The 57,671-nt window shown below is 34.8% G+C and carries 57 protein-coding genes and 1 tRNA gene (1 of these 58 running past the window's edge); 37 read left to right on the top strand and 21 right to left on the bottom strand.

Translation table 11 applies throughout. From position 1 onward, the window contains the following. From mraY to ICJ85_RS14780, 10 genes are all read left to right on the top strand, one after another. Nucleotides 1–957 carry the 3' portion of a phospho-N-acetylmuramoyl-pentapeptide-transferase gene (gene mraY, locus ICJ85_RS14825; RefSeq protein ID WP_188224581.1) on the top strand. The gene continues 285 nt to the left of window position 1, outside the view, so the window shows 957 of its 1,242 coding nt (coding positions 286–1,242); the start codon falls outside the window, past its left edge; it ends in the stop codon at nucleotides 955–957. After that, the gene (gene murD / locus ICJ85_RS14820; RefSeq protein ID WP_188224580.1) at nucleotides 958–2,289 is read left to right on the top strand and encodes a UDP-N-acetylmuramoyl-L-alanine--D-glutamate ligase; all 1,332 of its coding nucleotides are present in this window, start codon (nucleotides 958–960) and stop codon (nucleotides 2,287–2,289) included. Nucleotides 2,290–2,322: 33 nt separating this feature from the next. After that, entirely contained in the window at nucleotides 2,323–3,525 is a 1,203-nt protein-coding gene (locus ICJ85_RS14815) for an FtsW/RodA/SpoVE family cell cycle protein (protein ID WP_188224579.1), read from the top strand. Nucleotides 3,526–3,538: 13 nt separating this feature from the next. Next, complete coding sequence (gene murG / locus ICJ85_RS14810; RefSeq protein WP_188224578.1) at nucleotides 3,539–4,648, top strand: undecaprenyldiphospho-muramoylpentapeptide beta-N-acetylglucosaminyltransferase; 1,110 nt, start codon at nucleotides 3,539–3,541, stop codon at nucleotides 4,646–4,648. Then, a complete protein-coding gene (murC, locus tag ICJ85_RS14805; RefSeq protein WP_188224577.1) occupies nucleotides 4,649–6,001 on the top strand; it encodes a UDP-N-acetylmuramate--L-alanine ligase in 1,353 nt (450 codons plus the stop codon). It abuts the gene before it with no gap. 16 nt (nucleotides 6,002–6,017) lie between these two features. Then, a complete protein-coding gene (locus ICJ85_RS14800; protein WP_317173096.1) occupies nucleotides 6,018–6,710 on the top strand; it encodes a cell division protein FtsQ/DivIB in 693 nt (230 codons plus the stop codon). A 3-nt stretch (nucleotides 6,711–6,713) separates the two neighbouring features. Then, entirely contained in the window at nucleotides 6,714–8,057 is a 1,344-nt protein-coding gene (gene ftsA, locus ICJ85_RS14795; protein WP_188224575.1) for a cell division protein FtsA, read from the top strand. 140 nt (nucleotides 8,058–8,197) lie between these two features. Beyond that, nucleotides 8,198–10,162, top strand: coding sequence for a cell division protein FtsZ (gene ftsZ, locus ICJ85_RS14790; protein ID WP_188224574.1), 1,965 nt, complete (start codon nucleotides 8,198–8,200; stop codon nucleotides 10,160–10,162). A gap of 132 nt (nucleotides 10,163–10,294) precedes the next feature. Beyond that, a complete protein-coding gene (locus ICJ85_RS14785; RefSeq protein WP_188224573.1) occupies nucleotides 10,295–10,744 on the top strand; it encodes a GatB/YqeY domain-containing protein in 450 nt (149 codons plus the stop codon). A gap of 27 nt (nucleotides 10,745–10,771) precedes the next feature. Continuing rightward, nucleotides 10,772–10,845 (top strand) — tRNA-Arg (locus ICJ85_RS14780). A 50-nt stretch (nucleotides 10,846–10,895) separates the two neighbouring features. Here ICJ85_RS14780 and deoD read toward each other — a convergent pair. Then, nucleotides 10,896–11,594, bottom strand: a complete 699-nt coding sequence (deoD, locus tag ICJ85_RS14775; protein ID WP_188224572.1) for a purine-nucleoside phosphorylase — start codon at nucleotides 11,592–11,594, stop codon at nucleotides 10,896–10,898. A 200-nt stretch (nucleotides 11,595–11,794) separates the two neighbouring features. Here deoD and ICJ85_RS14770 point away from each other — a divergent pair, with 200 nt between their 5' ends. The 4 genes from ICJ85_RS14770 to ICJ85_RS14755 all read left to right on the top strand — a co-directional run bounded on the left by ICJ85_RS14770 (nucleotide 11,795) and on the right by ICJ85_RS14755 (nucleotide 14,350). Beyond that, entirely contained in the window at nucleotides 11,795–12,244 is a 450-nt protein-coding gene (locus ICJ85_RS14770) for an Hsp20/alpha crystallin family protein (RefSeq protein ID WP_188224571.1), read from the top strand. 282 nt (nucleotides 12,245–12,526) lie between these two features. Further along, complete coding sequence (locus ICJ85_RS14765) at nucleotides 12,527–13,378, top strand: zinc-dependent peptidase (protein WP_241739560.1); 852 nt, start codon at nucleotides 12,527–12,529, stop codon at nucleotides 13,376–13,378. Nucleotides 13,379–13,453: 75 nt separating this feature from the next. Continuing rightward, a complete protein-coding gene (locus tag ICJ85_RS14760; RefSeq protein WP_188224570.1) occupies nucleotides 13,454–13,873 on the top strand; it encodes a CBS domain-containing protein in 420 nt (139 codons plus the stop codon). 60 nt (nucleotides 13,874–13,933) lie between these two features. Next, nucleotides 13,934–14,350, top strand: a complete 417-nt coding sequence (locus tag ICJ85_RS14755) for a CBS domain-containing protein (RefSeq protein ID WP_241739559.1) — start codon at nucleotides 13,934–13,936, stop codon at nucleotides 14,348–14,350. On the opposite strand, the gene rpe is transcribed toward ICJ85_RS14755, so the two are convergent. The 4 genes from rpe to ICJ85_RS14735 all read right to left on the bottom strand — a co-directional run bounded on the left by rpe (nucleotide 14,347) and on the right by ICJ85_RS14735 (nucleotide 17,651). After that, a complete protein-coding gene (gene rpe, locus ICJ85_RS14750; protein ID WP_188224569.1) occupies nucleotides 14,347–15,009 on the bottom strand; it encodes a ribulose-phosphate 3-epimerase in 663 nt (220 codons plus the stop codon). The genes ICJ85_RS14755 and rpe overlap by 4 nt on opposite strands. Before the next feature lie 174 nt (nucleotides 15,010–15,183). Then, on the bottom strand, nucleotides 15,184–16,047 hold the full coding sequence (locus ICJ85_RS14745; RefSeq protein ID WP_034041378.1) for a sigma-70 family RNA polymerase sigma factor: 864 nt from the start codon (nucleotides 16,045–16,047) through the stop codon (nucleotides 15,184–15,186). Between the two features lie 165 nt (nucleotides 16,048–16,212). After that, on the bottom strand, nucleotides 16,213–16,587 hold the full coding sequence (locus tag ICJ85_RS14740) for a hypothetical protein (RefSeq protein ID WP_188224568.1): 375 nt from the start codon (nucleotides 16,585–16,587) through the stop codon (nucleotides 16,213–16,215). 65 nt (nucleotides 16,588–16,652) lie between these two features. Then, complete coding sequence (locus tag ICJ85_RS14735; protein WP_188224567.1) at nucleotides 16,653–17,651, bottom strand: hypothetical protein; 999 nt, start codon at nucleotides 17,649–17,651, stop codon at nucleotides 16,653–16,655. 638 nt (nucleotides 17,652–18,289) lie between these two features. Between ICJ85_RS14735 and ICJ85_RS14730 the strand changes: the two genes are divergently transcribed. From ICJ85_RS14730 to ICJ85_RS14685, 10 genes are all read left to right on the top strand, one after another. Next, entirely contained in the window at nucleotides 18,290–19,426 is a 1,137-nt protein-coding gene (locus tag ICJ85_RS14730; protein ID WP_317173098.1) for a helix-turn-helix domain-containing protein, read from the top strand. 123 nt (nucleotides 19,427–19,549) lie between these two features. Further along, nucleotides 19,550–20,242 (top strand): DUF6134 family protein, encoded by a 693-nt coding sequence (locus ICJ85_RS14725; RefSeq protein WP_188224565.1) that lies wholly within the window; start codon nucleotides 19,550–19,552, stop codon nucleotides 20,240–20,242. After that, nucleotides 20,239–20,916, top strand: coding sequence for a CPBP family intramembrane glutamic endopeptidase (locus ICJ85_RS14720; protein ID WP_188224564.1), 678 nt, complete (start codon nucleotides 20,239–20,241; stop codon nucleotides 20,914–20,916). The genes ICJ85_RS14725 and ICJ85_RS14720 overlap by 4 nt, the downstream gene beginning before the upstream one ends. Further along, complete coding sequence (locus ICJ85_RS14715) at nucleotides 20,913–21,881, top strand: NAD-dependent epimerase/dehydratase family protein (protein ID WP_188224563.1); 969 nt, start codon at nucleotides 20,913–20,915, stop codon at nucleotides 21,879–21,881. Before ICJ85_RS14720 ends, ICJ85_RS14715 begins: the two co-directional genes overlap by 4 nt. A 14-nt stretch (nucleotides 21,882–21,895) precedes the next feature. Beyond that, entirely contained in the window at nucleotides 21,896–22,690 is a 795-nt protein-coding gene (locus ICJ85_RS14710) for an SDR family NAD(P)-dependent oxidoreductase (RefSeq protein ID WP_188224562.1), read from the top strand. A gap of 84 nt (nucleotides 22,691–22,774) precedes the next feature. After that, complete coding sequence (locus ICJ85_RS14705) at nucleotides 22,775–23,866, top strand: fatty acid desaturase family protein (protein WP_206688052.1); 1,092 nt, start codon at nucleotides 22,775–22,777, stop codon at nucleotides 23,864–23,866. A gap of 24 nt (nucleotides 23,867–23,890) precedes the next feature. Then, nucleotides 23,891–24,889: an NAD-dependent epimerase/dehydratase family protein gene (locus ICJ85_RS14700; RefSeq protein WP_188224561.1), complete on the top strand. Its 999-nt coding sequence runs from the start codon at nucleotides 23,891–23,893 to the stop codon at nucleotides 24,887–24,889. 191 nt (nucleotides 24,890–25,080) lie between these two features. Then, the gene (locus ICJ85_RS14695) at nucleotides 25,081–25,416 is read left to right on the top strand and encodes a hypothetical protein (protein WP_188224560.1); all 336 of its coding nucleotides are present in this window, start codon (nucleotides 25,081–25,083) and stop codon (nucleotides 25,414–25,416) included. A 113-nt stretch (nucleotides 25,417–25,529) separates the two neighbouring features. Further along, entirely contained in the window at nucleotides 25,530–25,931 is a 402-nt protein-coding gene (locus ICJ85_RS14690; RefSeq protein WP_188224559.1) for a hypothetical protein, read from the top strand. Between the two features lie 84 nt (nucleotides 25,932–26,015). Further along, a complete protein-coding gene (locus ICJ85_RS14685; RefSeq protein ID WP_188224558.1) occupies nucleotides 26,016–26,390 on the top strand; it encodes a hypothetical protein in 375 nt (124 codons plus the stop codon). A 68-nt stretch (nucleotides 26,391–26,458) separates the two neighbouring features. Here ICJ85_RS14685 and ICJ85_RS14680 read toward each other — a convergent pair whose 3' ends face one another. From ICJ85_RS14680 to tamL, 6 genes are all read right to left on the bottom strand, one after another. After that, nucleotides 26,459–28,687 (bottom strand): polyribonucleotide nucleotidyltransferase, encoded by a 2,229-nt coding sequence (locus ICJ85_RS14680; RefSeq protein ID WP_188224557.1) that lies wholly within the window; start codon nucleotides 28,685–28,687, stop codon nucleotides 26,459–26,461. 164 nt (nucleotides 28,688–28,851) lie between these two features. Further along, nucleotides 28,852–29,121: a 30S ribosomal protein S15 gene (gene rpsO, locus ICJ85_RS14675; RefSeq protein WP_188224556.1), complete on the bottom strand. Its 270-nt coding sequence runs from the start codon at nucleotides 29,119–29,121 to the stop codon at nucleotides 28,852–28,854. Nucleotides 29,122–29,272: 151 nt separating this feature from the next. Further along, the gene (locus ICJ85_RS14670; RefSeq protein ID WP_188224555.1) at nucleotides 29,273–29,794 is read right to left on the bottom strand and encodes a hypothetical protein; all 522 of its coding nucleotides are present in this window, start codon (nucleotides 29,792–29,794) and stop codon (nucleotides 29,273–29,275) included. Nucleotides 29,795–29,928: 134 nt separating this feature from the next. Further along, entirely contained in the window at nucleotides 29,929–30,786 is an 858-nt protein-coding gene (gene accD, locus ICJ85_RS14665) for an acetyl-CoA carboxylase, carboxyltransferase subunit beta (RefSeq protein ID WP_188224554.1), read from the bottom strand. A 290-nt stretch (nucleotides 30,787–31,076) separates the two neighbouring features. After that, a complete protein-coding gene (gene fbaA, locus ICJ85_RS14660) occupies nucleotides 31,077–32,144 on the bottom strand; it encodes a class II fructose-bisphosphate aldolase (protein WP_188224553.1) in 1,068 nt (355 codons plus the stop codon). 168 nt (nucleotides 32,145–32,312) lie between these two features. Further along, on the bottom strand, nucleotides 32,313–34,868 hold the full coding sequence (tamL, locus tag ICJ85_RS14655; protein WP_241739558.1) for a translocation and assembly module lipoprotein TamL: 2,556 nt from the start codon (nucleotides 34,866–34,868) through the stop codon (nucleotides 32,313–32,315). A 252-nt stretch (nucleotides 34,869–35,120) separates the two neighbouring features. Between tamL and ICJ85_RS14650 the strand changes: the two genes are divergently transcribed. After that, nucleotides 35,121–35,843 (top strand): TrmH family RNA methyltransferase, encoded by a 723-nt coding sequence (locus ICJ85_RS14650; protein ID WP_188224551.1) that lies wholly within the window; start codon nucleotides 35,121–35,123, stop codon nucleotides 35,841–35,843. 28 nt (nucleotides 35,844–35,871) lie between these two features. On the opposite strand, the gene porT is transcribed toward ICJ85_RS14650, so the two are convergent. Both porT and ubiE read right to left on the bottom strand, forming a co-directional pair. Then, nucleotides 35,872–36,600 (bottom strand): type IX secretion/gliding motility protein PorT/SprT, encoded by a 729-nt coding sequence (porT, locus tag ICJ85_RS14645; RefSeq protein ID WP_188224550.1) that lies wholly within the window; start codon nucleotides 36,598–36,600, stop codon nucleotides 35,872–35,874. 9 nt (nucleotides 36,601–36,609) lie between these two features. Beyond that, nucleotides 36,610–37,335: a bifunctional demethylmenaquinone methyltransferase/2-methoxy-6-polyprenyl-1,4-benzoquinol methylase UbiE gene (gene ubiE, locus ICJ85_RS14640; RefSeq protein WP_188224549.1), complete on the bottom strand. Its 726-nt coding sequence runs from the start codon at nucleotides 37,333–37,335 to the stop codon at nucleotides 36,610–36,612. A gap of 263 nt (nucleotides 37,336–37,598) precedes the next feature. Between ubiE and trkA the strand changes: the two genes are divergently transcribed. The 3 genes from trkA to ICJ85_RS14625 all read left to right on the top strand — a co-directional run bounded on the left by trkA (nucleotide 37,599) and on the right by ICJ85_RS14625 (nucleotide 40,899). Continuing rightward, a complete protein-coding gene (gene trkA, locus ICJ85_RS14635; RefSeq protein ID WP_188224548.1) occupies nucleotides 37,599–38,948 on the top strand; it encodes a Trk system potassium transporter TrkA in 1,350 nt (449 codons plus the stop codon). A gap of 22 nt (nucleotides 38,949–38,970) precedes the next feature. Further along, complete coding sequence (locus ICJ85_RS14630; protein ID WP_188224615.1) at nucleotides 38,971–40,467, top strand: TrkH family potassium uptake protein; 1,497 nt, start codon at nucleotides 38,971–38,973, stop codon at nucleotides 40,465–40,467. Nucleotides 40,468–40,632: 165 nt separating this feature from the next. After that, a complete protein-coding gene (locus ICJ85_RS14625) occupies nucleotides 40,633–40,899 on the top strand; it encodes a hypothetical protein (RefSeq protein WP_188224547.1) in 267 nt (88 codons plus the stop codon). Nucleotides 40,900–40,976: 77 nt separating this feature from the next. Here ICJ85_RS14625 and ICJ85_RS14620 read toward each other — a convergent pair whose 3' ends face one another. The 3 genes from ICJ85_RS14620 to ICJ85_RS14610 form a co-directional block, all read right to left on the bottom strand. Then, on the bottom strand, nucleotides 40,977–41,144 hold the full coding sequence (locus ICJ85_RS14620; RefSeq protein WP_188224546.1) for a hypothetical protein: 168 nt from the start codon (nucleotides 41,142–41,144) through the stop codon (nucleotides 40,977–40,979). A gap of 118 nt (nucleotides 41,145–41,262) precedes the next feature. Next, nucleotides 41,263–42,447, bottom strand: coding sequence for a pyridoxal phosphate-dependent aminotransferase (locus ICJ85_RS14615; RefSeq protein WP_188224545.1), 1,185 nt, complete (start codon nucleotides 42,445–42,447; stop codon nucleotides 41,263–41,265). 17 nt (nucleotides 42,448–42,464) lie between these two features. Next, on the bottom strand, nucleotides 42,465–43,565 hold the full coding sequence (locus ICJ85_RS14610) for a fatty acid desaturase family protein (RefSeq protein WP_188224544.1): 1,101 nt from the start codon (nucleotides 43,563–43,565) through the stop codon (nucleotides 42,465–42,467). Nucleotides 43,566–43,708: 143 nt separating this feature from the next. On the opposite strand from ICJ85_RS14610, the gene rsmG reads away from it, so the two are divergent. Then, nucleotides 43,709–44,338 carry a 16S rRNA (guanine(527)-N(7))-methyltransferase RsmG gene (gene rsmG / locus ICJ85_RS14605; protein ID WP_188224543.1) on the top strand — a complete coding sequence of 210 codons (630 nt, stop codon included), beginning with the start codon at nucleotides 43,709–43,711 and terminating at the stop codon, nucleotides 44,336–44,338. Nucleotides 44,339–44,341: 3 nt separating this feature from the next. Here rsmG and ICJ85_RS14600 read toward each other — a convergent pair whose 3' ends face one another. After that, the gene (locus ICJ85_RS14600) at nucleotides 44,342–45,301 is read right to left on the bottom strand and encodes a tetratricopeptide repeat protein (RefSeq protein ID WP_188224542.1); all 960 of its coding nucleotides are present in this window, start codon (nucleotides 45,299–45,301) and stop codon (nucleotides 44,342–44,344) included. Nucleotides 45,302–45,433: 132 nt separating this feature from the next. Continuing rightward, a complete protein-coding gene (pruA, locus tag ICJ85_RS14595) occupies nucleotides 45,434–47,062 on the bottom strand; it encodes an L-glutamate gamma-semialdehyde dehydrogenase (RefSeq protein ID WP_188224541.1) in 1,629 nt (542 codons plus the stop codon). A gap of 145 nt (nucleotides 47,063–47,207) precedes the next feature. Here pruA and ICJ85_RS14590 point away from each other — a divergent pair, with 145 nt between their 5' ends. Both ICJ85_RS14590 and ICJ85_RS14585 read left to right on the top strand, forming a co-directional pair. Then, nucleotides 47,208–47,933, top strand: coding sequence for an NRDE family protein (locus ICJ85_RS14590; protein ID WP_188224540.1), 726 nt, complete (start codon nucleotides 47,208–47,210; stop codon nucleotides 47,931–47,933). Then, nucleotides 47,926–48,927, top strand: coding sequence for a DUF6695 family protein (locus ICJ85_RS14585; protein ID WP_188224539.1), 1,002 nt, complete (start codon nucleotides 47,926–47,928; stop codon nucleotides 48,925–48,927). The genes ICJ85_RS14590 and ICJ85_RS14585 overlap by 8 nt, the downstream gene beginning before the upstream one ends. Here ICJ85_RS14585 and ICJ85_RS14580 read toward each other — a convergent pair. From ICJ85_RS14580 to ICJ85_RS14570, 3 genes are all read right to left on the bottom strand, one after another. Then, nucleotides 48,922–49,359, bottom strand: a complete 438-nt coding sequence (locus ICJ85_RS14580) for a hypothetical protein (protein WP_188224538.1) — start codon at nucleotides 49,357–49,359, stop codon at nucleotides 48,922–48,924. The genes ICJ85_RS14585 and ICJ85_RS14580 overlap by 6 nt on opposite strands. 6 nt (nucleotides 49,360–49,365) lie before the next feature. Further along, nucleotides 49,366–49,752 (bottom strand): Co2+/Mg2+ efflux protein ApaG, encoded by a 387-nt coding sequence (apaG, locus tag ICJ85_RS14575; protein ID WP_188224537.1) that lies wholly within the window; start codon nucleotides 49,750–49,752, stop codon nucleotides 49,366–49,368. A 106-nt stretch (nucleotides 49,753–49,858) separates the two neighbouring features. Beyond that, nucleotides 49,859–51,109, bottom strand: coding sequence for a type IX secretion system plug protein (locus tag ICJ85_RS14570; RefSeq protein WP_188224536.1), 1,251 nt, complete (start codon nucleotides 51,107–51,109; stop codon nucleotides 49,859–49,861). A gap of 171 nt (nucleotides 51,110–51,280) precedes the next feature. On the opposite strand from ICJ85_RS14570, the gene ICJ85_RS14565 reads away from it, so the two are divergent. The 6 genes from ICJ85_RS14565 to nqrF all read left to right on the top strand — a co-directional run bounded on the left by ICJ85_RS14565 (nucleotide 51,281) and on the right by nqrF (nucleotide 57,473). Further along, a complete protein-coding gene (locus ICJ85_RS14565) occupies nucleotides 51,281–52,636 on the top strand; it encodes a Na(+)-translocating NADH-quinone reductase subunit A (RefSeq protein WP_188224535.1) in 1,356 nt (451 codons plus the stop codon). Nucleotides 52,637–52,744: 108 nt separating this feature from the next. Beyond that, on the top strand, nucleotides 52,745–53,971 hold the full coding sequence (locus ICJ85_RS14560; RefSeq protein ID WP_188224534.1) for an NADH:ubiquinone reductase (Na(+)-transporting) subunit B: 1,227 nt from the start codon (nucleotides 52,745–52,747) through the stop codon (nucleotides 53,969–53,971). Nucleotides 53,972–53,973: 2 nt separating this feature from the next. Then, nucleotides 53,974–54,726: a Na(+)-translocating NADH-quinone reductase subunit C gene (locus ICJ85_RS14555; protein ID WP_188224533.1), complete on the top strand. Its 753-nt coding sequence runs from the start codon at nucleotides 53,974–53,976 to the stop codon at nucleotides 54,724–54,726. Between the two features lie 4 nt (nucleotides 54,727–54,730). Then, nucleotides 54,731–55,375 carry an NADH:ubiquinone reductase (Na(+)-transporting) subunit D gene (locus tag ICJ85_RS14550; RefSeq protein ID WP_188224532.1) on the top strand — a complete coding sequence of 215 codons (645 nt, stop codon included), beginning with the start codon at nucleotides 54,731–54,733 and terminating at the stop codon, nucleotides 55,373–55,375. A 45-nt stretch (nucleotides 55,376–55,420) separates the two neighbouring features. Continuing rightward, nucleotides 55,421–56,161: an NADH:ubiquinone reductase (Na(+)-transporting) subunit E gene (gene nqrE, locus ICJ85_RS14545; protein ID WP_241739557.1), complete on the top strand. Its 741-nt coding sequence runs from the start codon at nucleotides 55,421–55,423 to the stop codon at nucleotides 56,159–56,161. A 4-nt stretch (nucleotides 56,162–56,165) separates the two neighbouring features. Beyond that, entirely contained in the window at nucleotides 56,166–57,473 is a 1,308-nt protein-coding gene (nqrF, locus tag ICJ85_RS14540; RefSeq protein WP_188224614.1) for an NADH:ubiquinone reductase (Na(+)-transporting) subunit F, read from the top strand. Nucleotides 57,474–57,671: the final 198 nt, after the last annotated feature.

The raw sequence follows: 57,671 nt of genomic DNA, 5'->3' as shown, positions 1-57,671 counted from the left end.
GAAAATATATACATCATCTTGCTTTTAATAACAACGGTTTGGATGGGTGTTATTGGTTTTATTGATGATTATTTAAAAAAATTCAAACAAGATAAAGAAGGTTTAAAAGGGCGTTTTAAAGTGCTTGGTCAGATTGGTTTGGGTGTTATTGTTGGAGCAACATTATACTTTCATAACGATGTAACAATTAAAGAAAAAGTGTCCGTTGAAAAGCAACAGGAAATTGTAGCTCAAGATGCTAATGTGTCTCCAGCTAAGTTGTTTAACGGTGAAGAGAAATCGACCAAAACCACTATCCCGTTTGTTAAGGGAAATGAGTTTGATTACGCCGATTTAATTACTTGGATTAGTCCGAGTTTAGAAAAATATGCATGGGTGGTATTTATTTTGGCTACCATTTTCATTATTACAGCAGTTTCAAATGGTGCAAACCTAACCGATGGTATTGACGGATTGGCAGCAGGAACATCAGCCATTATTGTGCTAACGCTAGGAATCTTTGCCTTTGTATCGGGACACATTGTATTCTCAGAATATTTAAACATCATGTACATTCCGCGTATCGAGGAAATCACCATTTATATCACAGCATTCGTTGGAGCCTTAATCGGATTTTTATGGTACAATACCTATCCGGCGCAGGTGTTTATGGGAGATACAGGAAGTTTAACTATTGGTGGAATCATTGCAGTTATTGCTATTGCGGTTCGAAAGGAATGGTTAATTCCGGTGTTGTGTGGTATTTTCTTAGCAGAGAATTTATCGGTGGTGATGCAGGTGAGTTGGTTTAAGTACACTAAGAAGAAATATGGTGAAGGCCGTCGCATTTTCAAAATGTCGCCATTACATCATCATTATCAAAAATCAGGATATCACGAAAGTAAAATAGTAACACGATTCTGGATTGTTGGCATATTGTTGGCTATTCTTTCTATCGTGACCTTGAAAATTAGATAGATGAAACGATTAGTGGTGCTTGGAGGAGGAGAAAGTGGAGTAGGAACTGCACTTCTCGCAAAGGCAAAAGGGTATGAGGTTTTTGTGTCTGATAAAGGAAAAATAAAAGAAAACTATAGACAGGTTCTTATACATAATGAGATTGAATGGGAAGACGAAACGCATTCGGAATCTAAAATTTTAAATGCCGATATCGTAATGAAAAGCCCTGGTATTCCAGATAAAGCACCTTTGGTAAAACAAATTCGCGAAAAGGGAATTCAGGTGGTTTCAGAAATCGAATTCGCATCAAAATTTACCAAAGCAACCATTGTTGGAATTACTGGTAGCAACGGTAAAACTACAACTTCAACATTAACGCATTACATTTTAAAGCGGGAGTTGAATGTAGGTTTAGGTGGTAATATTGGCGACAGCTTTGCGAAACAGGTTTTAGAACACGATTACCCGAATTACGTTTTAGAAATCAGTAGTTTTCAGTTAGATGATATCGATACATTTAAACCGAAAATTGCTGTATTACTGAATGTGACTCCTGATCATTTAGATCGATATGATTACAAGTTTGAAAATTATATCGCTTCAAAATTCAGGATTGCAGAAAACCAAACCAAAGAAGATTATTTGGTTTACGATGCCGACGATGAAGTGATTACTAATTGGTTAAAAGAGCACCCGGTTCAATCGACATTATTACCGTTTTCAATAACAAAAAAAGTAGAGAAGGGCGCATATTTAGAAGAGGAAAAGATGATTATAGCAATTGATAACAACCAGATACATATGTCAACAAACAATCTTGCATTAGAAGGTAAGCATAATATTAAAAATGCTATGGCAGCCTCAACCGTAGCGCATTTGCTTAAAATTAGAAAGCAGACCATCCGCGAAAGCCTAGAAAGTTTTCAAGGTGTTGAACATCGTTTAGAGCAGGTACTTAAAATTAATAAAGTACAGTATATAAACGATTCCAAAGCAACTAATGTAAACGCAACATATTTTGCTTTAGAAAGTATGGATGCACCGACTATTTGGATTGTTGGCGGGGTTGATAAAGGTAATAATTATGAGGAGTTATTTGCTTTTGTAAACGAGAAGGTGAAAGCTGTTATCTGTCTGGGTGTTGATAACGATAAGCTTATTGATACGTTTGGAGGAATGGTTGATACTATTGTTGAAACTCAAAGTATGGAGGAGGCTGTAAAAATGGCTTATAAGTTGTCTGAATCTGGAGATAACGTGTTATTGTCTCCTGCATGTGCAAGTTTCGATTTGTTTGAAAATTATGAAGACCGTGGGCGTCAGTTTAAAGATGCTGTTAGAAATTTATAAAAATTAAGAAAAAAGAAAATAATTAGTTAAAAAGTGCAGGCATTATTTAAAAACATAAAAGGCGATAAATTAATTTGGGCGATAGTAGCTTTAATGGCTATACTATCGTTTTTGCCTGTGTATAGTGCTGCCAGTAATTTGGCTTATCGAGGTGATAGTACCAATACATTTGCGTTTTTTATTAAGCATTTTATGCATCTGTTTTTAGGGTTTGCCATTATGTATGGGGTGCATAAAATACCATATCGATATTTTAGAGGGTTATCGCTTATTATGATTCCAGTTGTTCTGGTTTTATTAGGAATCACGATGCTTCAAGGTACAACTATCGATGGGGCGAATGCCAGTAGATGGATTCAAATACCTATCGTGGGAATGTCGTTTCAAACATCAACCTTTGCAGCGGTAGTGCTTTTGGTGTACGTAGCACGATACATGTCCAAAATGAAAGATGAAGTCATCACATTTAAAGAGTCAATTTTACCACTTTGGACGCCAGTATTTTTAGTATTAGCATTAATTTTGCCGGCCAATTTATCAACAGCTGCTATTATATTTTTAATGGTGGTTATGTTGGTGTTTTTAGGCGGATATCCTATACGTTATTTGGCGGTAATTATTGGTTCTGGAATATTGGCACTAGCTATGTTTGTTTTGGTAGCCAAAGCATTTCCAGGTGTGATGCCTAACCGTGTAGATACTTGGATGAGTCGTATTGAGAATTTTTCTAATGATGAAGATACTGAAGCTGATTATCAAATTGAAAAGGCTAAAATAGCTATTGCTTCTGGTGGAATTCAGGGTGTGGGGCCCGGCAAGAGTATTCAAAAGAACTTTTTACCACAATCCTCATCCGATTTCATTTTTGCCATTATAGTAGAAGAATATGGTTCTATTGGAGGTGTGTTTATTATGATAATGTATATGTGGCTATTATTTAGAATAGTCATCGTTGCTCAAAAAGCCGATACAGTATTTGGTAAGTTGCTGGCACTTGGTGTTGGTTTACCAATCGTATTTCAGGCGTTAATAAACATGGCGGTAGCTGTAGAATTATTTCCAGTTACAGGGCAAACCTTACCGTTAATTAGTAGTGGAGGGACATCAATATGGATGACCTGTCTGGCTATTGGAATTGTATTAAGTGTAAGCGCTCAGCGCGAAGAAATAAAAGAACAAGAAGAAGTATTGACGGAAGAAGAAAATCCGTTGGAAATTTTATCTGAAACGATATAAATAGGATTAATAAGTGGCGACAAAAAACACATATAAAATTGTATTGTCTGGCGGAGGAACAGGAGGACATATTTATCCTGCAATTGCTATTGCGAATGAATTGAAGCATCGTATGCCTGATGCCGAGTTTTTATTCGTTGGTGCAAAAGATAGAATGGAAATGGAAAAAATACCACAGGCCGGATATAAAATTGAAGGGCTATGGATTTCTGGAATTCAGCGTCAGTTAACGATGAAGAATTTAATGTTCCCGTTTAAGCTTATGAGTAGTTTGTACAATGCTCGTAAAATAGTGAAGTCCTTTAAGCCTGATGTGGCTATTGGTACGGGAGGTTTCGCTAGTGGTCCTTTATTGTATATGGCATCTCAGAATGGTATTCCGAGTTTAATACAGGAGCAAAATTCGTTTCCGGGAATCACTAATAAATTGTTGGCAAAACACGTTCAGAAAATATGTGTGGCTTACGATGGGTTAGAGCGCTTTTTCCAGGCAGATAAAATTATAAAAACCGGAAATCCGGTGCGTCAAGGCTTGTTGGATATCAATTCTAAAACCGAAGAGGCTAAAAAGCTTTTCGATTTAAAGGAAGGTAAGTTAACCTTGCTGGTCTTAGGAGGAAGTTTAGGTGCAAGACGTATTAATGAGCTTATTGAAAAGGAGTTGGATTTTTTCGATACACAAAACGTTCAGGTGATTTGGCAGTGTGGTAAGTTGTATTATCAGCAGTATAAAATCTATAATAATACAGTGAATGTACAGGTGCATGAATTTTTAAATAATATGGATTTTGCCTATGCTGCGGCCGATATTGTGATATCCCGCGCAGGAGCAAGTTCGGTGTCAGAACTTTGTATTGTTGGTAAGCCAGTGATTTTTATTCCGTCACCTAATGTGGCTGAAGATCATCAAACCAAAAATGCCATGGCCATTGTAGATAACAATGCGGCCATGATTATTAAGGAAGATGAACTGGAAGTGGATTTTAAAAATAAATTTTCGCAGCTGGTAGCATCGCCGCAAAAGCAGAAGGAACTTGGAGAAAATATAAAGAAAATAGCATTGGTTAATGCTACAAAAGATATAGCAGACGAGGTTGAAAAACTTCTAAAGGTTAAAAGTTAAATGAAGTTAAACAGCATACATAACGTTTATTTTGTTGGTGTCGGTGGTATCGGTATGAGTGCCTTAGCTCGTTATTTTGTGGCTAATGGTAAATCTGTTGCAGGTTACGATAAAACACCAACCGATATAACGGCTAGTCTTGAAGACTTGGGTGTGGCTGTTCATTTTGAAGACGGAATAGCAAATATTCCTTCCGAGTTTAAAAATGCTGAAACGACTTTGGTGGTATTTACTCCGGCAATTCCTAAAGATCATGCCGAATTAAATTATTTTAAAGCTGGAGGTTTTCAGGTTTTAAAACGTTCTCAAATTCTGGGTTTAATTACAGAAAACACTTTCTGCTTAGCTGTTGCGGGAACGCACGGAAAGACTACGACAACTAGTATTCTAGGACATTTAATGAATGTTTGCGATGTGCCGGTTACGGCCTTTTTAGGAGGTATTAGCGAGAATTACAATTCAAATTTAATTTTGAATGGCACAGAAGTTTCCGTTGTGGAAGCCGATGAGTTTGATCGTTCGTTTTTAACCTTGTCACCAGATTTAGCATGTATCACATCTATGGATGCTGATCATTTAGATATTTATGGTGATGCCTCGGAATTGAAAAAGTCTTTTGAAGAGTTTTCAAAACGTGTTAAATCAAATGGGAAGCTGTTTGTTAAAAATGGTTTGCCTATTTCGGGAATAACATATGGTATTGAAGACGACGCTGATTATAGCGTAAAAAATATAAAAATAGTAAACGGTACTTATGTGTTTGATGTGAAAACACCAACCACAGTACTTGAAAATTTAGAATTTAACCTGCCCGGGAGACATAATTTGTCGAATGCATTAATAGCCTTGGCGATGGCTGTAGAGTATGGTTGCCCTAACCAGCAGCTCGCCAAAGCTTTAGCATCCTACAAGGGGGTGAAACGTCGATTTACGTATCAGATTAAAACTGATGATCTAGTGTTTATTGACGATTATGCACATCATCCGGAAGAAATTAATGCGGTGTATCAAGCAGTAAGAGAGATGTATCCAAGCAAAAAAGTGCTGGCGGTTTTTCAGCCACATTTATTTAGTAGAACGCGAGATTTTGTTGATGAATTTGCAGCCAGTTTAGCTCAGTTTGATGAGTTATTGTTGTTAGATATTTATCCGGCTCGCGAGTTGCCAATAGAAGGGGTGACAGCTCAGTGGTTATTAGAAAAAGTAAATAATAACAATAAGAAATTAGTAAGTAAGACAGAACTGTTAACCGAAATCCATAAAAGTGAGGCAAAAGTGATTCTTACTATTGGAGCCGGCGATATAGGAGAAGAAGTAAAACGAATTAAAAAGGAATTTAGCGTTGCAAATTAATTGGAATTACATAAAAATGGGTCTGTTACTCACACTGGTTGGGTTTCTGTTTGCTTTTGCATCCAATAGAAACGCATCTCGAGTGGTTATGCAGCCTAACGTTAAATTTGTTGGAGAAAACAATTTATACATTACAGATGAGACTGTTAGTAAATTGTTAATACAAAATTTTGGTGAAGTTAAAAATGTTGCTAAAGAAACTTTAGATTTGAATGAATTAGAGAATGCCCTAAAATCTAATCCAATGATCAAAAATGCAGAAGTGTATCTCGCTGTAAACGGAACACTTAATGCAGAAGTTGAACAAAAAACACCTATTGCAAGAGTTAGCACCAATGCGTCTTATTACATAGATAGTGATGGCAAATACATGCCTTTATCGAGTAATTACTCCGCACGAGTGCCACTGGTTACTGGTTTTATTGAAAAAAATAATTTAGCAGAAGTTTATACCGTTGCCAAAAAGATTACAACCGATGATTTCCTTGAAAAACATGTTATAGAAATTCATCAAAGCAAAGATGAGAAGATATTTTTAAAACTCAGACAATGCAACTTTTTAGTACAGTTAGGCGATACTAAATTTTTAGATAAGAAGATTAATAATCTTAAAGCGTTTTATCAAAAGAATTTGAAAGAGCATACGCTTAAGAATTATAGTAAGGTCAATTTGCAGTTTGACAACCAAGTAGTGTGTACCAAAATTTAAGCAATGGAGCATAATTTAGCAGTAGGATTAGACATAGGAACCACAAAAATTGTGGCCATGATTGGGCGTAAAAACGATTACGGTAAAGTTGAAATTTTAGGCATTGGTAGGTCTAAAAGTTTGGGTGTTCACCGTGGCGTTGTTAATAACATTACGCAAACCATTCAATCTATTCAACAGGCAGTTCAAGAAGCTGAGGCTGCTGCCGGTATGAAAATAGAAAATGTTACTGTTGGTATTGCAGGTCAACACATTCGAAGCTTACAACATAGCGACTACATCACGCGTGCAAATTCAGAAACGGTTATCGATGATGATGATATCGACCGATTAATCAATCAGGTGCATAAATTAGTTATGCTTCCGGGTGAAGAAATTATTCACGTATTACCTCAAGAGTATAAAGTTGATGGCCAAGCTGAAATTAAAGAGCCTATTGGGATGTATGGCGGTCGTTTAGAAGCAAATTTTCATGTGGTTGTTGGTCAGGTGTCTTCTATTAGAAATATTGGGCGTTGTGTAAAAAGTTCAGGTTTAAATCTTGAAGGGATCACTTTAGAGCCGTTGGCATCAGCTAATGCGGTGTTAAGTCAGGAAGAAAAAGAAGCGGGAGTAGCACTGATTGATATTGGTGGTGGTACTACCGATTTGGCAATTTTCAGAGATGGTATCATTCGTCATACAGCGGTGATTCCTTTTGGTGGAAATGTAATTACTGAAGATATCAAGGAAGGGTGTTCGATTATTGAAAAGCAAGCTGAATTGCTTAAAATAAAATTTGGTTCTGCTTGGCCGGGAGAAAATAAAGACAACGAGATAGTTTCTATTCCTGGGTTGCGAGGTCGTGAACCAAAGGAAATCACTTTAAAAAATCTGTCAAAAATTATCCATGCTCGCGTGGTGGAAATTGTCGAGCAGGTTTACGTAGAAATTAAAAACTACGGACACGAAGAACAGAAAAAGAAACTTATTGCGGGTATTGTTTTAACAGGAGGGGGCGCTCAGTTAAAACACTTAAAGCAGTTGGTTGAATATATAACAGGAATGGATACCAGAATAGGGTATCCTAACGAGCATTTAGCTGGCGATAGTGATGATGATATTACAAGTCCGTTATTTGCTACGGCGGTAGGGCTAGTGTTAGACGGGTTAAAACGTCAAGAACGCAGACGTGTGGAACAACAAGAGGATGTTGTCGCTGAAGAAACTCCTAGTGCAGAAAATGCAGCAGAGGCATCGACAGAAGAACAACAGGAACCTATAGAGCCGCAACCAGTAAAGGAACGTCGTTCTTTTTTAGATAAGTTAACAGAGCGTGTTAAAGATTTTTTAGATAACGCCGAATAAATCAACTCTTGATGGTGTAGTGCACCTTCAGGAGCAAATGAATATAGAACTCGAGAGGATTCTCGACATTTTTAAATCTCGATTATCGAGGAAAAAAATAGATTAAAGAAAAATTAAATTATACCAGTAAAACAGAATTTATGAGCAGCAAAAAAGAATTCGAAAGCATCGCATTTGATTTACCAAAAAATCAATCAAATGTTATTAAAGTTATTGGTGTTGGCGGTGGCGGTAGCAACGCTATCAATCACATGTTCCAACAAGGTATTAAAGGGGTAGACTTTTACATCTGTAATACCGATGCCCAGGCACTTCAAAATAGTGGTGTGCCCAATAAAATACAGTTAGGAGTTAATTTAACCGAAGGATTAGGAGCTGGTGCCAACCCTGAGGTGGGTAAAAACTCTGCCGTAGAAAGTTTTGAAGACATTTCAACCATGTTAGATACTAACACGAAAATGGTTTTCATTACGGCCGGAATGGGCGGTGGTACAGGTACAGGTGCTGCACCTATTATAGCTAAAATGTCTAAAGATTTAGATATTTTAACCGTAGGTATCGTTACTATGCCGTTCCAGTTCGAAGGGAAAATGCGTATCGAACAGGCACAAAAAGGTGTTGAAGAATTAAGAGATGTAGTCGATTCGTTAATTGTAATTAACAATAATAAGCTTCGTGAAGTTTACGGAAACTTAGGCTTTAAAGCCGGGTTCTCTAAAGCCGACGAAGTGTTATCCACAGCTGCTCGTGGTATAGCCGAAGTTATTACACATCACTACACTCAAAATATCGATTTACGTGATGCTAAAACCGTATTAAGTAATAGTGGAACTGCTATTATGGGGTCGGCTATAGCTGCTGGACAAAACCGCGCTCAAGATGCTATTCGTAAAGCTTTAGATTCTCCGTTATTAAACGATAATAAAATTACTGGAGCCAAAAACGTGTTATTATTAATTGTTTCAGGTTCACATGAAATTACTATTGATGAGATAGGAGAAATTAATGATCACATTCAAAATGAAGCTGGTCATGGTGCCAATATCATTATGGGGGTTGGTGAAGACGATGCTTTAGAAGAATCTATTGCAGTAACTATCATCGCAACGGGTTTTAATGTAGAGCAACAGGACGAAATTTCTAATACCGAAACAAAAAAGGTAGTTCATTCTTTAGGGAGTGACGATGCAGAGCCTAAAAAGCCTGTCGCTAAAACTAAAGATCCGGTAATTATAGAACCTGTTATTGAGCTGGAAGAGAAGAAAGAACCACCAGTGGTTAGACATACGTTAGATTTTGATGTGGAAGAAGAGGAACCTGTTTTTGAAAAAAAGCCGGAAACCAACCAAAAGGCCGATAATGATTTTAACATCATTCCAACATCAGAGTTTATTAAAAATATCAATGTGGAATATGAAGAAGTAAAAGGACACGTTGAAGAGGATGACGATTTTGTTATAAAACCAGTAACAAGAATGTCCACACCAGAACCAGTTGTTGATGCTGAAGAAGAAGAAAAGCAAATTACCTTAACCTTCGATTTACCGATATCTAACGAGGAAAAATCGCAACCAAAGCAAACGCAAGAACCTAAGCGATTTGATTTGGAGGAAGAAGTAAAACAAATTCAGGTTAATGATTATGTAGAGCTTATTCCGGTAAACGAAACTAACGAAAAAGGAGATATTCGTTATGCTTTAGAAGATTATGCAGAGCCAGAAACATCTAAGGCAAAAAAGCAAACCAATGTTTTGGAAGATTACGATCAAGACGTGGTTTTTGAAAAGAAAACAGTTAAAAAGGAAGTTTCAGAAGCTGATTTGGCAGAAGAAATAGACCCTATGAATAGTCCGATTTCAGATATGTTAAAAGAGCGTGCTGAAGAGCGCAGACGTAAGATGAAAGACTTTAACTATAAGTTTAATAATGCAAAAATAGACGATATAGAAAAAGTGCCGGCTTACAAGCGTCAAGGTGTAAATTTAAATGAAGCTAGACATTCATCCGAAACTAATAATATCTCAAGAACTAGCGTTGGTCTAGACGACAATGATGATATTCAGTTAAGAAGTAATAATTCATTTTTACATGACAATGTAGATTAATTTAGTACACTACCCTTTCTATGTTATGGATCCCGTAAAGTCCCTCTCTCAACTTTACGGGTTTTTTATGCATTTAAATGAGGTAACGAAACTATTTTTCTTAGTATATTCGCAATCAAATAAAATATACCAATGAGTTTACAACAAGATATCATGACGGCGTTAAAGGAAGCCATGAAAGCTAAAGATCAAACGGCTTTAACGGCTTTAAGAGCAGTAAAATCAGCTATTTTATTAGCACAAACCGAAGCAGGCGGGCAGGACGGTTTAACCGAAGAACAAGAGCTTAAAATGCTTCAAAAGTTGGTAAAACAACGTAAAGACAGTGCAGCGATATATGTTGAACAAGGACGTGAGGATTTAGCAGCGCCAGAATTGGCAGAAGCTGAAGTGATTAGTCAATTCTTACCGGAAGCTTTATCTGAAGAAGAAATAGAGAAAGTTGTCGTTAAGGTTATTACTGAAACCGGAGCAGAAGGTATGAAAGATATGGGGAAAGTAATGGGTGTTGTGTCTCAGGAATTGGCAGGTAAAGCCGATGGAAAAACCATATCGACAATTGTTAGACAAAAGTTAGCATAATAGCATAATCTCTGTAAAAGAGAAATTGGCCACGTAGCTCAGCTGAATAGAGCACTGGATTTCGGCTCCAGCGGTCGGGGGTTTGAATCCCTCCGTGGTCACATTTTGAAAAACGCTATATAATTTAATAGAATTATGTAGCGTTTTTATTTTAACCAATATTCAACGCAATGTCAATCATGCTGTTAAACGTGCTTTCGCGTTCTTTTGCACTCGTTGTTTCTTTAGACACCAGAGAGTCTGAAATGGTTAAAACAGTTAATGCATTTACGTTGTTTTTTGCAGCAATGCTATAAAGTCCTGCAGTTTCCATCTCTACACAAAGTACACCATATTCGGCCCAGATTTTATAGAATTCTGGATTGTCATCATAAAACACATCTGCGGTTAATATGTTTCCTGCATGAAAGGAAATGTTATTGGTTTTTGCATAATCTACAGCTTTTTCAAACAGGTTATAACTTGCTGTTGGTGCATAGGTATACGATCCAAATTTGGATGTGTTAATGGCAGAGGTCGACGATGCCGACATGGCAATAACAATGTCTTTAAGTTTTACGTGTTTTTGGTACGAACCGGCAGTGCCAACACGAATCAGATTTTTAACCCCATAATCGTTAATGAGTTCGTGATAATAAATTAAAGCTGAAGGCACCCCCATACCACTGGCTTGAACTGAGATGCGTTTGCCTTTATAAAATCCAGTAAAGCCAAGCATGCCCCGAACTTTATTGTAACAAACTACGTCCTCTAGAAAGTTGTCGGCAATCCATTGGGCGCGTAATGGGTCTCCAGGTAATAAAACAGTATCGGCAATGGCGCCTTTTTCGGCTTCAATGTGTACACTCATCTCATCATAAATTATAGAGTTTTAAAGTTAACGATAATAGATTAATCAAATACTGACAATCATCATAAAGCTTATTTGACAACATGAATTTCTTTTCAATTTACTCGGGTAAATGTTCTTTAACTGATATTTATCATATTATAAAGGGTTCATTAATATTATATTAGACCAGTAAATTAATAATCAAAAAATTAATTGTCATGTCACTCACAAAGTTTAGCAACCGAAATAGATTATTCCCTTGGAATAATTTAGACTTAAAGAGCTTTTTGGGCTCTGATGACTTTTTTAATTCAGATTTTTTTGCAGAAGAAGGATTGATGCCAGCTATGAACGTTAAAGAACATCATACTGATTTTGAAATTGAATTTGCCGCACCGGGATTCAATAAAAAAGATTTTGAAGTGACTATTGAAGACAATGTCTTGTATGTAAGTGGTGAAAAGAAAATGGAAAAAGAAGAGAAAGAAGATGATTATACTCGCCAAGAGTTTAGTTATAATTCTTTTAAACGCTCTTTAAGACTTCCAGAAACTGTAGATGTTAGTAAAGAAATAGAAGCGACTTACAAAAACGGCATTTTAAAATTAAACCTTTTAAAAAAAGAACCTATTAAAGAGATTCCTAAAAAGGTAGTAGAGATTAATTAACAACTTAATAAGTAGAAAGCTGTTTTAGGCTTTCTACTTAACTTTTTAAATCAATTGTCGAACTAATACTTTATTTATATGGGAAAGGGCTTTTATAATTAGTTACACATTATAAACTATTTGTTATTGAGAGGAAGAGTAATGTAACAAATAGCGATTTTTTTTGCCTTACTGTTCGCAGTAAGGCTTTTTTATTCAGCTTTTTTAAATATTCGATTAAATATATGCCAACTTTTTTGATTAAGTTTAGCATGTGTAACCCCAAATGCATTGTATTGTTTTATGTTCAATCTGGTTTTGGCAAGAGATATGGATTTAAGTAGTGTTATACTACTTGGTGTTTTATTGGTGTTCCTTTTAGGGATTATTGTTAACTATATCTTTAAAATGGTTGAAATGGCGTATGTTATGCGTTACAAAAAGCCAATGTATAATCACGTTTATCTTTATCTAAAACGTCTGAATAAAAACCAACGGTTAATACTGGAACGACAATTTACGTTTTATAATAAACTTCCAAATAAATCCAAACGTCACTTTGAGCATCGTGTGTTCCGTTTTATAGAGGACAAAGAATTTATAGGTAGGTCTGGAGTTGAAATTAACGATGAAATAAAAGTTTTAATTTCTGCTACAGCAGTTATGTTAACCTTTGGGTTTAGAGACTTTTATATAGGTCTAATATCTAAAATTGTAGTGTATCCAACCAAGTTTTATTCAAAAACCAATGATGCTTATCATAAAGGGGAGTTTAATCCTAAATTAGAAGCGTTGGTTGTGTCGTGGGAAGATTTTAAAGAAGGTTATAAATCGGCAGATGATAACTTAAATCTGGGAATCCACGAGCTTACACATGCCATACATATAAATAGTATTAAAGAAAGAGATGTAAGTTCTACCATCTTCAGTGATACGTTTAAAGAATTATCTGAATTATTAGTTAATGATGAAGCTTTGCGCGCTCGTTTAATGAGTTCAGGATACTTTAGAAAATATGCGTTTACAAACCAGTTTGAGTTTTTAGCTGTGGTAATCGAAAACTTTATTGAAACTCCTAATACCTTCCAGTTAGAATTTCCTGAGATCTACGTAAAGGTTAAACAAATGCTAAATTTTAATATAGTAGGATATTAGAATTATAACATGATTTTTGTCATGAATCTTTAAGCTGTTGTTTGCTAATTTTATAAGGTAAAAACAGATAAGAAGATGATACGTACAACACCAGTTTCGATGATAATGACAACGCCTGTTATTACATTAAAGGAGAATGATAATTTAGATAAAGCAGAGCATCTTTTAAAATCTCACCATATTAGACATATTCCTGTAGTTTCTGGTTTTTATGTCAGAGGCATGTTGAGTTATAACGATATATTAAGATTGAGTTTTGCAGATTTAACCGAAGACTCGCAGGATGATGCCGATGTTTTGGTTTATAAAATGTTTAAAGTTAAGCAAGTAATGACTAAAAACGTTTTAACGGTATCTTCAACAAGTACCATAAAAGAAGTGGCTGAAATATTTGCAGAACATGAATTTCATGCCTTACCAGTTGTTGATAGCAATAGATTGGTGGGGATTGTAACAACAACCGATTTGATAAAATATTTGCTTAATCATTTTTGATTGTTCTATTTTCAATTAAAACCAACCATTCAGAATATATAACCAAAAAACTAATAGACTATGAATGCTTTAATACCTGTATCAGATATTATGACCGAGAATGTCATAGCTCTGAATAGAACAGACGATTTAGAAAGAGCTGAAACGCTTTTTAATAAATATCGTATTAAACATATTCCTGTAGTGTGTAAAGATGTTGTAATTGGTATGTTAAGCTTCACTGACCTTCAAAAAATAAGTTTAGCAGAAGCAACAGCCGATGAACACGATGTTAACGCAGTGGTTTATAATAGTTATACCATTGAGCAGGTTATGACCAAAAATGTGGTAACCATTACAGCAGATACGACCATAAAAGAGGCTGCTACTATATTAGCCAATAGTGCTTTTCATGCCTTGCCAGTTGTAGAGGAAGGTATGTTAATTGGTATTGTTACAACAAGGGATTTATTGAAATACTATCTAAAAAACTATTAAGAGTTAGCAATTTCTCTTAAGTCTTTAATAGTTTCAATAGGTGTTTCACTTTTAAAAACATAGCTGCCTGCAACTAAAACATCGGCACCAGCATCAACCAGTGCTTTGGCATTTTTGTTAGTTACACCACCATCAATTTCAATAATGGTTGAGGCGCCTTTGCGCTCAATTAAGGCTTTAAGTTGCTTGACTTTGTCGTAGGTGTTTTCAATAAAACTTTGGCCACCAAAACCAGGGTTCACACTCATAATAAGTACTAGGTCGATATCGTTAATCGTATCTTCTAAAAGGCTAACATTAGTATGCGGGTTTAAGGATACGCCAGCTTTCATGCCTTCAGCTTTAATGGCTTGAAGTGTGCGGTGTAGGTGTGTACATGCCTCATAGTGGACCGTTAATACATTGCTTCCTAAGTCGGCAAAAGTTTTAATATACCGGTCTGGATCTACAATCATTAAGTGCACATCTAAAGTTTTTTTAGCATGTCTGCCAATAGCTTCTAAAACAGGCATACCAAAAGAAATGTTTGGAACAAAAACACCATCCATGATATCTATATGGAACCAATCGGCATCACTTTTATTAACCATTTCAATATCGCGTTGAAGGTTAGCAAAATCTGCTGCTAATAACGATGGGGCAATTAATTTAGAACTCATGTTGTGTGGTGTGTTTTTGTAATTTTTTTGCAAATATAGAAAAGCCTAGTAACTAAAAGGTTAAAGAATGCATAAAAATAAACCCCCGGTAATCAGCCGGGGGTTCTTTCATCAATCAAAAAACGAACAGTTATGTGTAACTGTTGTTACGTTTATTTAGTCGTAAAAACTTTACTAACCTAAATATGTTTTTAATATTTTACTTCTAGACGTATGTTTTAATCTACGAATAGCTTTTTCTTTAATTTGTCTAACACGCTCACGGGTTAAATCGAAGGTTTCTCCAATTTCTTCAAGCGTCATTGGATGTTGGTTTCCTAAACCAAAATACAGACGAATTACATCAGCTTCACGAGGCGTTAAAGTTTCCAGAGCACGTTCAATCTCGGTGCGAAGCGATTCGTGTAATAATTCTCTATCCGGGTTAGGCGATTCCCCACTGTTTAATACATCATATAAGTTAGAATCTTCACCTTCAACTAAAGGCGCATCCATACTTACGTGACGTCCTGAGTTTTTCATAGACTCCTTAACATCGTTAATTGTCATGTCTAACTCTTTTGCTATTTCTTCAGCACTTGGCGGGCGCTCATGACTTTGCTCTAAAAATGCAAAGGTCTTATTAATTTTATTAATAGAACCAATTTTGTTTAAAGGCAAACGTACAATACGCGACTGCTCAGCTAAAGCTTGTAAGATAGACTGACGAATCCACCAAACGGCATACGAGATGAATTTAAAACCACGCGTTTCATCGAAACGTTGAGCGGCTTTAATTAACCCCAAGTTACCTTCGTTAATTAAATCGGGAAGGGTTAAACCTTGGTTTTGGTATTGTTTAGCTACCGATACAACGAAACGTAAATTAGCTTTTGTTAATTTTTCTAAAGCGATTTGATCTCCTGCTTTAATTCGTTGTGCTAATTCTACTTCTTCGTCGGCCGTAATTAAGTCAACTTTACCAATTTCTTGTAAATACTTATCTAGCGAAGCTGTTTCTCTATTGGTAACCTGCTTCGTAATTTTAAGTTGTCTCATCTAAAAAGTGCTCCTGTAAATAATTATATGAATATTACTTTTGTATATAGTTATACGTAATAAGACAAAAAAATGTTACAAAAATTATGAAATTCTTTTTTTTGTCCTATTTATATGACACTGAAACTGTATGGAAGTCACACATTATAAGTAGGTTTCGGTAAATTAAATTTTTATTAAAGTTTTGCTATTAAGGTTAATGGAATCAAGCATTTCTTGGGTGAATGCATAATGTCCGCGTGCAGTAATTAACCTAAATCTGGAAGATTTCATGGCACTTAATGTGTTCAGGAAAATCCATTTGGATTTTAATAACTTTGGTTTTTCTGATTTTAAACTAATATCAAAATAATACTTTCGACCCTCTTTAGTCGCTACAACATCTGGCGTTATGGAAATGCCACTGTCAGATTTTGTGTAGGATTTAGGGGTTTCGTAACCGTCAATGTCTGCTTTGATATTTTCAAAGCCATGGTTTTCTAAATAATTAATAGAATTTTTTAGAATGTCTGAATATTTTGCTTTGTCTTCGTAAATCATAATTCGTAAGTTAATGAAAATGAGTGTTAAATAAAAATTAGCGAAAGGGTTTAACGAATTTTTAGTTATATGTATAGCATTTTGTCCCCCATATTTATGCGCTCTTTGGCGATAGAGATTTTTTGATAAACTTTTTTAAAGAAAAGGGTTCTGTCTCGTTCTCCGGCGGTGGTTAAAAGTTTTGAGTTGGACATGAGTTTTTGTAAAAATTCATGCATCATGTCGCATGTTTCTTTATGTTCAACTTTAAAGTAGCTTAAAACTGTAAATGGAGAAAAAAATACTTTTCCGTAAGAAGTAATGACCATTATGGTGTTCGATAAAGACTGTAAATCACATTTATAAAGCATAAAAGAAAGAGAATTATTCTGACCATTAATGCTTTGATTAATAGTTTTGTTTTCAACAAGTGTAATAACATCATGGATATCGTCACATATTTGCAATGCGGATTCTTTTGAAACTAAACCAGCTTCAAAATAGTAGAGTACTTGCTGAATCGATCCGTTAACAGTATTATCGCTCCAGAGTTCAATAACATTGGTATGATGGTAAATTTCACCCAACTCAAAAGCACTCTTCAATAAGGATGAAGGAATGGTTTTTACCCAATCATCAAAAGTAATTTTACTTTTAGTCATTTCTATATTTAGGTCTTTTAGCCAAACATACATTTTGTATCTGGTGAGCAGAGAATTGGTTAGGGTGTGGAAAACCGGGATATCTTTACTGGAATAAATAAACTGGGCATTTTTTACTTTTTTTACGGCAATAACATGTTTTGTCGATTCTTTTATCCATTGTTCTAATCCTTCAACATCGTTAATCGGTGAAGATAATTCTGTGACAATAGAATTTTTATTTCCAATTTCGAAAAGCTTGTTTAATGAGATGTTATAGTGTTTTGCTAGCTTAACACTTTCCTCTAGCGTAAGGTTTGTTTTTAAGTTTATACGCCGGTAAGCAGCATCATAGCCGATATCTAGAATTTCTGCTATCTCATGTGCAAAGGATGTTGGGTTTTCAAACTTATCCTTTAAAGATTGAATAAATAATTCTTGCATTTTTTAAAAAATTGCAAGTAGGTTGGTATTAGGTTTTGCATAAATTACAAAAAATAAATGAGCTTTACGCCTAATGTGTAAATGTTTTGTGAATTGTATGGTTTAATTTTATGTTAATGTAAGTCGTTAAAAAGAATAAGTAAAAGCAAAGTGTCTTTATGTTTATCAATTTGTTTGTTATTTAATTCTGCATTTTTAATCTAATTTTTTTTTAAGATGAATTCAAAATCGAAATCCAAGTTTTATCGTTGTGTGAATTTAATTGATAGCGCATTGAATGTTTATTTATATTTTATTGTTTTAAATAAACATTGCAGGGAAAATAGCAGTAATAATAATAGTTCTACCAGGGTTTCCATTTTAAGTCATTCAAAAGGTTAATAAGCAAACCTGACTAGCAAAATTTCCTCCCATTTTTGTAACTGTTTAATAGACGTAATATGTGTTTTTTTGTCGATTATTAGATGCGTTAATGTTGTTTTTGTGAGATTTAGATAAAATCTGAAGTAAATAATTTTTTATCTTAGTGTAATACGAAATAGCTTTTGCTTTCTAATAAATTAGGACGCATTAATTAAGTTTAATCTTTTATGAATGAGAGCTTAATTTCTTTAATAAACTTTTTGCTTTTGGCAGGAGTGCTGCAAGGTTTCGGGTTTAATCTTGTAACCTTTGGTGTGAAAAAGAAATTCAACCCCACAGTGGTGTTTTTAAATTTAATAGTCCTATCGATTTCATTAAACAATTTACAGGCGTGGTTGAGGTATAAGGATTATTTAGCAGTATTGGTTGGTTGGGGAACATTTGACGAGCATTCAACGATTAGATTTTTTCTTAACAATTTTGAAGTGCCGTGGCATATTTTTATAGTTCCTATGTTTTATGCATTTACGGTGCATTATTTTAAGATTGAAGATAAAGTCAATAAATATATAAAGCCTACCGTTATAATTTTTATTGCAGAGGTGGTTGTTCGATTAGGAATAATAGTATACGACTTTAATCCTTACCTTGAAGAAGATTCACCTCTAATTACCAAATGGTTTTTTGTTGAAAATATAATCAACTTGGGGTATTCGCTTTTTATGTTTGTCAATGCCTGTTTGATAATTTTTAAGAAGCATCATCTGTTAAATTACATTGTGTCTTACGATGATTTAAACTGGATAAAGTGGTTTGTCCGTTTAGGCATTTTGAATATCGGACTATGGGGTTTGGCTTTATTGTTTCATATTACAACAGGACAAAGAACGGCCTACTTGCCATTAAATTTTTGCACTTCGGTTTTATTGTATTGGTTGGGATATCAAGGGTTTTATAAATATACTGTAGTGAGTGATAGAATCTCTTTGCGATCAAAACTGGCGAATGATGATATTTTAACAAAATCAGTTAGTCAAAATGGAAGTGAAGAATGTGACGATTTTTTCAATGAAAAACATCAGGCCGATTTCAATAAAGTTAAAAGTTATATTGTAAAGAATAAATTGTTCTTAAATCCGCTTTTAAGTATGGAGTCAGTGGCTTCAGATTTAAATATGAGCAAAAGCTATTTCTCAAAACTTATCAATTCTTATAGTGACTACAATTTTTCAGATTTTATTAATTCACTTCGGGTGAAGCAGGCTAAGAAGTTTTTGTCGAACGACGAATTTAGCGAATATACGATTGTTGCTATTGGCTTGGAATGCGGGTTTAATTCAAAATCTACATTTTATTCAGCATTTAAAAAATTTACCTCAGTTACTCCCACTATTTACAGAAGTCAATATTAGATTTTCTTATGTCCTGAATTATCGTTGGACATCCCATATTTTATAGTATAGAGTTTATCGGATATTCAATTTAAAGCGTGGTTATAATTTTACGATTAGAAAATAATCATAAAACTATGAGTCATGATACCAGCATTAATTTTATATCTAGTAAGAAGAATGAGGTATGGCGCAAATACTTCATTAGATCTTAGTAAATTCAGAGAAATAGTACTTAAAATAAAGTCCATTCTTTTCTTTTTTATAGTAAGCTCCGCTTTTCCTTTCAATTCAGGTAATTCTTCCGAATCTGTTTCATATAAGATCGTGAAGAACAATACAACAATAGGTTTTATAAACATTGAAAAACAAGTAGAGAACCATATTACTACATATTCTCTGGAAAGCCATGTTGAAGTTAAATTTCTTGTTAAAGTTAATGTGTCGTGTGCTGAAAAATCAATTTATGAAAATGGGATATTGATGTATTCTTCGGTGTACCGAAAAGTAAATGGTAAGGTGAAAGCAGATCATAAAGTGGTTCGAAAAGATGATCGATATATCCTGTTTCACAACAATGAGGAACAGCGATTAAAATTTGAAGAACTCACTCGAAACTTAATTACACTTTATTTTGAGGAGCCTAAAATAATAGAGAAGATATATTGCGATAATTTAAAAAAGGAATTAAAGATTAAACCCATAAACAAAGGGTGTTATCGGGTAGATTTTGATAAAGGAAAGTATAACGTATTTCATTATAAAAATGGAAAATGTGTAAAAATAGATGCAGTAAGTAAACTGTTTAGTGTAACTCTAATACCAGTGCTGTCATGAATTTTCAATTAACCATATGGGTGCTTGGTGTTAGTTTTACAGCCTATTTTCTAATAAGCATAGTTTTTAATCGGCTTGGCATTAATAATCTGCAGTCTTCGTTAAATATTATAAATGGGCTGAAGCTATTAAACTTAAAGCATGTTTTGGGTATTTTATTATTCGGAGTGTTGCCATTTGCTGTTTTTCCTGAAATGAGACAGCTTGTTTATTCGGTAGGAGTATTCAATTTACACGTTTTGGTGGGGTTTTTGTTGGCTTGTTTTTTATGTGTGTTTACAGCATGTTTGGCCGTTGGCAACAATCATAAGCTGAATGATATTGATGCTGTAAGCTTTTATCAACTATCGAATGCGCGAGGTTATTTTGCAATCAGGTTTGTTTTTTTACTGTGTTACGAATTCTTTTTTAGAGGTATTGTGTTTTTCTTCTTTTTAGAATCGTATGGTTTAACCTTATCTATTTTATATGTTACTTTTTTTTATGTACTTATCCATGCCTTCGATTCAAAACGTGAAATGTTAGGAGCTATACCTTTTGGGGTTTTGTTATGTGTCTTTAGTTACTACACAGGTAGTATTTGGTATGCGTTTCTGCTGCATATGGCATTATCGGCAGTTTATGAGATTTCTATTTTTTATCATTTAACCTTTAAAAACCAATCAACGTCATGAAAGTTTTAGTTACAGGATCAACAGGTTATATAGGTCATGAATTGGCTTTGGCTTTGGCTAAAAAAAAGATTACTGTACACGCATTGTGTCGAGATATTCATTCGCCAAAAGTTCCGCTACACGACAAAATAATTCTATTTAAAGGAGATATTTGTGATAAGTCTTCACTTAAAAAAGCTATTAAAGATTGCGAATATGTGTTTCATTGTGCTGCATTCACTAATCTAAAATGTAAAAGCATCAATAGCTTTTTTGAAACGAATGTGGTAGGAACTGAAAATGTATTAGCTGCAGCACTTAATGAAGGAGTTAAAAAGTTTGTGTTTACCAGTAGCTTGTCGGTATTTGGTCCTTCTTATAAAAACATTCCAATAACCGAAGAACAGCCACGATTAGCTTCATATGCTAACGATTATGAACTTACTAAATGTATGGCCGAAGAAAAGGTTAAAGGCTATTCTAAACTTGGTTTACCATATGTTATTCTGAATGTTTCTAGGGTTTATGGACCAAATATAAACGGAAATCCTTTTGGTGTGTATCATTTAATAGAGCAAATGGTAAATAAGAGTATTCTGCTTATGCCTAATAGAGGAGAGGTAAGAACTAATTACGTTTATGTCAAGGATGTTGTAAAAGCTCATATTAAGGTGATTAAGAGTTCTGTTAGAGATGAAAATTATATAATAGGAGGAGAAAACATTAGCTATAATACATTGTTTCAATTTATAAAAACCCTAACAAAAAGTAAGGTAAGAATAATAAGGTGTAATTATAAAATGATTCGGATGGTTTTATCTGTCTGGAATGCACTGGGCTCTTTTTTTAATTGGTCTTCTTTTTTAAACCCTCAGGTAATAGATGCATTATTTATTAATCGGCAATCTGTTTCTAATAAAGCCAAAAGAGACCTGAAATACACAGTAACACCTCTAGAAAAGGGACTGAAGAAAACAATAAAATAGTTAAAACCAGTATCATGAAAACATATTATACATTAATTACAGGAGCAAGTCAGGGATTTGGAAAATCCATGTCTTTGGAGTTTGCAAAAAGAGGAATGAATTTGATTTTGGTTGCTTTACCGGATTCGGGATTAAAGAAATTATCAAAATTTATAGAACTATACTTTAATGTTAAGGTGTGTTATTTAGAATTAGATCTGAGTATTAGTGTTAGTTGTTACGATATTTTAAGGTATATCGAAGTAAATGGTTTACAAGTAAAATATTTAGTGAATAACGCAGGTGTTTTAAGCCGGGGTGAATTTTCAGGATTAAACGAAAAATACATTTTAAAGCAAATCGATGTTAATGTAATGACTCCAACCTTATTGATTCGGTTGCTTTTAAATAATTTAAAGTCAAATGGTCCAGCCGGAATATTAAATATAAGTAGTATGGCTAGCTTTTTCACTTTACCTACAAAACAGGTTTATGGAGGAACAAAGGCTTATTTAACCTCTTTTTCAAAAAGTTTGGCTAAAGAGTTAAAAGGAGATAATGTGTCGGTAACCATAATTTGTCCGGGCGGATTAAATACAACCACAAGGTTGTGTTATCAAAATCGTTTGATGGGTTGGGTAACCCAGAAATCAGTTTTGAATCCTGAAGAAGCTGCAACTATTGCTGTTGACGCTTTATTTAAAAAGAAAAACCTGGTAATACCTGGTTTTATAAATAAGTGTCTTATGTTTTTAGATAAATTATTACCAGAATTTATTAAAGACAAAATAGCAGAAAGCGAAATTAAAAAACAACCAGTTACTGTTTAAAACCGATAAGAATACTTGATTAGTAAAATGGTTTTGTAAGATCAAATTAAAGTTAAGTCTAAAATAATTAAAAAAGATATCATTATGGAAGCGCAAGTTATATTTAACCCAAGCCCCACAGCGAATATGCATTATAGAAGGCTAAGAAAACGTTTAAAACAGGTACTAAAAAGTTTACCCGAAAAGCGTAAAAAAGAAAAAGCTTATATGGTTTTGATATTGCCTTTAGTATATATCGCAGTTTATATTGCAGCAATTCAATTCAGTACTATTACCGGAGTTTTTTATTTGCTCTATGCCTTTTTGGGAATCATTACAGTTTTAATTTTTATGAATATTATTCATGATGCCGTACATGATAATGTGTTTAAGAAAAAGTGGAAAAATAAAGCTTTGCTTGTTATTTTTGATTTGTTAGGTGGTAACAGTTATATATGGAAAAAGCGTCACGTGTTATTACATCATAATTATCAAAATATTGCAGGATGGGATTCAGATGTTGAGCAAGCTGGTGTAATCCGAATTTTTAAAGAAGACAAGGCAACTTTTATTAGTAGAAATCAATCGTGGCTTATCTTCATTTTTTATCCTTTGTATTTGCTTAATTGGTTGTTAGTTAGAGATTTTAAAGATTTTTTCTTTAAAAATCGTACAATAAAAAAAGTGTGCAAAATTCCACTAAAAGAATACTTTAAAATGATTTTTTTTAAAGGCGTATATGGCGTTTATATTATAGGTGTTCCTGTGTTTTTTGGAGTTGATTTGCCTGTAGTGCTGCTGGCTGCGTTTATAATGTTAGTCACTGGTAGTATTTTTGCGTTATCAGCTTTACTGCCTCCACATGTTAATGCTAAAAATGATTTTCCGCATCCTGATGAAAATGGACAATTAAATATTAGTTGGCTGGAGCATCAATTTATAACCACAAACGATGTGACTATGGATAATTGGGTTTCAAGATATGTGATGGGGAATTTTAATTATCATTTGGCCCATCATTTATTTCCTAATATCAATTCCGTTTATGCACCAGAAGTGAGTTTAGAAATCAAGTCTTATGCTCAGGAATATGGACTTAATTATCGATCATATAATTTATTTAAAGCTTTGTATTATCATTATCAATTGATAAAAGAGAATGCTGTAGAACAGAATTTTTTTGAAGAAGATATGTAGTTTGTTTTATTAATATCTTAAAAAATGTCTAAGCTTAAAGTTTTTGTTACCGGAGCAAATGGTTTATTGGGAACAAATACTATTATTGAACTCTTAAAAGAGGGTTATGAAGTTGTTGGTTTTGTTCGGCATAAAAAGAATTTTGTAGGGAATATACATAAGGACTTGATATTGAAGGAAGGCGATTTGTTAAATACCCCTTCTATAGAGAACGCAATAAATGGGTGTGATTATGTCGTTCATGCTGCCTCTATGGTAGATCCTAGTAATTTGTATGAAAAGAAATTTTTTGAAGTTAATGTTCAGGGAACATATAATGTCATAGAAACAGCCATTAAACAAGGGGTTAAAAAAGTTGTATATATAGGTACAGCAAATGTTTTTGGGTTCGGAACCTTAAATGATTTGGGGCATGAATTTAAGCAAATGAAACCACCGTTCACAAAATCCTATTATTCAAAAAGTAAAAAAGCAGCGCAAGATTATATTTTTTCTAAAAGAGATGAAATTAATATCATTTCCATAAACCCTACATTTATTATAGGCGCTTATGATACAAGGCCTAGTTCTGGTAAATTAATTTTACATGGTTTAAATAAGCGGATTGTTTTTTATCCTTCGGGCGGGAAAAGTTTTGTGAACGCAGTGGATGTGGCCAAAGGTATTGTAAAGGGCATAAAGTTTGGTGTAAGTGGCGAGTCGTATATTATGTCTAATGAGAATTTGAGTTATAAATCTTTTTTTAAACTGTTAAATGAGGTGCAGGAACAAAGGTCAATTTTAATTCAGATACCGAAATGGCTATTAGTTTTCGCAGGGTATTTGGGAGATGTATTAAGAATTATGAGATTTAAAACACCTTGGTCTTCAAACAATATAAAAGTGATTTGTACAAATAGTTTTTATTCTAATTCAAAGTCTAAGAAGGAATTGGGGACTTCATTTTCTCCAATTAAAAAAGGCCTGAAGGAAGCGGTTATTTGGTTCAATACTAATGGGTATACTCTTAAAAATATGTCCTGAATTATCTATATACAGGATTTTAGGATATTCAATTTAATGCAATTTCGAAATTTGCTTTATCGAAATCCAAATTTAGAATTATGAGATTATCTTATTTAATAAAGTCGTACCGAATTAGCCAACTGCTATATATAATATTGTTTGTTTTTTGCTCAATATTTATTAGTTGTCGACTTGATGATGATCATAATTTGGAATGCATTGGAAACGTAAAAGCCAGTCTTCCAAGTCATCAGTTTAAAACCGGCTTAATTAACCAATATTATTCTGATGAGATTAAAGCTTCTGTGGATAATGAACCTAATGATGATCATTACGACTATTCCTTTACTATCGAGGGGCGAATACCAGACGGTGTTGATGTTGTTTTTGATGATAGAACCGTTTCGTTCGAAGGCTTTCCCGTCCAAAGCGGTAGGTTTAAATTTAAAATATTTTTAGATATAGATCCTCTTTATCCTGAAAGTCTTATTTGTGTCGAATATAGTACGAGCAGAGAATATGAAATGATTATCGATTCTAATTAATGGGTTGCGGAAACAATGTCCAAGATTTTCTTCAATCAATGTTTCTGGATATATAAAAGGTTACTTGTTAGTAATTTTATCAATAAGTAAATTTCAAATGTAAAATTTTAGTTATGAAAACAATGAAGCAGCTCTTTTTGGTTTTATTATTATCTGCTCATTGTTATGCACAAAAGCAGGAGGTACAGTTAACTCAAATAAAATGGCTTAATACATTAGATAAAGGGATAACCTTTAATACTGAAATATCAATTTATGAAACGTTTAAATTTTATGCTGAACCCCAATTTGGTGGTGTTTTCGAAAATTCATTCAAATATATTGAGGGAGTCACTAACTTTAATCAGTTTTATAATTTTTTCGATTTTGGTTTGAATCTAGGACTAAATCAAGAGTTAGCTAAAGGTTTAAAATTAAAAGGAATTTGTAATCTGGGAATGCTGAGGTTTCGGAGTTACGATGTGGTAAAGCCGGAACATTATATGGTGAAATTATCATTAAGCTTTGTGTTTTAATTTATTGTAATTATGAAAAGTCAGAATCCAAAAGTAGTGAGTTATTTGCTGTTGAAGAAGGTTTTGTTGTCATTGTGCTTTTTGTTGACAACATGTGAAAGTCTTGATTTTGCAGATTGTATTATTCGAAAAGATGCTGAATTACCAGATAAAGAATTAAAGCGGGGCCATGCCGGGCAATATTATTATGATGAACTTAAGGCTTCTGTAAACAACGATTCGGATGATGATGGTTATTATTATAATTTTTCCATTGCAGAAAGTTTGCCTGAAGGATTGGATGTAATTGTAGATGGACGTTATGTTATTTTTGAAGGTATAACACTTAAAAAAGGCCAATACAATATCTATATAAGCTTGGAAGTAGATCCATATGAATATGACGATGAAGAAGGTGATATTGATGTTTGTCGCATTGGTAATACAAGTCGAAGGTATAAACTTATTATTGGTGATTAAACAAATGAAATAAAAAATCCCGCAAATTATAATTAGCGGGATTTTATGTGTATTGAGTAGATTAAAAATTAATCTCTTTTCTCTCTTGGTTTTCTGTCATCACGACGGTTGTCACGATTTCTGTTGTCTCTATTACCACCTTTATTATCTCTTGGTGGGCGCGCTACATAACCTTCAGGTTTTGGTAAAATCGCTTTACGAGATACTTTTTCTTTACGTGTTTTAGGATCCACACCAAAGTATTTTACTTCAAATACATCTCCCATATTAACAACGTCAGATACATTTTCAGTACGCTCCCAAGCTAATTCGCTTACGTGTAATAAAACCTCGTTTCCTGGTGCTTTTGTATATTCTACAACAGCTCCAAAATCTAACATTTTTATAACTTTTACTTCGTAAACTTCACCAACTTGTGGTTTAAACATTAAAGAATCGATTTTAGCTAAAACTTTATCGATACCTTCCTGACCTGTTCCTAAGATTTCAACAATACCTTCTTCAGTAACTGGATCTTCGTTAATAACAATAGTTGTTCCGGTTTCTTTTTGTAATTCTTGAATCACTTTTCCTCCAGGTCCAATTAATGCCCCAATAAATTCGTTAGGAATTGTTCTGGTAATCATTTTAGGAGCGTGAGCTTTAACATCGCTATTTGGTGTAGCAATAGTCTCAGTTATTTTTCCTAAAATATGTAAACGACCATCACGAGCTTGTCTTAATGCATTAACAAGAATTTCGTATGATAATCCTTTAACTTTTATATCCATTTGACAAGCAGTAATACCGTCTTCAGTACCAGTTACTTTAAAGTCCATATCACCTAAGTGATCTTCATCACCTAAGATATCTGATAATACAGCGTATTTACCTGTTTCAGCATCAGAAATTAAGCCCATAGCAATACCGGAAACTGGTTTAGTTAATTGTACACCAGCATCCATCATAGCCATTGTTCCAGCACAAACAGTTGCCATAGAAGAAGAACCGTTAGATTCTAAAATCTCTGAAACTACACGTACTGTATAAGGGCAATCTGCAGGAACCATACCTTTTAAGGCGCGTTGTGCTAAGTTACCATGTCCTACCTCACGACGAGATGTTCCACGGATTGGTCTAGCTTCACCTGTTGAGAAAGGAGGGAAGTTGTAGTGTAAGTAGAAACGTTCTTCTCCTTCAAAAGAAGGCATGTCAATCATGTTAGCTTCTCTAGAAGTTCCTAAAGTTACAGTCGCTAATGCCTGAGTTTCCCCACGTGTAAAGATTGATGAACCATGTGTTGATGGTAAATAATCAACCTCACACCAAATTGGTCTGATATCTGTAGTTTTACGTCCGTCTAAACGTAAACCTTCGTTTAATGTTAAGTCTCTAACAGCATTCTTTTCAGCTTTGCTGTAGTATTTAGAAATTAATCCGCCATATTCTTCTTGCTCTTCTTCAGAGAATGAAGCGATAATTTCTTCTTTAATCTCTGCGAATGCAGCACCTCTTTCGTGTTTAGAAGAGCCTTTTTTTGCTACGGCATATACTTTATCGTATGCCATATCGTGAACTTTCTTAGCTAAGTCTTCGTCTTCTCTTTCTGGTTCGTATTCACGAGTTTCTTTTTTACCGAAAGCTTCGGCTAATTTAAGTTGCGCTTCACATTGTACTCTAATAGCTTCGTGAGCAAACTTAATAGCTTCGGTCATTTCTTCCTCTGAAATCTCTTTCATTTCACCTTCAACCATCATTACAGAATCGGCAGATGCACCAATTACCATATCGATATCACTTTCTTCTAATTGCGATAAAGAAGGATTGATGATTAATTCGCCGTTAATACGACCAACTCTTACTTCAGAAATAGGTGTTTCGAAAGGAATATCACTTAATTGAATCGCAGCAGAAGCGGCTAAACCAGCCATAGCGTCTGGCATAACTTCAGAATCGTGAGACATTAACTGAATCATTACCTGAGTTTCACTGTGATAATCTTTAGGGAATAATGGGCGTAACACACGGTCAACTAAACGCATGGTTAAAACCTCTCCGTCGCTAGGTCTGGCTTCTCTTTTAAAGAACCCTCCTGGGTAACGACCAGCAGCAGCAAATTTTTCACGGTAGTCTACCGTTAATGGTAAAAAATCTACATCGGCTTGTTGGTAGTTAGAAACTACTGTACAAAGTAACATACAGTTTCCAGATTGTACCACAACGCTACCATGAGCTTGTTTTGCTAGTTTTCCGGTTTCGATAGAAATTTCTCTACCATCACCAAGGTCTATAACCTCTTTAAATGTTTTTGGAATCATAAATTTTTTAATTCTAATTAAACAATGGTCGTTGTGTTGTTGTGTGTAGTTGTTGTGTGTTGACCAATGAAAAACTGTAATTAGCTTCTTATTTTGTGCGGTTTAGACTCCTGCACACGAGTAGTGTATAAACAAAAAAGAGGCTGTAAAAGCCTCTTTTCGAATTATTTTCTTAAACCTAGTTCTTTAACTATTGCACGATATCTTAAGATATCTTTCTTAGTTAAGTAATCTAGTAAAGCACGACGCTTACCTACTAATTTTACTAATGAACGCTCAGTGTTAAAATCTTTACGATTGTTTTTTAAGTGCTCAGTTAAGTGATTAATTCTGTGCGTAAATAACGCGATTTGTCCTTCAGCAGAACCAGTATCATTTGCTCCTTTACCGTGTTTTGCGAAGATTTCTTCTTTTGCTTCTTTTGATAAATACATGCTAATATTATTGTAAATAATTGTTATGTAAACGAAAGGCTATCTTTCGAGCGGCAAATATAGCAATTAAAAATGATTTACATGCTAATATTTGAAAAAGAAAGAACGGCTTTTAAAGTTTATTTTTTCTATATAATTGTTTTATTCTGAATTAAATAACGTCTATTGTTATGGTCGCATCAACATCTATAACCACATTAAACTCAACAGGGGAAGCACTCACAATACCCGATAAAGTAACGGTAACGCTTTCGGCTTGTTTTAAATAGGCAGCAATAATAGCTAACTGCTCTTCTGTTCCAATTGAAAACACCTGGTTAGCATCATCGGCGGTTTTTAAATCGATAGTGCCTATACTAATTGATGTTCCTGCAACTGTTATTGAAGCTTCGGTGAGTTGTGTATCGGCAGCACCAATATAATTTGTGATTTCAAAACTTAGGTTGTTGATGGTGACATTTTGAACATAATCTAAATTTTCCTGAACCTGCTTGTTGGAGGCCAAATCTACTGTAATTTCCTGGGACCAGTTGGTTGGTGCCCCTTCTGGTATAGATACTTTAAGTGTAGTTCCTAGGTTGTCTGTAATGTCAAACTCCGTAAGTTTGTCTAGTTCTTCACAACCAAAAATGGTAAGTAGTACAATTGCTAAAAAAGGTAGTTTAATTTTCATTATGTAGGATTTAGGTTAGTGTTTTGAAAGGATAAATATATTGAATATAAATGACTTAGGGTTTTTGTGTAAAAAAGAAAAGCAACTAATATTAGTTGCTTTTCTTTTTATTAAGTGATAGGAATACATTTTAATTAAGCTCTTAATGGCTGATTTAAAATTAAATCCAGATATTGATTTACTTTGTTTTTAAGTTCTTTTCTAACGGTGATAAAATCTAAAAAGCCGTGTTCTAACAGGAACTCTGCGGTTTGGAAACCTTCAGGTAATTCCTTACCTGTTGTGTCTCTTACAATTCGTGGTCCAGCAAAGCCAATTAAGGCTCCAGGCTCACTAATGTTGATGTCTCCTAACATAGCAAAAGAAGCTGTTGTTCCTCCGGTAGTAGGATCTGTACAAAGTGAAATATAAGGAATTTGAGCATCCGCTAACTGTGCTAACTTCACAGAAGTTTTTGCTAACTGCATTAAAGATAACGCAGCTTCCATCATACGGGCACCTCCAGATTTTGAGATGACCATTAATGGAATGTTGTTTTTTAAAGAGTAATCGGCAGCACGAGCAATTTTTTCACCAACAACACTACCCATAGATCCACCAATAAAAGCGAAATCCATACAAGCCACAACCAAATCTTTACCTTTAGATTTTCCAACACCAACGCGTACGGCGTCTTTTAATTGAGTTTTATCTTGAGCAGATTTTAAACGCTCTGGGTATTTTTTAGTATCCTCGAATTTTAATGGATCTTTCGATTCTAAGTTTTCGTCTAGTTCTTTAAATTTATTATCATCGAAAAGAATCTCGAAGTATTCTTTACTTCCAATTCTAACGTGGTAACCATCTTCCGGGCTTACGTAAAAATTCTTTTCTAATTCTTCTGCGTCTACAATTTTACCGGTTGGAGATTTATACCATAAGCCCCTTGGGGTGTCTTTTTTCTCTTCGGTAGTAGTGGTTATTCCTTTTGTTTTTCTTTTAAACCAAGACATAATGATTTATGATTTTTTTAGATTTTAATCTGAAACATTCCTGTTTACACTACGGATTATCCATCCTTTATTTTGCTCTGTTTGAAGCGTTTTATTTGTCAAATAAACGAAACTTGATAACAAAACAGTGTACAAAATTAAGTCTTTTTTTAATTTTGAGGTAATGCCATGTCTCTTTTATTGCCTAAAATCTTCATTTTATATTTATAAAATATTGTTTTGTAAATAAGTAGGTATAAAAAAAGACTCTACTAAAGCAGAGCCTTTTTGTTTTTTTTATGATGTGTAAACTATAATGTGTTTACGTTGTTTAAATCTTCGAATGCCTTTTTCAAGCGCTCAACAAAGGTTTTTTCTCCCTCACGTAACCAAACACGTGGATCGTAGAATTTTTTGTTAGGAACATCGTCTCCTTCAGGGTTACCAATTTGTGCTTTTAGGTATTCAGCTTTAGCACCCATATAGTCACGGATTCCTTCCATGAATGCATATTGTAAATCGGTATCAATGTTCATTTTAATTACACCATAGCTAATACCTTCACGAATTTCTTCAACAGTAGATCCAGAACCACCGTGAAATACGAAATCGATGTGATTATGACCTACGCCATATTTCTCTGAAATATATTCTTGAGAATTCTTTAAGATTTTCGGCGTTAACTTAACGTTTCCTGGTTTGTAAACACCGTGCACGTTACCAAAAGCAGCTGCAATAGTAAATTGCGGACTTACTTTGCTTAATTCTTCGTAAGCGTAAGCTACTTCTTCTGGTTGGGTGTATAATTTAGAATCGTCTACATCAGAGTTGTCAACACCATCTTCTTCACCACCAGTAATACCTAATTCGATTTCTAAAGTCATACCCATTTTGCTCATGCGCTCTAAATAGGTTTTACAGATTTCGATGTTTTCTTCAATCGGCTCTTCCGAAAGGTCTATCATATGTGAACTGAAAAGTGATTTACCAGTTTCAGCGAAGTGTTTTTCACTAGCGTCTAATAAACCATCAATCCAAGGTAATAACTTTTTAGCACAGTGGTCTGTGTGTAAAATAACAGGAACACCGTAAGCTTCAGCTAAAGTGTGTACGTGTTTTGCACCTGCAACGGCACCAGCAATGGCTGCTTTTTGACCATCGTTACTTAAACCTTTACCTGCATTAAATTGGGCACCACCATTAGAAAACTGAATAATTACCGGAGCATTTAAAGCAGCGGCTGTTTCTAAAACACCATTAATAGTGTCTGAACCGATAACGTTAACTGCTGGTAAAGCAAATCCTTTTTCTTTGGCAAGTTTGAAGATTGCCTGAACTTCTTGTCCGGTAGCAACTCCTGGTTTAATATTGTGTCCCATTTTATAAAATTTTGTTTTTTTAGTTTGTAAGAACCAAAAGTAATCAATTTTTAAATAAACAAGGCTGATTTTTGGTTGGTAAAATGCTAAAAACAAACTAAAACGTTGTAGTTTTCGCAATGTATATTGCTTTAAAAAAGGAACTTTAAGTTGCTGTTAGTTTATTTGTTAGAACGGGTAGTTAATACCAATGTTGTATACGGCATTAGAGAAGTTGTAGTCGTTAAACCAGCGGTTTTGATCTTGGTAAGACGGATCGTAAGTTTTAAAACCAACATCGAAACGGAAAACGAAAAAGCTGAAATCGTAACGTAAACCAAAACCAGAGCCTAAAGCGATATCTTTTAATGAATTGAAATCTGAAAACACGGCATTTTCATCTTCAACATCATCCAGAACGTTCCAAATATTACCGGCGTCAATAAAAAACGCACCATTAAGATCTTCAAAAATATTAAAACGCTGCTCGGCACTAAGGGCAATTTTTAAGTTGGCCTCATTAAAATCGTTACTGGATTGCGAACTTCCAGGCCCTAAGCTATACGCCGTCCAGGCACGGTTATCGTTAGCTCCTCCGGCAAAGAAACTCTTAGAAAACGGAATGTTGCTTGAGTTGCCATAAGGGATAGCAATACCTAAAAAGCTGCGAACAGCCAGGATGTTTTTTTTGCCTAAATCCCAGTGTTTAACATAGTCCAGTTCCGTCTTGACATACTGTGAATAGGCCACATTAAAGAGTTCGTAGCGGTTGTTGTTGTCTTTTTTTAATCCCAGAATATCAGACATTCCTGAAATTAGATTTCCCGCCGTTTCTATTTTAAATCTAAAAATAGAAAAATCTTCATCAAACAGATTGGTGCGTTCGTCATTCGTTAGACTAAAGCTGGATGCCAGAATTAAGTTGTTTTCGGTAAGCCTCTGTTTACGTTCGTTAATATTGTTGACCTCCTTGTATTCATTAGGATTACTATTTTGGTAACTGTTATCAGATAGTACCAAATCTATAAACTCATCCGATTTTTCAACAATCAAATATTCTTTACCATTTTTTTTCTCTTCAATAAATTCAGAAGGTGTATTATAGGAGTTTAGTGCAATATTTTCCAGATTATCGAAAGAACTAGTATAAATGTTAAAATAATTTTCTGCATTTAAGTTTCTAACATATTGAATATTAAAAGCATCCAAGCGGTCTGTTACTTTTCTGGATGGAGACCAGTTATAATTAAATACGCCGCTAAGGGTTTGTTTATCTAATCCAATGTTGGTTTGGCTTGTTGTTGATAAGGAAATTTTTGTACTTGGAGACATGTCTTTCGCTATAATCCGGTTCGTGTTAAACGGGAAAAAGAATCGCGGTATGGTAAGTTTTAAATCGGCACCAATTTCGTTAATGTCAAAAAACGGATCTCCAACTTTTTGGTCTTTTGAAGAACCAATAGATCCAATGGCTGATATTTCTAAAGTTTCTGCACCTCTAAAAATATTACGCATTAGCAAGCTTGGATTTAAAGAAAACCCAATGGTTTGAATATTGCTTTGCGATACATCGGCACTAAATCCTAGGCTAAATTTCTTTAAAGGTGTTAACCGGATGGTATCAGATAAGGTGTGATTGTCAAGTTCTACCTGATCGATATTCGGATATTTAAAAGTTCTTAAACCATTAATATGTCTGTATGTTAAAGTACGGTCGTTGTCTTTAAAAACTTTACCAGGGGTTATAAAAATGGCATCGGTTAAAGCTTTTGGTCGGTAGCGCATTTTGCCATAACTGTAAAGCTTAAAACCCTCGTAGGTTATAGAATCCTGAAAGGGCTTGTTTCTGTCTTCAAAAGTATAATCGGTTATGATGCTAACATCTCTAACGTTGTAAATGTTGAAAGGGACACGAATTAAAGAATCTTGCGTTCTAATGGCACGATCCTGAATTTGTATGTCAACATTTATTTTTTTGTTGGTTCCAATGGTGTCAATTTCAAATCCAACATAATCCTGATTAAAATGGAATAACCCGGAATTTCTTAATTCACTTGAAATTCTGTCGCGTTCCTGTTCAAAATTTGAAGTTTTATATTGCTCGTTAGATTTTATTAAACTGTTTCGTAATATTTTTTTGTGGTAAATTGAATCAACAACTGGCGATTTTATTTTAGTAGTAATGGTATCTAAAATAAAAGCCGGACCTGTTTCAACGGTATACGTTACATCGGAACGTTTGTTGTCTTTTCTGTTGATATTATAACTGGCTTCAACATCGAACCAACCGTTGTTAATGTGATAGTCTTCTAGTCGCTTAACCGATTTTTCTGTTCTATCTACATTTACAATTACAGGGGCTTCTCCAGTAGTTTTTAGCCATTTATTAAAACTTATGCGGTTGCTTACATCCTTATCTAATTGTTTTCTAGAAAGAAGTTTGGTTTTACGTGCCAGTTTTTTTGGGTTGTTGTATATCTTTTCATCAAGAATGGAATCTATATTAGGCCTGGCTAAATTGTAAATTTGTAACCTTAGTGGTGTGCCTAAAACCGGTATTTTGCTATTTGGTTTTTGGTACAAAAGATTATTAATAGTTTCAGTGCCATTCTTTTTGTCGTTAATAATAACCGTGTTATTGGTTAATAAATGTTCATTTTCACCAACTCGTTTTACAGCGTCGCAAGAAAAAAGGTGACCGGCAATAGCTGTTAGTATTGATATTTTTAAAAAGAGTTGTTTCAAATGAAATTTAAAATTATTGTAGGTTATTGATATTCTTCTGGTAACTGAAATAAAAAACACCATTTATAGGCTCAAAAATACATTATTTCATGAGTTTATTTTTATTTTTTTCAATGCTTATTTAGTGACTTTGTTTTTAAAACTTGTTAAATATAATTGGACAGATAAAGATTTAGATCAATTAAGACTTTCATAAGGGTAATTTTTCATTTCTTTATACCCTAAAATCAGATTTAAAGTAACAAAAATTACATGCTTTCTAAAAGTCAAATAAAGTTAATAACCAGTTTAAAGCAAAAAAAATACCGTCAACAACATGGTTTATTCGTTGTTGAAGGGGTTAAAACTATTAAAGAGTTATTAGCTTCTTCTCTAAAGCTCCATGCTTTATATACGATCGAAAGCTTCAATATTGATGCCAAACTGGAAACCATTATTTCTCCTGCAGATTTAAAGCGTATTAGTTTTTTAACGACTCCCAATACAGCTTTGGCAGTTTTTAAAAGGCCCGAGCCAAAGAGCATTGATTGTAATAACTTAATTGTTGCTTTAGATAGCGTGCGAGACCCTGGAAATTTAGGAACCATAATTAGGTTATGCGATTGGTTTGGAATTAAAGATCTGGTGTGTAGCAAAGAGACGGTAGATTGTTTTAACCCGAAAGTGATTCAGGCAACTATGGGGTCTGTTACCCGTGTAAACATTAACTATGTAAATCTTGAAGAATTTATTAGTTCGGTTGATGTTCCCGTGTTTGGGGCCTTTATGGAAGGCGATAATGTATACAGTTCAGAATTGCCCAATAACGGGATTTTAGTTATGGGGAATGAAGCCAACGGTATATCTCATGAGATTGAAAACTTGGTAACCGATAAGGTTTCGATACCAAGATTTGGTGATTTACAAGCGACAGAAAGTTTAAATGTCGCTACAGCAACTGCTATTTTATTAAGCGAGTTTAAACGCAGATCTTAGCTGTATTCAGTCAATGTTAAATGTTATCTTATTGGAATGTAAAGTTGATAAACACGCCTCTGGTTTGCATACTATGAATGTTACTCGTCCAAGGACTATTCGGGTCTTTATCTCTGATTAACTCATCGTTCATAGCAAAGACACCTTTTATAGAAGGCGTAAATTTAAAGTTGTGTAGATAAAAATCGATTCCGAAACCTAACTCATAAAACAACATATTCTTTTTGGTTCTAAACTGCCCATTGCTATTGTCGTTAGGATTGCTTTCATTGGCCGATAAGTTTAAAGCTGTCGAAAACCCTCCGGAAATAAATGGTTTAAAGTTATTGATGCGTTTTGTGGAAACTTTAAGCAATAATGGCACGTAGATGTAAGTTGATTTCACTTCTCTGACTAAATCGGAGCCATTAGGTTCTTCATTAACGAAATATTGTTCACTGTAATGTAATTCTCTACTGGATATTAATAACCCCGGTTCTAAACGTAAATCTAAAAAGCTGTTTACTCTTAGGTTTCCAATTAACCCAACGTTAAATCCTGGGCTACGTTTTACATAAATATCACGCATATCCTGATTGTAATCAAAATTGAAATCCAGGTAGTTAAAACCCAGGAAATATCCCCAACGTAATAAATTGTTATCGGTAGAGCCCCGGCCTTGATTCGCATCATAAATAACTTTATCTCTTCTAAAAAGTTGCGCATTAGCAGCTTGAACTAAGCATAGAAATGATATAACAACAAGGATGCGTTTCATATAAATAATTTACTTTGATGATTTATAAATTGTTGCTACCCCAAATGTTTGCGGGTAATCTTCAACATTAATAAACCCAACTTTACGTAAAATATTGTTTAAAGCTTCACCATAAGGAAAAGCAGAAGCCGATTCGCTTAAATATTTGTAAGCACTGCGGTCTTTAGAAAAGATTTTACCAATAAGAGGTAAGATGTTTTTTGAATAAAAATTATAACCTTGTTTGTAAGGAGTTTTTGTTGGAATGGAGGTTTCAAGAATGACAAATGTACCTCCTGGTTTTAAAACACGTAAAATATCTTTTAACCCATTTTCAAGTGTTTCGAAGTTTCTAACTCCAAACGATACCGTAATGGCATCAAAAGTATTGTCTTCAAAAGGCATATTTTCGCTATCGCCTAGAATCATTTCAATTCTATTGTCAAGCCCTTTCTTTTTAACTTTCTCTTTACCAATTTCCAGCATACCACTACTAATGTCTAAACCAACAATTTTTGTGGCATTGGTTTCAGACAGATTAATAGCCAAATCTCCGGTTCCGGTAGCAATGTCTAAAATGGTATCCGGGTTGGTTTCTTTTACCATTTTAACAACTTTGTTACGCCATTTTATATCTATTCCGAAAGAAATAACACGATTTAAGCCATCGTAATCACCAGAGATGGTATCGAACATTTGCGTTACCTGCTCTTTTTTTCCTAAATCGCTATGCTTGTATGGTTTAATTTTTGACAATGCTTTATTTTTTTGACAAACGTACACAATTTATTTCGAGTATAAAATATGTAATAAAGCCTATTGCGTTAAAAAATTAAATTTAAACTTTTTGCAGAATTGAAATGTAGGAAGTGTTTTAATTTCACAATTATAAATTATTCTATCTTTGTACTACTTTTTACGAAAAATAGATAATGAAACATTCTGCATATAAGATTAATAGTATTTTCTTCTCTGAAAGAAATGTAGCATGTATCCTTTTAAAAAATGAAAATTAGCAGATGAAAATAATAATTGCTGGAGCTGGAGAAGTTGGATTTCATTTAGCAAAATTATTATCCTACGAATCTCAGGAAATAACTTTAATCGATCCAGATAAAGAACGAATTGCTTACGCCGATGCGCATTTAGACATTCGCGTGGTGCGCGGGGATGCAACTTCTATATCTATTTTAAAAGAAGCTCGTGTTGGGATTTGTGATTTGTTTATTGCCGTAACATCAAGTGAAACTACAAATATTACTGTAAGTGCACTAGCGAAACAGTTAGGAGCAAAACAAACGATTGCAAGGATTTCGAATACTGAGTTTATTCATCATAAAGAGGAATTAGGGTTTGACCGATTTGGAGTTGATGAGCTGATTTCGCCAGAGGCCTTGGCCGCAGCAGAGATTGAATTGTCATTAAAACAATCGTCGTTTAATGATACTTATGAGTTTGAGAGTGGAGCGTTAACCATGGTTGGTTTAACCTTATCTAGATCAGCTTTGTTTGTAGGTAAATCGGTTAAGGAAGCGGCTGAAATTTTTCCGGAATTACATTTTGTACCCATTGCAATGCAACGCTTCGGAACGCAGTTTACTATTATTCCACGTGGTGATACAAAATTTGAGCGAGGTGATAATGTGGTGTTTATTACTTCAGAAGGCGGAGCTGAGGAATTATGTCGTTTAACAGGTAAAGTAAACCGAGAAATCAAAAATGTAATGATTCTTGGGGGAAGCCAAATAGGGTATAAAGCAGCACGAGATTTATGTAAGAAGAAATTCAATCTTAAGCTTGTTGAACAGAATAAGGAGCATGCCTTTTATATAGCAGATTTGCTGCCAGATGTACTTGTGGTGCATGGTGATGGTAGAAATGTAGATTTATTAGATGAAGAAAATATAAGTGATATGGATGCTTATATTGCTGTAACAGAAAATTCAGAAACAAATATCATGTCTTGCCTTGTAGCCAAATCTAAGGGTGTTAAAAAGACCATTGCTTTGGTTGAGAATATGGATTATTTTGAGTTGTCGCAATCGGTAGGTATAGATACACTTATTAATAAAAAGTTATTAGCAGCAAATAATATTTTCAGGTATATCCGTAAAGGGGAAGTTGTGGCTATGACGAAGCTAAGTAACTTAAATGCGGAATTATTAGAGTTCGAAGTCAAGTCTTCTTCTGCAGTGTGTAATAAATTAATTAAAAATATTGATTTTCCGCGCTCGGCAATTGTTGGAGGTGTTATTAGAGATGGTGTTGGCATGATTGCATTAGGGAACTTTAAAATTCAAGAAGGTGATAGAGTAGTGGTTTGCTGCTTGTTACAATCTATAAAGCGTGTAGAAAAACTATTCCTTTAATCAACCTCAAAAAACATATTGAATTTTGAAACTTAATTATAAAATCATTTTTCATTTTTTAGGCTTACTTCTGCTGTTTAACGGCGGGTTTATGTTGTTGTCGGCTTTAGTGAGTTTAATATATGATGATGGTGTAACCTTTCAAATTTTTTCAGCTGGAATTATAACCCTGTTAGTTGGTGTTATTTCCATGTTTTTAACGCGGAATCATACCAAGGAAATGAATAAGCGAGAAGGGTATATTGTTGTGGCTTTTGGTTGGATTATCATGTCCTTGTCTGGAACCTTACCGTATGTAATCACCCAAAGTATCCCAAGTTTTACCAATGCGTTTTTTGAAACCATGTCTGGATATACTACTACTGGTGCTTCCATATTAAATGATATTGAAGCAATGCCAAAAGGCGTGTTGTTCTGGCGAAGTACAACACATTGGATTGGTGGTATGGGAATTATTGTTTTAGCGATAGCTATTTTACCTTTACTAGGAATTGGAGGAATGCAGCTGTTTGCGGCAGAGGCACCAGGGCCTAGTGCCGATAAATTACATCCAAGAATTACAGATACCGCCAAGCGTTTGTGGTTAATTTATTTCGGGTATACTGTTGCTGAAACGGTCTTTTTAAATCTAGCCGGAATGTCGTTTTTCGACGCCATAAATCATTCAATGGCAACGGTGTCAACAGGTGGGTTTTCTACTAAAAATGCGAGTTTAGCGTATTGGAACGATCAGCCTATAATTCAATATATTGTAATACTTTTTATGTTTTTAGCTGGAGCAAATTTTGTGTTGAGTTATTTTGCGTTTAAAGGAAAAGTTCAAAAAGTAATTAAAGATGAGGAGTTTAAACTTTACTTCAGGTTTATTCTCGTTTTTTCAATTATAGCGGCGGTTATTATTTATTTAAAAGCCGACCATTCTATATCTACTATTCATCACCCTATGGTATGGGGACGCGGCGAAAGTGCTTTTAGGCATGCATTGTTTCAAGTATTAACGGTTATTACAACGACAGGTTTTATCTCTGCCGATTACACATTGTGGACACCGTTTTTAGTTGTTTTCTTTTTCGGATTGATGTTCTTAGGGGGATCTGCAGGAAGTACCTCGGGAGGTGTAAAAGTGGTACGTCATTTAATTTTAATTAAAAACGGATTTTTAGAGTTTAAACGTGCGCTACATCCCAATGCGATTTTACCTGTACGTTACAATACCAAAGCTATTACCGGGGATATTGTATTTAATATCCTTGCCTTCTTTATTCTGTATATGTTGTCTTTTATTGTAGGCGCTTTGGTCTTTTCTATGTTTGGAATTGATTATACATCAGCAGTAGGGTTGTCGGCATCTAGTTTAGGTAATATTGGTCCTGCATTAGGTAGTTTTGGTCCGGTTAACAATTATGCTGCCTTACCGCCATTAGCACAATGGTGGTCCTCTTTTTTAATGCTTATTGGTCGTTTAGAGCTATTTACAGTTTTAATCTTGTTTACTCCTTTTTTCTGGAGGAATAGGTAGCCTATTTTGTTCGTTTAAAAGTAAAATAAGTGTTAAAGCGTGTAACAATTGAAGCTGTTTTACTACTTATAAATAAAGCAGCTTTTTTGATTAAGGATGGATTATAATTAGATCTTCAAAAGATTCATCCATTAGTATTTGTTTCACTTTTAAAATTTAGAAATTATGGGAGGCGAAGGCGCTATGATTGCTGCGAGCAATTCACTTAAAAATAATAGAAACTTAGTATCAAAACGCAAGGATAAAAAGGCTTTGGAGGGGAGTTATGCAAATGCCAGAATGAAAACATTTCCTAAAGCCACTAACGGAGACTTGCTTCGCATACGTGAGAAGCTTAAAAAAGAAAGACGGCGTGATACGGTTAAGCAGAATATTGTAGTGGTCTTGTTTTTAGTAAGTGTTTTACTAAGTGTATTTCTAATTATTAAATAATAAAGTTAATACCAAACATGAAAAAAAAGCAGGAAAATATTTTCCTGCTTTTTTTTATTTAGATATAATAATTGACATTACTCTTTCATTGCGTCTTCAACATCATCGGCAGCATCACCTAATCCATCTCCAATTTCTTCAATACCGTCTTCAATTTTTTCTCCTGCAGTTTTCTTTTCCCTACATCCAGTTAAAAGTGTTCCGGCAGTTAGTAATAAAATAAATACATAAACTAATTTTTTCATATAATTCAGTTTTTATAGTGTTTTAGGTTAAATACTGAATATAAGTAAAATATGGATTAAAACAAAAAGTCCGGAAGCTTAACTTTCCGGACTTTAATATTTCGACTATAAAAAAAGCTTAACTTACTGCTTCTTTAATGCGTTTCATTGCTTCAATAATTTGCTCTTGGGAAGCTGCGTATGAAATACGTAAACAGTTAGGGTTTCCAAAAGCAGCACCATCAACGGTTGCTACTAAGGCCTCTTCTAATAAGAACATAGATAGGTCTGATGCGTTATTGATGGTTTGCCCTTTAATGGTTTTTCCGAAGAACGCAGAAACGTTAGGGAATACATAAAATGCTCCTTGTGGCGTGTTGCATTCAAAACCTTCAATGTCATTTAACAATCCTAAGATTAAATCACGACGTACTTTAAACTCGTCAATCATGTATTTAACGCGCTCAGGAGATTCGTTAAGGGCAGTAATGGTAGCGCGTTGTGCAATACAGTTAGCGCCACTTGTCATTTGTCCTTGAATTTTATTACATGCACGAGCAATTTTTTCAGGAGCTCCAATGTAACCAATACGCCATCCGGTCATAGCAAAAGCTTTTGATACACCGTTTACGGTGATGGTACGGTCGTACATGTCTTCAAACTGAGCCATAGACGCATGACCACCCACATAGTTGATGTGCTCGTAAATCTCATCAGATACGACATAGATGTTTGGATATTTCACTAAAACATCAGCTAAAGCTCTTAACTCTTCAGCGCTGTAAATGGAACCACTAGGGTTACAAGGCGAGCTAAACCAAATCATTTTTGTTTTTGGAGTAATAGCAGCCTCTAATTGTTCAGGTGTCATTTTAAAATCTGTATCAATAGAAGTAGCTACTTCAACAGGAACACCATCGTATAATTTTACGATATCAGCATAACTAACCCAATAAGGGCAAGGAACAATAACTTCATCACCAGGATTGGTTAAAACCGCAGCAACGTTAGCTAAAGATTGTTTAGCTCCTGTTGATACTACAATTTGTGCAGGTGTATATGTTAAGTTGTTATCTCGTTTAAACTTTGTAATAATAGCGTCTTTCAAGTCAGCATAACCATCTACAGGAGAATACGAATTGTAGTTGTCGTTAATAGCTTGAATCGCGGCATCTTTAATAAAGTCAGGTGTATCAAAGTCAGGTTCTCCTAAACTTAAACCAATAATATCTTTGCCTTCATTTCTTAGTTCTCTTGCTTTCGCAGCCATGGCTAAAGTCGCAGACGTCGCCATATTTAGAACTCTATCGGATAGTAGTTGCATTTAATTAATAATAATAGTTAGACTTGAAAAGCTGGTTTCATACCCATTTCTTTTAAGTGTTTGAAATGTGCTATGATGGCTTTACGTGTGGTTTTATATTCGTTATAAGGTAAGTTAAATTCTTTTGCTGTTTCTTTTACAATTTTCCCTATTTTGTCATAGTGAATATGACTGATGTGAGGGAAGATGTGATGTTCAATCTGATGGTTTAATCCACCGGTAAACCAGTTAATGATTTTACTTTTGGCTCCAAAATTAACCGTAGTTTTTAACTGGTGAATTGCCCAGGTATTTTTCATGGTACCGTCTTGTTCTGGAAGTGGCATTTCGGCATCTTCCATAACGTGTGCTAACTGAAATACAACACTTAAAATTAATCCGGCAGTGTAATGCATTAAAAAGAATCCGATTAAAATTTTCCACCAGGCAATATCTAAAACAAGCATTGGAAGTACAATCCAAATTGATACATAAATAATTTTAGAGATCACTAACTTACTCCAGTTCCAAACTGGGTTTGGGAATTTCCCGTAAGATAATTTACGCTTCATATAGCGTTGCATTTGTTGCCAGTCTGTAGTAATAGCCCAGTTTATGGTTAATAGCCCGTATAGTAATACAGAGTAGTAGTGTTGAAATCTGTGGTGCCAACGCCACTCACTGTGTTCTGTAAAACGTAAAATACGTCCGGCTTCTAAATCTTCATCGTGTCCGTGAATATTAGTATAGGTGTGGTGAAGTACATTGTGCTGTACCTGCCAGTTATACACATTTCCGGCAAGGATATAGATACTACTTCCCATAAGGCGGTTAATCCATTCTTTATTAGAAAAAGCACCGTGGTTACCATCGTGCATAACATTCATACCTACACCAGCCATACCAATTCCCATAACAATGGTTAATAGTAACTGTGCCCAACCAGGGATGTTTAATGTTAGTAATAAAAAGTAAGGTGTTAAAAATATTGAAAACATAACAATAGTTTTAACCCAAAGTTTCCAATTCCCCGTGCGTTTTACATTATTTTCTTTAAAGTATTCATTCACACGTTTGTTAAGTGTTCTGAAAAACTTTGCAGAATCTGTTCTTGAAAAGGAAAGCGTTTGTTTTGACATTCTTTAGATTTTAATATGATTACTTATGAAAAATTTGCCCATCATACCTGCCGCAAAGATAGGTATAAACGAACTGAACTTATAACGTTTTTTTATAAAAATATGTGTTTAAAAAGCATATTTTTGTTGAAAATTTAACACGAATGGAACTTATACTTAAATACTTCCCAAACCTAACCGAAGATCAAATTAATAAATTCAAATTGCTGGAAACCTTATACCAGGATTGGAATTTAAAAATTAATGTGGTGTCCAGAAAAGATATTGATGAGTTGTATTTGCGCCATGTGTTACATTCTTTAGGTATTGCTAAAGTGATGCAGTTTAAGGACGGAAGTAAGATTATGGATGTTGGAACTGGTGGTGGTTTTCCTGGGATACCATTAGCGATTTTATATCCGGAGTGTTCGTTTCATTTAGTAGATAGCATTGCCAAGAAATTGAAAGTAGTGAATGAGGTTGTAGAAGGTTTAGGGCTTACCAATGTGAAGACTACACATACGCGTGTTGAAGAAATCGATGATACTTACGATTTTATAGTCAGTCGTGCCGTAGCTGCCATGCCAACTTTTGTGCATTGGATAAAAGGTAAGATTGCCAAAGAGCAAAGACACGATTTTAAAAACGGCATTTTATATCTTAAAGGTGGTGATTTAGCCGAAGAACTCAAGGATTACAGAACAGCAACCATTTATAATTTAACAGATTATTACACAGAAGATTTTTTTGAAACTAAAAAGGTGGTACACTTACCTATAAAATACAAGGGGTAAACATTACAATTTTATGAGTTCGTTGAACATCTGACTGAAATAATAATATTGATTGTTAAACCAGTAGGTGTCTTTAAAATGGTTAATGTTTTCTATCGCATGATCTGGATCTATAATATTGCCAGCTTTTTCAAAAAAGAGTTTGGCGTTTTGTAAGTCGTTCATTTTATAGTTTGCAATAGCCAAGCCTAACATGGCGTCAAAATCCAGTGTGTCAAATTTTAATGTGGTGTTGTAATCTCCAAAAGCTTTAACAAAATCACCTAAAAATAATTGAGCTGTTCCTCTGTAAAAATAGGCATGAGAATAGTTGTTGTCACGTCTTATGGCTTTTTCAAAATCACTAAGGGCATCTTTGTAATAGTTGATGCTCATCAAAAAGACTCCTCTGTTATAATACGCTAACGAGTTTCTATCTATGTTTACCGCAAGTGTGTAACTGTTTAACGCGTTACGGTATTGTTTTAGCGCGTTAAAGCTATCAGCCCGGCGGTAAATGGCTTTGGTGTTCATGGGATCAGCGACCGAAACTTTTCCGAAGGTTTTAACCGCATCTTCATATTCGCCTAAGTCATATTGAGCACACCCCAAGCTGTAAAGAGCATCTATAAAGTAGGGATCTAACTCAAAAGCTTTTTCAAAGTCTTGTTTAGCACCTTCAAAATCCTGTAATGCGTATCGCGAATTACCACGATTATAATACGTGTCCGGGTCGGGGTCTAAAAGAATAATTTTAGAATAGTCGACTATAGCACCGTAGTAGTCGCCTAAGTCATTTTTTGCTAACCCTCGTAAAAAATAGGCATCCAGGTTTTTGGGTTCTAATGCTATAACCTGATTACATAGTTCAATGCGTTCTTTAAGATCTGCGCTCCGTTCGGCTTGACGTAAATATTTGTTGGCCTGAGCAAAAGTTGTGAAACTGGATATTAATAAAGCGGTAATGATTAGTTGTTTTTTCATAGCTAATAGTCATCAAAAAATGTGCCTTTCTTGTTTAGGGAATTGCATATTGAAAGATAAATAAATTTCTATAGAAAAAATAAAGCCTATCAAATTTGATAGGCTTTATTTCAATAATCATAATATAAACTTTTATTCTCCTAAAAACGGATAACGGTAATCTGTTGGAGTTACGAAAGTTTCTTTTATTAATCGAGGTGAAACCCAACGTAATAAGTTTTGTGGGCTACCCGCTTTATCGTTAGTTCCTGAAGCACGAGCACCACCAAATGGTTGCTGACCTACAACGGCACCAGTACATTTATCGTTAATGTAGAAGTTTCCAGCACAGTTTTGTAATGCTGTAGTAGCCTCAGTAATTGCGTATCTGTCTTGAGAAAGAATAGCACCTGTTAAAGCATATTCACTTGTAGCATCAACTAATTTTAAGGTTTCAGAGTACTTGTCAGCATCGTAAACATAAATTGTAACAACTGGACCAAATAATTCGGTTTCCATAGTTACGTAATTTGGGTTTGTTGTTACGATTACTGTTGGCTCAATAAAGTATCCTTTGCTTTTATCGTAACCACCACCAAGAATAATTTCAGCGTCCGCATCAGCTTTAGCTTGCTCGATATATTTTACTAATTTATCAAAAGATCCTTCGTGAATTACGGCAGTAATAAAGTTGCTCATATCTTCAGGAGAACCCATACTAAATGAGTTTAGGTCTTCTGTAAGTTGCGCTTTAACATCTTCCCATAGATTTGATGGGATATAAGCACGTGATGCAGCACTACATTTTTGTCCTTGGAATTCGAAAGCACCACGAGTAATAGCAGTAGCCACTTGAATAGGGTTTGCCGATTTGTGTGCCATGATAAAATCTTTACCACCTGTTTCACCTACAATTCTTGGGTAGGTTTTGTAGTTATGAATGTTGTTTCCTATTTGTTTCCAAAGTTCTTTGAATACAAATGTAGAACCAGTAAAGTGTAATCCTGAGAAATCTGGGTGAGATAAAACGGTATCTGAAATCATTACTGGATCACCAAATACAACATTAATTACTCCTGGAGGAACACCAGCTTCTTCAAAGATATCCATGATAACTTTAGCAGAATACACCTGACTGTCACTTGGTTTCCAAACCACTACGTTACCCATTAAAGCCATACATGCAGGAAGATTTCCAGCAATAGCAGTAAAGTTAAAAGGGGTCACGGCATAAGTAAACCCTTCCAGAGGTCTGTATTCTACACGGTTCCATGCGTCACTAGTACTTTTTGGTTGCTCGCTGTAGATTTCAGTCATATACTGAACGTTGAAACGTAAAAAGTCTACAAGCTCACAAGCCGAGTCGATTTCTGCTTGGAAAATATTTTTAGACTGCGCCATCATAGTCGCAGCATTAATTTTATAACGGTAAGGACCAGCAACAAGCTCAGCGGCCTTTAAAAAGATGGCAGCACGCTGTTCCCATGGCATTAATGCCCAAGATTTTCTTGCTTCTAAAGCAGTGGCGATAGCGTCTTCAACATGCGACTTTTCAGCTAAGTGATAAGTTCCAACAACATGTTTGTGATCGTGAGGAGGCGACATAGTTCTGGTGTTTCCAGTTTCTACGTTTTGTCCGTTTATATATAAAGGTACATCAACAGTACTGTTATACATATTCTTGTATGCGGCTAATACAGCATCACGTTCCGGAGTTCCAGGAGCGTAAGACTTAACAGGCTCATTGACTGCAACAGGTACATTAAAGAATCCTTTTCCCATATTACGAGTTTTTAGTTTTGTTTGTTTTTGTTCTTCGCAAATTTACATTTTTTAAAGGAGTTTATAGGGGAGTGAATTGTCAAAAACCTGTTAAAATTTCGCAGATTTTTGTAAGTTGCAAATTAGTTCTAAGACTATAATGGACATGTGCACAGTTACTTTGGTTCCGAAAGGGAAAAATGATTTTATTTTAACTTCAAATCGAGATGAAGCTCCGGTTAGAGCCGCTCTACTTCCGGAAATTTCTACACAGAATAATACTAAATTATTGTTTCCTAAAGATGAGGTTTCAGGTGGAAGTTGGATAGGTGTTAGTGAACAAAACAGAGTGGTTTGTGTTTTAAATGGTGCTTTCGAATTGCATGAAAGAAAGAAAAATTACAGACGAAGCAGAGGGCTGGTGGCTACCGATGTTTTATTGTTTGAAAGCTTGGAGCAGGAGTTGGCTGTTTATAATTTTCAAGATATAGAACCTTTTACAATGGTGATTGTAGATTGGAATCAGGATTTGAGATTTTTTGAGTTCGTTTGGGATGGTGAAGTTGAACATTTTAGGAAACTGCCAATAGCGGAATATATTTGGTCGTCATCAACGTTGTATACGAATACAATGAAACAAGAGCGTCGATTTTGGTTTGAAGATTTTAAGTCGGAGAATAAACTAACCTCTGAAACTCTATTAAAATTCCATAAAAGTGCTGGTGAAGGTAATTTAGATTATGGTGTTGTTATGGATCGCGGCTTTGTTAAAACTACGAGTATTACACAGGTAATCAAGTCGAATGCCGTTGTTAGTATGTGTTATGAGAGTCTGATAAACGAATTGACGTCCTGCAAGACTATGAAACTTCCAGAACCTGTAAATGAATAATAATACCGGAATTATTTTAACCCTGGCTTATCCCGAGACCATTGTTATGGTTTCTAAAGAATGGTTTTCACCGTTTCTAAGGTTTTTCGGAATTGGTAAAAAGAATTATTTAAGAGCTGGGCATGCGGCCTTAGTGCTTATTAACAAGGCAACAGGTGTATTGGAGTATCATGATTTTGGACGTTATATAACGCCAGAACCTACGGGGCGTGTTCGCGGTAAGGATACCGATAATGAATTGGATTTTCCATTGAAAGCCGAAATAGAAGGCGATTCTATTTTAAATTTAGATGCTATTTTGAAATTTCTTGCAACGCATCCAAAGTTGACCCATGGTGACGGAAAGCTGGTGGCTTCGGTATGCACATCCATAGATTACAATATAGCCCGAGCACATATCACCGAAATGCAAAACCAACATTTTATTCGATATGCAGCTTTTATTAAAAAAGCATGTAACTGTGCGCGATTTGTAACCGATGCACTGATTGCCTCAGTGACGGATAAAGATATTAAACGAAAGTTGAAAAGGTCAAAATGGTTTACACCAAGTACAGTTGGAAATGTGTTGTTGGCAAATACAGGACCTCAGGTTTTTGAGGTTACGGAGAACGGGGAGATTGGTATTTTTAAAGGGTCTCAAGTCAGTGAAAATATCCGTTGTTTCTTAGATCGATTGAAAGGGCATCAGCCAGATTTTATAGGTTCTTTACACCCTAAACCTGTAGAGAATTTACATCATAAATCACAATGGTTGTCTGGTATTGCCGCTGGGGCCTGGTTTGAATTGCATAAATTAGAGGAGGTGTTACATTTTAAATTCAAACGTATCTCTCCCCACGGGAATGTAGATGTTGAGGCTGTATACAAAGTCGAGTGTCATGGATTCGAATACCATGAAACATATGAGTTTGTTCATTACTCAAATTGTGAATTTTTCCACATTAAACAAAACGATACAGTATACCGATTTTATAGAGTAGAAGAGCTATAGTTTATCGTTCCAGGGTTTTACAAAGAAGCCAGAAAGCTTTCCTTCTTTGTCTAAAACGGCTCGAATTTCAACTTCATTACTTTTTTCAAAAGTACCTTTAAACCTAAAGATGTCGTAAGAGGTTCCGTTTTTAGGGTATATTTTTAGAGCTTCAAATTTCAAATCTTCAAAATCACCGAACATACTTTTTATTTGGCTGTAAGCGTTTTTTTGTAAATCTTCATTAAGTCCGTTAATCATTGTTGGTGTAGCTTCAGATTCTGATAACTTATAGTAGCTGCCACTTTTTTGAGCTTCTAATAATTTTCTGGATAAATTTTCGGCAAGCTCAATTCTGTTTACTTCTGAGGTTTTCTTTTTATCCGTTTTCGACTGACAACTTGTGGTAGCCGAAATTAAAAGAATACATATAAATTGAATTACGGTTTTCATGATGTATTAGTTTATGGCAAACGGTGCGCTTAGTTTAAATGTAGGAATGGTAACCTTGAAAATGCTGTTAGTGGAAAAATTAAGCATATTGTAAAACCCTTTCATTGCGCCGAATGGTGAGGAAAGCAGGCATCCGGAAGAATAGGTGTGTGATTCACCGGGTTGAATTACCGGAGTTTTACCTATAACGCCTTCGCCTTTTACAATTTCAATATTGTTCAACGCGTCATAAATATCCCAATGACGAGAATTTAACTGAACAACATCCTTGCTTTGGTTTTCAATAGTAATGGTGTACGCAAAAGCATATTGTATCTTATAGTCTCTGTAAAAAGAGCCTTCGTAGGTGGTTTCGACCGAGATTTTAATGCCTCTTGTAACTAATTGAACCATGTTTTTTATTGGTAAATAGGGTATAGATGTACTGCTAAAATAAGAAATATTAGAAGTTATCGGGAAAAATTAACCAAAAGTGTTAAGAAAATGGGTTGAAAAGGGGTTAGTTTGAGATATTTACCGATGTGCCTTCGCCAATGCCGACAATTTTGTCGTAACGCGCGCCGAGATCTCGGTAATAGACAATAACTTTATAGTTGTTTTCGGTTTGGTAAAAGTTGCCGTCAATAGCACCTTCGTTTACGGAATTATCATCATTAACCACAACGTATTTGTAGTTGTAAAATCCTTGTTTTAAAAGAAGCGAGGTAGAAAAAGTATCCCTGTTCTCGTCGTAAATCAATTGGGTGCTTTCATCTATCACGTAATTATTGAAATTACCATAAACATGCACATTTTTGTTTCTATAGGTGTCATCGGCAGACAGTGAAAAATGTACCCAAACGTAATCGGCTTCAATACTCGGGTCTTCGGCATCAATATTGGTAATAACGTAATTTCCGTTAATATCCGGATTGTATGTGTAAGGCCGGTTGTATCTGGGCATATTGGTAAATAAATAATTGTGATAAAGTTCTTTTAAATCGATGAATTGTACTCCGGTATTGGCTGCGCGTACATCCTTATTTTCGAAATAAAGGTATTCGTTACCACCCCAGAAGCTGGTTTCGGTATCATACTTATAGATAAGTTGTTTGCCAACCGTATATAGCGGTTTTAAATCTTTAATGGCTGTGTTTAAATTGTTGTTTTGTACAATGACAATCTTAACGGTTTGCATTGGGTTATTAAAGGCTGCTCCGTTTGGAGAAATAGTAACATCAACACGTTGTTTCTGGTCTAAATATTCAATGTTTCTTGCGCGTTTAAGTGCGACTCCTACCGAGGCGTCTTCTTCGTAAATCATGAATTTTCTTGAGAAAACCAGTTCATCATAACTATTAAAAATAGAAAGCATATAATTTCCTGAAACTTTTAATCCTTTTGTAAACTGATTTGGAATGGTAAGTTTGTAATGCGAATAAATTTGATAGGTGTTGTATGAGTTTTCGTAGGTGCGAATGCGTTGATTATCAAAACCGTTTAAGTACTCCGATTTAAATAACACAGAAGGCGTCCAGTCGTGATTAAAATGCTCAATTTTATAGTAGTAATCATCCTCATTTCCATTTAGGGCATCGAACTCCAAAATTACATATTCACCGAGCTTTAAAATAGGTAATTGTGTTTCGGGTGTATTGCCTTTAAAGTTTATCGTTTTTATGTAATCGGGCGGAGCTACTTCTTCAACTTGAGCAAAGCCTGTAAGAGAAAAAAGGAAAAAATATAAAAGGAGCTGTATGTTAATTTTCATTTAATTACGAATAATATAGTGTAAAGATATGCAAATTTCATGCCTGGGCAATAATCTGTTATTTAGAATTAGTACAAATAACAAACTAAGCGAATACAATAATGTTGATTCCTGAAGAAATTCAGTAAATTTGCGTCGCTTTTTAGACAACAAAATTCAATTATATAGCGTATGTCAAACGACATTAAGATTAAGAAAGGTCTGAATATAAAACTTAAAGGTGAGGCTGAAAAAACTGTTGAACAGGCAGTTATAAGTAAGTATTGCACGGTTAGACCTGAAGATTTCCACAGCGTAATTCCAAAACTTGTAGCTAAAGAAGGGACTAAATTAAAAGCAGGTGAAACGATTTTTTATGATAAATCGAATGAGGCTGTAAAATTTGTGTCGCCTGTATCTGGAACTGTAATTGAGGTAGTTCGTGGACCAAAACGTAGAGTAGATGCTATTAAAATAGAAGTAGATAGCGAACAAGTGTATTTAGACAACGGTAAGTTTGATGTAGATGCGGCTAATCCAGGGATGGTTAAGGCGCATTTTTTAGCTTCAGGCTGTTGGCCATTTATTAAACAACGTCCGTATGATGTTGTGGCTAATCCGGCTAAAACACCAAAAGCTATTTTTATTTCTGGTTACGCAAGTGCACCGCTAGCAGCCGATTTAGATTTTACTTTAACAGGTAAAGAAGCAGAATTACAAGCAGCCGTTACTGCCCTTGGTAAATTAACCGAAGGTAAAATACACGTATCGGTTGGCGCTAATTCTAATTCGCCTTTAGCAGGTTTAACTGGAGTAACACTTCACAAAGTTTTAGGACCACACCCTGCAGGTAATGTAGGTACACTTATTAATAAAGTAGATCCTGTAAATAAAGGTGAGGTTGTTTGGACAGTAAACGCACAAGATCTTGTTATTATAGGTGAATTATTGTTAACCGGTAAATTTAATGCCGAACGTGTTGTGGCCTTAGCAGGTTCTGAAATCGAAAAACCACGTTACTTTAAAACTAAAATTGGTAGTGAAGTCGCAACCATGGTTTACGATAAAGGCATTGCACAAGGTGCTAACGCTCGTGTCATTTCAGGTAACGTTTTAAGCGGAAAACAAGTTAAACCAGATGGTGCATTAGATTATTACAGTAATGTAATAACTGTAATTCCTGAAGGTGATGATTACGATTTCTTCGGATGGAACAAACCGGTATTTAATAAAGTTTCTACTTCAAGAGCATTAACCTTTTCTTGGTTAAACCCTAAAAAAGAATACAATTTAGATACTAATACTAATGGTGAGCACCGTGCTTTTGTAGTTACAGGTGGTTACGAAGAAGTATTCCCTTTAGATATTTATCCATTACAAGTTTTAAAAGCTTGTATGTATAAAGATTTAGATGAAATGGAAGCTTTAGGAATGTATGAAGTCGCTCCAGAGGACTTTGCATTAACAGAATTCGTTTGTGTATCGAAGCAACCGCATCAAAAAATTATTAGAGAGGGCTTAGATTTAATGCTTAAAGAAATTGGATAATTATTCTTTTTGTGAAGCAAAATGAAAAACGCAATGTTTGAGTTTTGTACAGCAAAATGAAAAATAAATCTTATTCATTTTTCTAATTAGAAATGAAAACTATAAAAAATGAGTTTAAAAAATAAATTACATGTTTTAAAAGAAAAGTACAAAAGCACGAAGTTTGCTCCGGCATTCAACGCGTTGCATACTTTCTTATACTTGCCGAATGAGACGACGCATGGAGGTACTCATGTTAAGGCAGCCGATGATTTAAAGCGTACCATGAATACTGTAATCATGGCTATGATACCGTGTTTAATCTTCGGAATGTTTAACGCGGGTTATCAACATAATTTAGCAGTTGGAGACATTCAGGCCGTTTCAAGTGGTTTCTTTAGTTCAGAATTCTGGACTTTAGCAAACTTCACCGTTGGATTCTGGAAAATCCTTCCGTTGGTAATCGTGTCTTACGGTGTTGGTTTAGGAATTGAGTTCTTATTCGCTATCATAAAAAAACACGAAGTAGAAGAAGGATACTTAGTAACCGGTATGTTAGTGCCGCTTATTGTTCCTATCGATATTCCACTTTGGATGCTTGCTGTGGCAGTAGCTTTTGGTGTGGTAATTGGTAAAGAAGTTTTCGGTGGTACAGGGATGAACATCCTTAACCCGGCTTTAACCATTCGTGCGTTCTTGTTCTTCGCATATCCAACTTGGATGTCTGGAGATAAAGTATGGGTAGAAGGTGCGGTTGAAAGAACAAATGAAATTGCAGCCGGAGCTAATTTAGATGCTATTTCTGGTGAAACCATTTTAGGTAGCTTAGCGCAGGGTAAAGAATTTGCATACTCAACTGCCGATATGTTCTTAGGGTTTATTCCAGGATCGGTTGGTGAAACATCTACCTTATTAATTCTTTTAGGAGGTTTATTCTTAATCTTTACCAAAATTGGAAGCTGGAGAATTATGTTGTCTTCTGCATTAGGAGCCATTGTAATGGGGTTAATCTTCAACCAAGTGGTAGATGCAGGAGTTATTGGAGAAGGAAGTAAGTTTTATGGATTAATGAATACACCATTCTGGCACCACTTATTAATTGGAGGTTTTGCTTTCGGTACGGTGTTTATGGCTACAGATCCTGTAACGGCTTCACAAACGAACAAAGGAAAATGGATCTACGGATTTTTAATAGGACTTATTTCTATCTTAATTCGTGTATTCAACCCGGCATATCCAGAAGGTGTAATGTTGGCGATTCTTTTAATGAACGTGTTTGCACCAACTATCGATCATTACGTTGTTCAAGGTAATGTGAAGAAAAGAATGAAACGTTTAAAAGCTAAAGTTGCATAACGATGGAAAATAGAACAGACAAAAATTCATATACTATTCTATTTGCGATAGCAATGGTAGTAATTGTAGGAGCCTTATTAGCATTTACGGCCTCTTCATTAAGTCCAAAGATTTCAGAAAATATGCGTATAGAGAAACAACAAAATATTCTATATGCTATGGGAGTAAACAATAATGATGCGGGTAGCGCAGTGTTTGTAGACACAAAAGAGGCACCAGAATTATTCTCAAAATATATCACAAAGCAAGAGGTTATTACAAACGGGAACGTTTCTGAAGATGATCAGGCTTATTTAATCGATCTTAAAAAAGATAAAGCTGCTGCTGGTGGAGATGCTGCAAAGCGTAACTTACCTTTATTTATAGGAGAGAAGGACGGAAAGACATTTTACATTGTGCCAATCTACGGAAAGGGACTTTGGGATGCCATCTGGGGATATGTTTCAATGAATGAAAATATGGTTATTCAAGGGGCGTATTTCGATCATAAGGGTGAAACACCAGGTTTAGGAGCGAACATTAAAGAGCGTTTCTTTATGGACGATTTTATTGGAGAACATTTATTAGATGCTAACGGAAACTTTAAAGGGGTTGACGTAGCTAAAGGAAATGCTGATCCAACAAACGAAGATAAAACAGATAATGAGGTGGATGCTATTGCAGGAGCAACGATTACAGGTAATGGTGTTTCAGCAATGATTAAAAGCGATTTAAAGCTTTACAAACCTTATTTTGATAATTTAAAAAATAATTAATCGTATGGGACTTTTATCAAAGAAAGACGCAAAGTTAATTACAGATCCGTTAGCAGATAATAACCCAATTACTATTCAGGTATTAGGTATTTGTTCTGCCTTAGCGATTACAGCGCAGTTAAAAGCATCTATTGTGATGGCTGTATCTGTATTATTTGTATTAGGTATAGGTAACGTGGTTATCTCTTTATTGAGAAACATTATTCCTTCAAAAATTAGAATTATAGTTCAGTTAGTTGTTGTTGCAGCTTTAGTAATTATAGTAGACCAGGTATTAAAAGCATTCTCATACGAGTTAAGTAAAACCCTATCGGTATTCGTTGGGTTAATTATTACCAACTGTATTATCATGGGGCGTTTTGAGGCTTTCGCTTTAGGTAACGGACCATGGAAATCGTTTTTAGATGGTATTGGTAATGCTTTAGGTTATGGTGTAATCCTTATTATCGTTGGTTTCTTCAGAGAATTATTAGGTTCTGGTACATTATTAGGATTTAAAGTTTTAGGAGATCCAATCGAGAAAACTGGATTGTATGCCATAGGATATGAAAATAATGGTTTCATGTTATTATCGCCAATGGCATTAATCGTGGTAGGAATCATTATTTGGGTACAACGTTCTAGAAACAAAGCATTAATCGAAGACTAGTCTCTAATTTAGGATTCTGATTTCAGAATTCATAATTGAAAACATATGGAACATTTAGAATTATTTTTAAAATCAATATTTATAGATAACATGGTATTCGCCACCTTCTTAGGAATGTGTTCTTACCTTGCAGTATCTAAAAAAGTTTCAACAGCTGTTGGTTTAGGGGCTGCCGTTATTTTCGTAATGCTTATAACAGTACCTTTAAACTGGTTGTTAGATCAGTATATTTTACAACCTGGTGCTTTAAAATGGTTAGGGGAAGAGTATGCAGCTTACGATTTAAGCTTCTTATCATTCATCTTATTCATTGCTACTATTGCAACCATGGTACAGTTAGTAGAAATCGTGGTAGAGAAGTTTTCTCCATCATTATATAACTCACTTGGTATTTTCTTACCACTTATCGCGGTAAACTGTGCAATTTTAGGAGGTTCATTATTCATGCAATCTCGTGAAATTCCAACCTTAGGGTTAGCTACTGTTTACGGTGTAGGTTCAGGTATAGGATGGTTTTTAGCAATCTTAGCTATTGCTGCTATCCGTGAGAAAATCAGATATTCAAACGTGCCGCCTGCGTTACGTGGTTTAGGTATTACCTTTATCATTACAGGGTTAATGGCGATTGGATTCATGAGTTTTGGTGGTATGTTAACTGGAGGTGATGATGAGGCTAAGAAAGAAGAAAAAACAGCTTCTATTGAAGAGAAAACATCAAACGATCAGGTTGCTTTAAACGCAGCTGAAACAGCAAAAGAAGAGTTAGCTAACAATACAAATAATTAAGATGATTTTATTAGCAGCAGGTACAACAGGAACAATAGTAGCAACAGTAGTCGCGTTCTTAATTATTACGCTTTTACTGGTTACCTTGCTATTAGTAGTAAAACAAAAGTTATCGCCATCTGGACCGGTAAAGATTACTATTAATGGTGAAAAGGAAATCGAGGTTGCTTCAGGAGGTAGTTTATTATCTACTTTAGGAAATCAAAAAATATTTTTACCATCAGCTTGTGGTGGTGGTGGAACGTGTATTCAATGTGAATGTCACGTAAATTCAGGAGGTGGTGAAGCACTTCCAACTGAAACCCCTCACTTTACACGTAAAGAGTTACAACACGGTGCGCGTTTAGCTTGTCAGGTTAAGGTAAAACAAGATATGGATATCTCAATACCAGAAGAGGTATTTGGTATTAAAAAATGGGAAGCAGAAGTGGTACGTAACTACAACGTAGCATCGTTTATTAAAGAGTTCGTAGTACGTATCCCAGAAGATATGAATTATAAAGCAGGAGGGTATATTCAGATTGAAATCCCTAAATGTGAAATTAAGTATTCAGATATCGACATTACAGCACATCCAGAAGAGCACGAAACGCCAGATAAATTTCAGGCAGAGTGGGATAAGTTCGGATTATGGCCGCTAGTAATGAAAAATGATGATACGGTTGAAAGAGCTTACTCTATGGCTTCTTACCCAGCAGAAGGACGTGATATCATGCTTAACGTACGTATTGCGACTCCGCCATGGGATAGAAATAAAAATGGTTGGATGGACGTAAATCCAGGGGTAGCTTCATCTTATATTTTCTCAAGAAAACCAGGAGATAAAGTAACAATTTCTGGTCCTTACGGTGAGTTCTTTATAAATGAGTCTGAAGCCGAAATGCTTTACGTAGGTGGTGGAGCTGGTATGGCGCCAATGCGTTCACACTTATACCACTTATTCAAAACCTTAAAAACTGGACGTAAAGTGACGTATTGGTACGGAGGGCGTTCTAAGCGTGAGTTATTCTACTTAGACCATTTCTATCAATTAGAAAAAGAGTTCCCTAACTTCCGTTTCTTCTTAGCGCTTTCTGAGCCATTACCAGAAGATAATTGGAAAGTAAAAGAGGATATCGATTCACCAGGAGATGGTTTTGTAGGTTTCATTCACAATTGTGTTATTGATAACTACTTAAGCAAACACGATGCTCCGGAAGATATTGAATTATACTTCTGTGGACCGCCGTTAATGAACAAAGCGGTACAAAAAATGGGAGAAGATTTTGGTCTTCCAGATGAAAACATCAGATTTGATGATTTCGGAGGATAATCCAAGACTTATAATACAAAAAAAGCCAACTGATACAGTTGGCTTTTTTTATGTGCTTTATTGGTTTTAAATTAGGGTCTAAAACCCTGCAATTTCATTGCAGCACTTTAGTGATATAAAGATTATATCTTTATGATATGTCAGAATATCAGCGAAGAGGATCTCATACAGTTAGTCATTTGAGTTGTCATATAGTTT

This window comes from Aestuariibaculum marinum (genome assembly GCF_014596975.1).
GTDB lineage: Bacteria > Bacteroidota > Bacteroidia > Flavobacteriales > Flavobacteriaceae > Aestuariibaculum > Aestuariibaculum marinum.
This window is presented reverse-complemented; position numbering and strand designations above follow the sequence as displayed.

What these genes read in the sequence shown, in the direction of transcription:
- murD (WP_188224580.1), top strand. Translation starts at nt 958, where the DNA reads ATGAAACGATTAGTGGTGCTTGGAGGAGGAGAAAGTGGAGTAGGAACT.
- murC (WP_188224577.1), top strand. Translation starts at nt 4,649, where the DNA reads ATGAAGTTAAACAGCATACATAACGTTTATTTTGTTGGTGTCGGTGGT.
- ICJ85_RS14800 (WP_317173096.1), top strand. Translation starts at nt 6,018, where the DNA reads ATGGGTCTGTTACTCACACTGGTTGGGTTTCTGTTTGCTTTTGCATCC.
- ftsA (WP_188224575.1), top strand. Translation starts at nt 6,714, where the DNA reads ATGGAGCATAATTTAGCAGTAGGATTAGACATAGGAACCACAAAAATT.
- ftsZ (WP_188224574.1), top strand. Translation starts at nt 8,198, where the DNA reads ATGAGCAGCAAAAAAGAATTCGAAAGCATCGCATTTGATTTACCAAAA.
- ICJ85_RS14785 (WP_188224573.1), top strand. Translation starts at nt 10,295, where the DNA reads ATGAGTTTACAACAAGATATCATGACGGCGTTAAAGGAAGCCATGAAA.
- deoD (WP_188224572.1), bottom strand. Translation starts at nt 11,594, where the DNA reads ATGAGTGTACACATTGAAGCCGAAAAAGGCGCCATTGCCGATACTGTT.
- ICJ85_RS14770 (WP_188224571.1), top strand. Translation starts at nt 11,795, where the DNA reads ATGTCACTCACAAAGTTTAGCAACCGAAATAGATTATTCCCTTGGAAT.
- ICJ85_RS14765 (WP_241739560.1), top strand. Translation starts at nt 12,527, where the DNA reads ATGTTCAATCTGGTTTTGGCAAGAGATATGGATTTAAGTAGTGTTATA.
- ICJ85_RS14760 (WP_188224570.1), top strand. Translation starts at nt 13,454, where the DNA reads ATGATACGTACAACACCAGTTTCGATGATAATGACAACGCCTGTTATT.
- ICJ85_RS14755 (WP_241739559.1), top strand. Translation starts at nt 13,934, where the DNA reads ATGAATGCTTTAATACCTGTATCAGATATTATGACCGAGAATGTCATA.
- rpe (WP_188224569.1), bottom strand. Translation starts at nt 15,009, where the DNA reads ATGAGTTCTAAATTAATTGCCCCATCGTTATTAGCAGCAGATTTTGCT.
- ICJ85_RS14745 (WP_034041378.1), bottom strand. Translation starts at nt 16,047, where the DNA reads ATGAGACAACTTAAAATTACGAAGCAGGTTACCAATAGAGAAACAGCT.
- ICJ85_RS14740 (WP_188224568.1), bottom strand. Translation starts at nt 16,587, where the DNA reads ATGATTTACGAAGACAAAGCAAAATATTCAGACATTCTAAAAAATTCT.
- ICJ85_RS14735 (WP_188224567.1), bottom strand. Translation starts at nt 17,651, where the DNA reads ATGCAAGAATTATTTATTCAATCTTTAAAGGATAAGTTTGAAAACCCA.
- ICJ85_RS14725 (WP_188224565.1), top strand. Translation starts at nt 19,550, where the DNA reads ATGATACCAGCATTAATTTTATATCTAGTAAGAAGAATGAGGTATGGC.
- ICJ85_RS14720 (WP_188224564.1), top strand. Translation starts at nt 20,239, where the DNA reads ATGAATTTTCAATTAACCATATGGGTGCTTGGTGTTAGTTTTACAGCC.
- ICJ85_RS14715 (WP_188224563.1), top strand. Translation starts at nt 20,913, where the DNA reads ATGAAAGTTTTAGTTACAGGATCAACAGGTTATATAGGTCATGAATTG.
- ICJ85_RS14710 (WP_188224562.1), top strand. Translation starts at nt 21,896, where the DNA reads ATGAAAACATATTATACATTAATTACAGGAGCAAGTCAGGGATTTGGA.
- ICJ85_RS14705 (WP_206688052.1), top strand. Translation starts at nt 22,775, where the DNA reads ATGGAAGCGCAAGTTATATTTAACCCAAGCCCCACAGCGAATATGCAT.
- ICJ85_RS14700 (WP_188224561.1), top strand. Translation starts at nt 23,891, where the DNA reads ATGTCTAAGCTTAAAGTTTTTGTTACCGGAGCAAATGGTTTATTGGGA.
- ICJ85_RS14690 (WP_188224559.1), top strand. Translation starts at nt 25,530, where the DNA reads ATGAAAACAATGAAGCAGCTCTTTTTGGTTTTATTATTATCTGCTCAT.
- ICJ85_RS14680 (WP_188224557.1), bottom strand. Translation starts at nt 28,687, where the DNA reads ATGATTCCAAAAACATTTAAAGAGGTTATAGACCTTGGTGATGGTAGA.
- rpsO (WP_188224556.1), bottom strand. Translation starts at nt 29,121, where the DNA reads ATGTATTTATCAAAAGAAGCAAAAGAAGAAATCTTCGCAAAACACGGT.
- ICJ85_RS14670 (WP_188224555.1), bottom strand. Translation starts at nt 29,794, where the DNA reads ATGAAAATTAAACTACCTTTTTTAGCAATTGTACTACTTACCATTTTT.
- accD (WP_188224554.1), bottom strand. Translation starts at nt 30,786, where the DNA reads ATGTCTTGGTTTAAAAGAAAAACAAAAGGAATAACCACTACTACCGAA.
- fbaA (WP_188224553.1), bottom strand. Translation starts at nt 32,144, where the DNA reads ATGGGACACAATATTAAACCAGGAGTTGCTACCGGACAAGAAGTTCAG.
- ICJ85_RS14650 (WP_188224551.1), top strand. Translation starts at nt 35,121, where the DNA reads ATGCTTTCTAAAAGTCAAATAAAGTTAATAACCAGTTTAAAGCAAAAA.
- porT (WP_188224550.1), bottom strand. Translation starts at nt 36,600, where the DNA reads ATGAAACGCATCCTTGTTGTTATATCATTTCTATGCTTAGTTCAAGCT.
- trkA (WP_188224548.1), top strand. Translation starts at nt 37,599, where the DNA reads ATGAAAATAATAATTGCTGGAGCTGGAGAAGTTGGATTTCATTTAGCA.
- ICJ85_RS14625 (WP_188224547.1), top strand. Translation starts at nt 40,633, where the DNA reads ATGGGAGGCGAAGGCGCTATGATTGCTGCGAGCAATTCACTTAAAAAT.
- ICJ85_RS14620 (WP_188224546.1), bottom strand. Translation starts at nt 41,144, where the DNA reads ATGAAAAAATTAGTTTATGTATTTATTTTATTACTAACTGCCGGAACA.
- ICJ85_RS14615 (WP_188224545.1), bottom strand. Translation starts at nt 42,447, where the DNA reads ATGCAACTACTATCCGATAGAGTTCTAAATATGGCGACGTCTGCGACT.
- ICJ85_RS14610 (WP_188224544.1), bottom strand. Translation starts at nt 43,565, where the DNA reads ATGTCAAAACAAACGCTTTCCTTTTCAAGAACAGATTCTGCAAAGTTT.
- rsmG (WP_188224543.1), top strand. Translation starts at nt 43,709, where the DNA reads ATGGAACTTATACTTAAATACTTCCCAAACCTAACCGAAGATCAAATT.
- ICJ85_RS14600 (WP_188224542.1), bottom strand. Translation starts at nt 45,301, where the DNA reads ATGAAAAAACAACTAATCATTACCGCTTTATTAATATCCAGTTTCACA.
- pruA (WP_188224541.1), bottom strand. Translation starts at nt 47,062, where the DNA reads ATGGGAAAAGGATTCTTTAATGTACCTGTTGCAGTCAATGAGCCTGTT.
- ICJ85_RS14590 (WP_188224540.1), top strand. Translation starts at nt 47,208, where the DNA reads ATGTGCACAGTTACTTTGGTTCCGAAAGGGAAAAATGATTTTATTTTA.
- ICJ85_RS14585 (WP_188224539.1), top strand. Translation starts at nt 47,926, where the DNA reads ATGAATAATAATACCGGAATTATTTTAACCCTGGCTTATCCCGAGACC.
- ICJ85_RS14580 (WP_188224538.1), bottom strand. Translation starts at nt 49,359, where the DNA reads ATGAAAACCGTAATTCAATTTATATGTATTCTTTTAATTTCGGCTACC.
- apaG (WP_188224537.1), bottom strand. Translation starts at nt 49,752, where the DNA reads ATGGTTCAATTAGTTACAAGAGGCATTAAAATCTCGGTCGAAACCACC.
- ICJ85_RS14570 (WP_188224536.1), bottom strand. Translation starts at nt 51,109, where the DNA reads ATGAAAATTAACATACAGCTCCTTTTATATTTTTTCCTTTTTTCTCTT.
- ICJ85_RS14565 (WP_188224535.1), top strand. Translation starts at nt 51,281, where the DNA reads ATGTCAAACGACATTAAGATTAAGAAAGGTCTGAATATAAAACTTAAA.
- ICJ85_RS14560 (WP_188224534.1), top strand. Translation starts at nt 52,745, where the DNA reads ATGAGTTTAAAAAATAAATTACATGTTTTAAAAGAAAAGTACAAAAGC.
- ICJ85_RS14555 (WP_188224533.1), top strand. Translation starts at nt 53,974, where the DNA reads ATGGAAAATAGAACAGACAAAAATTCATATACTATTCTATTTGCGATA.
- ICJ85_RS14550 (WP_188224532.1), top strand. Translation starts at nt 54,731, where the DNA reads ATGGGACTTTTATCAAAGAAAGACGCAAAGTTAATTACAGATCCGTTA.
- nqrE (WP_241739557.1), top strand. Translation starts at nt 55,421, where the DNA reads ATGGAACATTTAGAATTATTTTTAAAATCAATATTTATAGATAACATG.